Origin of the sequence: Actinomadura chokoriensis, from assembly GCF_039529475.1 — a bacterium.
GTDB lineage: Bacteria > Actinomycetota > Actinomycetes > Streptosporangiales > Streptosporangiaceae > Spirillospora > Spirillospora bangladeshensis.
This window is the reverse complement of the sequence record NZ_BAAAMW010000006.1, coordinates 346,030-403,700: the sequence shown is the minus strand read 5'-3', so window position 1 is coordinate 403,700 and position 57,671 is coordinate 346,030. Positions and strand designations below refer to the sequence as shown.

At 75.2% G+C, this 57,671-nt stretch carries 44 protein-coding genes (2 of these 44 only partly in view); 23 read left to right on the top strand and 21 right to left on the bottom strand.

Features of this window, described 5'->3' with window-relative positions; all coding sequences use genetic code 11:
* Both ABFX46_RS16865 and ABFX46_RS16860 read left to right on the top strand, forming a co-directional pair.
* Positions 1 to 187, top strand: partial view of a C40 family peptidase gene (locus ABFX46_RS16865; protein WP_346043184.1) — the 3' portion only. Its footprint begins 890 nt before the window's first position; only the last 187 of its 1,077 coding nucleotides appear in the window; its start codon lies beyond the left edge, outside the window; its stop codon occupies positions 185 to 187.
* An 88-nt stretch (positions 188 to 275) separates the two neighbouring features.
* Complete coding sequence (locus tag ABFX46_RS16860; protein WP_338071467.1) at positions 276 to 1,127, top strand: SAM-dependent methyltransferase; 852 nt, start codon at positions 276 to 278, stop codon at positions 1,125 to 1,127.
* A gap of 36 nt (positions 1,128 to 1,163) precedes the next feature.
* Here ABFX46_RS16860 and ABFX46_RS16855 read toward each other — a convergent pair whose 3' ends face one another.
* The 3 genes from ABFX46_RS16855 to ABFX46_RS16845 are packed head-to-tail and all read right to left on the bottom strand — an operon-like array spanning position 1,164 to position 4,724.
* On the bottom strand, positions 1,164 to 2,072 hold the full coding sequence (locus tag ABFX46_RS16855; RefSeq protein WP_346043182.1) for a serine/threonine-protein kinase: 909 nt from the start codon (positions 2,070 to 2,072) through the stop codon (positions 1,164 to 1,166).
* A gap of 14 nt (positions 2,073 to 2,086) precedes the next feature.
* Complete coding sequence (locus tag ABFX46_RS16850; protein ID WP_346043181.1) at positions 2,087 to 3,898, bottom strand: N-6 DNA methylase; 1,812 nt, start codon at positions 3,896 to 3,898, stop codon at positions 2,087 to 2,089.
* Positions 3,899 to 3,920: 22 nt separating this feature from the next.
* A complete protein-coding gene (locus ABFX46_RS16845) occupies positions 3,921 to 4,724 on the bottom strand; it encodes a PP2C family protein-serine/threonine phosphatase (RefSeq protein ID WP_346043179.1) in 804 nt (267 codons plus the stop codon).
* Positions 4,725 to 4,862: 138 nt separating this feature from the next.
* On the opposite strand from ABFX46_RS16845, the gene ABFX46_RS16840 reads away from it, so the two are divergent.
* The 5 genes from ABFX46_RS16840 to ABFX46_RS16820 all read left to right on the top strand — a co-directional run bounded on the left by ABFX46_RS16840 (position 4,863) and on the right by ABFX46_RS16820 (position 9,565).
* Positions 4,863 to 5,795 carry a metal ABC transporter solute-binding protein, Zn/Mn family gene (locus ABFX46_RS16840; RefSeq protein WP_346043177.1) on the top strand — a complete coding sequence of 311 codons (933 nt, stop codon included), beginning with the start codon at positions 4,863 to 4,865 and terminating at the stop codon, positions 5,793 to 5,795.
* Positions 5,792 to 6,445: a metal ABC transporter ATP-binding protein gene (locus ABFX46_RS16835; RefSeq protein WP_346043175.1), complete on the top strand. Its 654-nt coding sequence runs from the start codon at positions 5,792 to 5,794 to the stop codon at positions 6,443 to 6,445. Before ABFX46_RS16840 ends, ABFX46_RS16835 begins: the two co-directional genes overlap by 4 nt.
* On the top strand, positions 6,442 to 7,323 hold the full coding sequence (locus ABFX46_RS16830) for a metal ABC transporter permease (RefSeq protein ID WP_346043174.1): 882 nt from the start codon (positions 6,442 to 6,444) through the stop codon (positions 7,321 to 7,323). Before ABFX46_RS16835 ends, ABFX46_RS16830 begins: the two co-directional genes overlap by 4 nt.
* A 198-nt stretch (positions 7,324 to 7,521) precedes the next feature.
* Positions 7,522 to 8,580, top strand: a complete 1,059-nt coding sequence (locus ABFX46_RS16825; RefSeq protein WP_346043172.1) for a rod shape-determining protein — start codon at positions 7,522 to 7,524, stop codon at positions 8,578 to 8,580.
* 46 nt (positions 8,581 to 8,626) lie between these two features.
* Positions 8,627 to 9,565, top strand: a complete 939-nt coding sequence (locus ABFX46_RS16820) for an MBL fold metallo-hydrolase (RefSeq protein WP_346043170.1) — start codon at positions 8,627 to 8,629, stop codon at positions 9,563 to 9,565.
* On the opposite strand, the gene ABFX46_RS16815 is transcribed toward ABFX46_RS16820, so the two are convergent.
* From ABFX46_RS16815 to map, 8 genes are all read right to left on the bottom strand, one after another.
* Positions 9,549 to 10,703, bottom strand: a complete 1,155-nt coding sequence (locus tag ABFX46_RS16815; RefSeq protein ID WP_346043168.1) for an FUSC family protein — start codon at positions 10,701 to 10,703, stop codon at positions 9,549 to 9,551. The genes ABFX46_RS16820 and ABFX46_RS16815 overlap by 17 nt on opposite strands.
* Complete coding sequence (locus ABFX46_RS16810) at positions 10,700 to 12,103, bottom strand: sugar porter family MFS transporter (protein ID WP_346043167.1); 1,404 nt, start codon at positions 12,101 to 12,103, stop codon at positions 10,700 to 10,702. Before ABFX46_RS16810 ends, ABFX46_RS16815 begins: the two co-directional genes overlap by 4 nt.
* Before the next feature lie 80 nt (positions 12,104 to 12,183).
* Positions 12,184 to 14,172: a hypothetical protein gene (locus ABFX46_RS16805; RefSeq protein ID WP_346043166.1), complete on the bottom strand. Its 1,989-nt coding sequence runs from the start codon at positions 14,170 to 14,172 to the stop codon at positions 12,184 to 12,186.
* Entirely contained in the window at positions 14,169 to 15,314 is a 1,146-nt protein-coding gene (locus ABFX46_RS16800; protein ID WP_346043165.1) for a VWA domain-containing protein, read from the bottom strand. The genes ABFX46_RS16805 and ABFX46_RS16800 overlap by 4 nt, the downstream gene beginning before the upstream one ends.
* Positions 15,311 to 17,650: a DUF5682 family protein gene (locus ABFX46_RS16795; protein WP_346043163.1), complete on the bottom strand. Its 2,340-nt coding sequence runs from the start codon at positions 17,648 to 17,650 to the stop codon at positions 15,311 to 15,313. Before ABFX46_RS16795 ends, ABFX46_RS16800 begins: the two co-directional genes overlap by 4 nt.
* Positions 17,650 to 18,771, bottom strand: a complete 1,122-nt coding sequence (locus ABFX46_RS16790) for an ATP-binding protein (protein ID WP_346043162.1) — start codon at positions 18,769 to 18,771, stop codon at positions 17,650 to 17,652. The genes ABFX46_RS16795 and ABFX46_RS16790 overlap by 1 nt, the downstream gene beginning before the upstream one ends.
* A gap of 106 nt (positions 18,772 to 18,877) precedes the next feature.
* A complete protein-coding gene (locus ABFX46_RS16785) occupies positions 18,878 to 19,747 on the bottom strand; it encodes an alpha/beta fold hydrolase (protein WP_346043160.1) in 870 nt (289 codons plus the stop codon).
* A gap of 56 nt (positions 19,748 to 19,803) precedes the next feature.
* On the bottom strand, positions 19,804 to 20,577 hold the full coding sequence (gene map, locus ABFX46_RS16780; protein ID WP_346043159.1) for a type I methionyl aminopeptidase: 774 nt from the start codon (positions 20,575 to 20,577) through the stop codon (positions 19,804 to 19,806).
* A gap of 66 nt (positions 20,578 to 20,643) precedes the next feature.
* On the opposite strand from map, the gene ABFX46_RS16775 reads away from it, so the two are divergent.
* Genes ABFX46_RS16775 through ABFX46_RS16765 form a run of 3 tightly spaced genes read left to right on the top strand, consistent with a single transcriptional unit; the run spans position 20,644 to position 23,343 of the window.
* Complete coding sequence (locus ABFX46_RS16775; protein WP_163060406.1) at positions 20,644 to 20,934, top strand: helix-turn-helix domain-containing protein; 291 nt, start codon at positions 20,644 to 20,646, stop codon at positions 20,932 to 20,934.
* A gap of 14 nt (positions 20,935 to 20,948) precedes the next feature.
* Entirely contained in the window at positions 20,949 to 22,052 is a 1,104-nt protein-coding gene (locus tag ABFX46_RS16770) for a cystathionine gamma-lyase (RefSeq protein WP_346043157.1), read from the top strand.
* Positions 22,053 to 22,086: 34 nt separating this feature from the next.
* The gene (locus ABFX46_RS16765; RefSeq protein ID WP_346043155.1) at positions 22,087 to 23,343 is read left to right on the top strand and encodes a hypothetical protein; all 1,257 of its coding nucleotides are present in this window, start codon (positions 22,087 to 22,089) and stop codon (positions 23,341 to 23,343) included.
* Here ABFX46_RS16765 and ABFX46_RS16760 read toward each other — a convergent pair.
* Genes ABFX46_RS16760 through ABFX46_RS16745 form a run of 4 tightly spaced genes read right to left on the bottom strand, consistent with a single transcriptional unit; the run spans position 23,340 to position 31,456 of the window.
* Entirely contained in the window at positions 23,340 to 25,505 is a 2,166-nt protein-coding gene (locus ABFX46_RS16760) for a DUF4132 domain-containing protein (protein WP_346043153.1), read from the bottom strand. The genes ABFX46_RS16765 and ABFX46_RS16760 overlap by 4 nt on opposite strands.
* A gap of 11 nt (positions 25,506 to 25,516) precedes the next feature.
* Positions 25,517 to 28,882, bottom strand: coding sequence for a DUF4132 domain-containing protein (locus ABFX46_RS16755; RefSeq protein ID WP_346043152.1), 3,366 nt, complete (start codon positions 28,880 to 28,882; stop codon positions 25,517 to 25,519).
* A 37-nt stretch (positions 28,883 to 28,919) separates the two neighbouring features.
* On the bottom strand, positions 28,920 to 30,305 hold the full coding sequence (locus tag ABFX46_RS16750; protein WP_346043151.1) for an FAD-dependent oxidoreductase: 1,386 nt from the start codon (positions 30,303 to 30,305) through the stop codon (positions 28,920 to 28,922).
* 26 nt (positions 30,306 to 30,331) lie between these two features.
* On the bottom strand, positions 30,332 to 31,456 hold the full coding sequence (locus ABFX46_RS16745) for an amidohydrolase family protein (RefSeq protein WP_346043149.1): 1,125 nt from the start codon (positions 31,454 to 31,456) through the stop codon (positions 30,332 to 30,334).
* A 114-nt stretch (positions 31,457 to 31,570) separates the two neighbouring features.
* Between ABFX46_RS16745 and ABFX46_RS16740 the strand changes: the two genes are divergently transcribed.
* From ABFX46_RS16740 to ABFX46_RS16730, 3 genes are read left to right on the top strand one after another with little or no spacing between them, the layout of a single operon-like run.
* A complete protein-coding gene (locus ABFX46_RS16740) occupies positions 31,571 to 33,016 on the top strand; it encodes a type I glutamate--ammonia ligase (protein WP_346043147.1) in 1,446 nt (481 codons plus the stop codon).
* Between the two features lie 18 nt (positions 33,017 to 33,034).
* Complete coding sequence (locus tag ABFX46_RS16735; protein ID WP_346043146.1) at positions 33,035 to 33,565, top strand: CGNR zinc finger domain-containing protein; 531 nt, start codon at positions 33,035 to 33,037, stop codon at positions 33,563 to 33,565.
* 59 nt (positions 33,566 to 33,624) lie between these two features.
* A complete protein-coding gene (locus ABFX46_RS16730) occupies positions 33,625 to 34,998 on the top strand; it encodes an FUSC family protein (RefSeq protein WP_346043144.1) in 1,374 nt (457 codons plus the stop codon).
* A 54-nt stretch (positions 34,999 to 35,052) separates the two neighbouring features.
* Here the strand turns inward: ABFX46_RS16730 and ABFX46_RS16725 are convergent, their stop codons facing one another.
* Positions 35,053 to 36,492 carry an LVIVD repeat-containing protein gene (locus tag ABFX46_RS16725; RefSeq protein WP_346043143.1) on the bottom strand — a complete coding sequence of 480 codons (1,440 nt, stop codon included), beginning with the start codon at positions 36,490 to 36,492 and terminating at the stop codon, positions 35,053 to 35,055.
* A gap of 169 nt (positions 36,493 to 36,661) precedes the next feature.
* On the opposite strand from ABFX46_RS16725, the gene ABFX46_RS16720 reads away from it, so the two are divergent.
* Positions 36,662 to 38,191 carry a peptide ABC transporter substrate-binding protein gene (locus tag ABFX46_RS16720; RefSeq protein ID WP_346043142.1) on the top strand — a complete coding sequence of 510 codons (1,530 nt, stop codon included), beginning with the start codon at positions 36,662 to 36,664 and terminating at the stop codon, positions 38,189 to 38,191.
* 159 nt (positions 38,192 to 38,350) lie between these two features.
* A complete protein-coding gene (locus ABFX46_RS16715) occupies positions 38,351 to 39,373 on the top strand; it encodes a LacI family DNA-binding transcriptional regulator (RefSeq protein WP_346043141.1) in 1,023 nt (340 codons plus the stop codon).
* Positions 39,374 to 39,439: 66 nt separating this feature from the next.
* Here the strand turns inward: ABFX46_RS16715 and ABFX46_RS16710 are convergent, their stop codons facing one another.
* Complete coding sequence (locus ABFX46_RS16710) at positions 39,440 to 40,513, bottom strand: polysaccharide deacetylase family protein (protein WP_346043140.1); 1,074 nt, start codon at positions 40,511 to 40,513, stop codon at positions 39,440 to 39,442.
* 200 nt (positions 40,514 to 40,713) lie between these two features.
* Here ABFX46_RS16710 and ABFX46_RS16705 point away from each other — a divergent pair, with 200 nt between their 5' ends.
* Positions 40,714 to 41,277: an LmrA/YxaF family transcription factor gene (locus ABFX46_RS16705; protein ID WP_346043139.1), complete on the top strand. Its 564-nt coding sequence runs from the start codon at positions 40,714 to 40,716 to the stop codon at positions 41,275 to 41,277.
* 10 nt (positions 41,278 to 41,287) lie between these two features.
* Positions 41,288 to 42,073, top strand: coding sequence for an MBL fold metallo-hydrolase (locus tag ABFX46_RS16700; protein WP_346043138.1), 786 nt, complete (start codon positions 41,288 to 41,290; stop codon positions 42,071 to 42,073).
* An 8-nt stretch (positions 42,074 to 42,081) separates the two neighbouring features.
* On the opposite strand, the gene recD2 is transcribed toward ABFX46_RS16700, so the two are convergent.
* A complete protein-coding gene (gene recD2 / locus ABFX46_RS16695; protein WP_346043137.1) occupies positions 42,082 to 44,313 on the bottom strand; it encodes an SF1B family DNA helicase RecD2 in 2,232 nt (743 codons plus the stop codon).
* Positions 44,314 to 44,477: 164 nt separating this feature from the next.
* On the opposite strand from recD2, the gene ABFX46_RS16690 reads away from it, so the two are divergent.
* The gene (locus ABFX46_RS16690; RefSeq protein ID WP_346043136.1) at positions 44,478 to 46,592 is read left to right on the top strand and encodes a M28 family peptidase; all 2,115 of its coding nucleotides are present in this window, start codon (positions 44,478 to 44,480) and stop codon (positions 46,590 to 46,592) included.
* On the opposite strand, the gene mtnA is transcribed toward ABFX46_RS16690, so the two are convergent.
* Complete coding sequence (gene mtnA / locus ABFX46_RS16685; RefSeq protein ID WP_346043134.1) at positions 46,582 to 47,610, bottom strand: S-methyl-5-thioribose-1-phosphate isomerase; 1,029 nt, start codon at positions 47,608 to 47,610, stop codon at positions 46,582 to 46,584. The genes ABFX46_RS16690 and mtnA overlap by 11 nt on opposite strands.
* Positions 47,611 to 47,759: 149 nt before the next feature.
* Between mtnA and ABFX46_RS16680 the strand changes: the two genes are divergently transcribed.
* The 4 genes from ABFX46_RS16680 (at position 47,760) to ABFX46_RS16665 (ending at position 55,445) form a co-directional block, all read left to right on the top strand.
* Entirely contained in the window at positions 47,760 to 48,509 is a 750-nt protein-coding gene (locus ABFX46_RS16680) for a hypothetical protein (RefSeq protein WP_346043133.1), read from the top strand.
* Positions 48,506 to 50,017: a DNA polymerase Y family protein gene (locus ABFX46_RS16675; protein WP_346043131.1), complete on the top strand. Its 1,512-nt coding sequence runs from the start codon at positions 48,506 to 48,508 to the stop codon at positions 50,015 to 50,017. The genes ABFX46_RS16680 and ABFX46_RS16675 overlap by 4 nt, the downstream gene beginning before the upstream one ends.
* Entirely contained in the window at positions 50,010 to 53,282 is a 3,273-nt protein-coding gene (locus tag ABFX46_RS16670; RefSeq protein ID WP_346043129.1) for an error-prone DNA polymerase, read from the top strand. Before ABFX46_RS16675 ends, ABFX46_RS16670 begins: the two co-directional genes overlap by 8 nt.
* 114 nt (positions 53,283 to 53,396) lie before the next feature.
* A complete protein-coding gene (locus tag ABFX46_RS16665) occupies positions 53,397 to 55,445 on the top strand; it encodes a protein kinase domain-containing protein (RefSeq protein WP_346043128.1) in 2,049 nt (682 codons plus the stop codon).
* A gap of 19 nt (positions 55,446 to 55,464) precedes the next feature.
* On the opposite strand, the gene ABFX46_RS16660 is transcribed toward ABFX46_RS16665, so the two are convergent.
* The gene (locus ABFX46_RS16660; protein WP_346043126.1) at positions 55,465 to 56,394 is read right to left on the bottom strand and encodes a Ppx/GppA family phosphatase; all 930 of its coding nucleotides are present in this window, start codon (positions 56,392 to 56,394) and stop codon (positions 55,465 to 55,467) included.
* Positions 56,395 to 56,514: 120 nt separating this feature from the next.
* Here ABFX46_RS16660 and ABFX46_RS16655 point away from each other — a divergent pair, with 120 nt between their 5' ends.
* Positions 56,515 to 56,898, top strand: a complete 384-nt coding sequence (locus tag ABFX46_RS16655) for a PH domain-containing protein (RefSeq protein WP_346043125.1) — start codon at positions 56,515 to 56,517, stop codon at positions 56,896 to 56,898.
* Here the strand turns inward: ABFX46_RS16655 and ABFX46_RS16650 are convergent.
* Positions 56,895 to 57,671 carry the 3' portion of a ribokinase gene (locus ABFX46_RS16650; RefSeq protein WP_346043124.1) on the bottom strand. The gene runs 138 nt beyond the window's last position, so the window shows 777 of its 915 coding nt (coding positions 139-915); the start codon falls outside the window, past its right edge — the gene reads right to left on this strand; its stop codon occupies positions 56,895 to 56,897. The genes ABFX46_RS16655 and ABFX46_RS16650 overlap by 4 nt on opposite strands.

The window sequence follows — 57,671 nt, the reverse complement described above, 5'->3', positions numbered from 1 at the left end:
CAATCCAGCACCCGGAAATTCTGCACCGGGCGATTCCGCGGCCCAGGCTCCGCGAGGCGACGCACAGTCGAATGAGAACAAGCCTGCTCCACGTCCCCGCACCCGGGCGGCCGGCCACCGGCAGCCGGTCCAGAACCGGGTCTGGGCCAAGTACACGGGCCGCGCCCCCTACGGGGTCCTCGCCTGAATCCGCCGCGTCACGCGCCGCCATGGGCGTCCCGAGCGCCCATGGCGGAACCGCCGCGCGGCCGGAGGGCGTGCAGTACCGTGCCCATGTGGATCACGACGACAGTCCGTCCATTGCGGACATCCCTCACGATGTGCCGACGTCGGCGCGGGCCTACGGCTGGCTGCTCGGCGGCAAGGAGAACTACGAGGTCGACCGGCAGTTCATCCGGGCGCAGCTGGAGCACCATCCGGCCGGGCTGGACATCACCCGGCAGAACCGGCTCTTCCTGTACCGGGCCGTCCGGTACCTGGCCGTCGAGGCCGGCATCCGGCAGTTCATCGACATGGGCTGCGGCCTGCCGACCGACGCCAACGTCCACCAGGTCGCGCAGCAGTTCGTCCCGGACGCACGCGTCGTGTACGTCGACATCGACCCGATCGTGCTCGCGCACGGGCGGGCGCTGCTGGCCGGCGACGCCTCCACCACGGTCATCCAGGGCGACATGCGCGACCAGGAGGCGATCCTCGCCGACGCCGACCTCCGGCGGCTGATCGACTTCTCCGAGCCGGTCGCGACGCTGTTCCTGTCGGTCGGCCACCACCTGCCGGACGCCGACGACCCGCACCGCGTGCTGCACACGATCATGGACCGCGCCGCGCCCGGCAGCCACCTCACCTTCTCCCAGGTCGCGTGCGACGACCCGGTCCGCAGCGCGGAGATGACCGAGCAGGTCACGAGCGCCGGCATCCCGTGGCAGACCCGGACGCCCGCCCAGATCGACGCGCTGCTGTCCGGGTTCGACCCCGTCGAGCCGGGGCTGTGCAACCTGGTCGACTGGCGCCCGCTGGACCTGCAGCCGCCGCTCGCGCCCGTCCCGGAGGAGCTGAAGCGGTACGAGGGCGCGTCGAAGCTGGACCGCGGCATCTACGAGTACGGCGGCGTCCTGCGCAAGCGGTAGGCGGGCCCGGTCAGTGGGCCCGGTCACCGGGACGGGTCAGCGGGACGGGTCCGCCAGGACCTGGCCGAGCACCTGCGCGTACATGCGCTCGGGGCTCGGGACGGACGCCGGCTCCAGGAATCCGGGCAGCGGCGGCGGCTCCCCGGTGAACGGGCGGATCCGCTCGTACAGGGCCGGCGCGTCCGGCGGGCGGTTCTCGGGCTTCTTCTCCAGGAGGTCCTGGACGAGGGCGTCGAGCTCGGCGGGCACACCGGGAAGGGACGCGGGCCGCTCGCGGACGTGCTTGTCGAACACCGCATAGGCGGTCGGTCCGGCGAACACCTGCCGTCCGGTGAGCATCTCGTGCAGCACGCAGCCGAGCGCGTACAGGTCGCTGCGCGCGTCCGCGACGCCCTGCTCGATCTGCTCGGGCGCCATGTACGCGGGTGTGCCGAGGATCTGCCCGTGCCGGGTGAAGTGCGCGACGTCGGCGTCGCCGAGGACGGCGAGGCCGAAGTCGAGGACCTTGACGCTGCCGTCCGGGCACAGCATCAGGTTGGTCGGCTTGAGGTCGCGGTGCCGGATCGACAGGGCGTGCGCGGCCGCCAGCACCGCGGCGGCCTGCGCGGTGATCCCGGCGGCCCACGGCACCGGGAGGGGCCCGTGCTCGGCGATCAGGTCGGCGACGGTGACCCCGTCGATGAACTGCATGACCTGGTACAGCCGCTGCTCGAAGGCGCCGAAGTCGTAGAGGGTCGGGGCGCCGGTGTGCTCCAGCCGGGCGAGGATGCGGGCCTCCCGGACGAAGCGGCGCTCCAGTTCGTCGTCCGCGCCGCCGCCCGGCAGGTCGAGGAACTTCACCGCGACGCGGCGGCCGAGGCGCGTGTCGTCGGCGGCGTACACGGCTCCCATGCCGCCGCGGCCGAGCGGAAGTTCGGCCAGCTCATACCGGTCGGCGATGAGCATCGTTCTCCCGGGGGTCAGGGGCGGGGGCGGAGGTGGCCGTCCAGCAGCCCGTCGAAGCTTAGCCGGACCAGTGCCTCCCCCATGGAGGACATTTCGCGCAATGTCCGCGTCAGCTGGGCCATCTCCTCGAACGCGCGGCCGTAGCCGCGCTGGCGTTCCAGGGACAGCCGGGGGATGCGCACGCGGCGCAGGTCCATGCGGCTCGACCCGGTGCCGGTGCGGGTGTGCGCGAACGTCAGGAACCCGGCGAGGAAGCGCGGGTCGAGCCGGCGCGGGTCCGGCCGGTAGAGGGTGAGGTAGGGGCCGAGCGCGGCGCCGCCGGAGGTGACGACGCGGGCGGAGCCGGCAGCGGTGGCGACGACGTCCCCGGGCTCCAGCATGATCAGGCCGGAGCCCGCGGCGGCGGTGCCGGACGGGTCCGTGCCGGCGCCGACATCGTCCGCGGTGAGGACCGGCACGTCGCCGCCGGACGGCGGCCGGGCGGGCGCGTGGCTGATCTCGACGACGCCGGCCTTCGCCAGCTCGGCGAGCGTGGTGAACGCCGGGGGCCGCTGGTCGGGCAGCAGCTCCACGCCGGGCGGGACGGGCGCGGCGGCGGCCAGCCGGTCGAGCGCCTCGGTGAACCGGCCGGCGAACGCCGCGCCGCTCTGCCGCGGGCGGTGCCGCGCGGGGCTGAGGTCGACCTCGTCGTCCAGCAGATCGATGACCGGGACGGCGAACGCGCCCTCCGCGCGCCGCTCCCATGCGCGCTCGGCGCGGCCGAGGTCGCCCTCGGCGTCGAGCAGCAGGACGGCGGCGGGCGGCGGCTCGGCGGGCCGGGGGCGGCGCAGCAGCCACAGGTCGGGGCCGCCGGGCGCGAGCGTGATCACGGCGCGCAGCGCGCCCGCGCGCAGCAGGTTGGCGCGGATGCGGCGGCCGGGGCGGCGGCCCGCGACGGCCGACGGCATCAGCACCGCGGCGCGGCCGCCCGGCCGGAGGTGCGCGAGGCAGTGCTGGACCCAGGCCAGCTCGGGCTCGCCGCGCGGCGGCAGCCCGTACTCCCAGCGCGGGTCGCCGGCGAGGTCCTCGTGGCCCCAGGCCCGGTCGCCGGACGGCGGATCGCACACGACGGCGTCGGCGGCCACGCCCGCGAAGCCGTCGTCGCGGAGGGAGTCGCCCGCGACGACCTCGGCGGGCGCGCCGGCGAGCAGCAGCCGGACCGCGGCGATCCGGGCGGCGGCGGGGTCGCCGTCCTGGCCGAGCGGGCGCCGCGGCCCGGGGGCGGCGAGCAGCAGCGTGCCGAGCCCGCACGCCGGGTCGAGGACGACGTCGCCGTCCCGGCAGGCGAGGCGGGTCATCAGGCCGGCCACGTCCGCGCGGGTGAGGACGAGGCGCCGCGAGTGCGCCCGGACGTAGCGCTCCAGGAGCTGGTCGAAGGCGCCGGCGTGGCCGTGTTCGGCGGCGAGCCCGGCGAGCATGCGGGAAAGGGCGGGGTCGTCCGGTTCCAGCCCGGAGGGCGGCGGCTTCACCGCGTCCCGGTCCGGCCCGGGGCCGCGCAGTTCGAGGAGGCGCAGCCCGGCCCAGCCGACGAGGTCGGCGAGCCCGAAGTCGTCTCCGGACGCGCGGAGCCGCTGCCAGACCCGGTCGCCGAGCGACACCTCGAACGGCTTGCCGTTGCGGCGCAGCCAGTCCTCGACGTCGGCGAGGGCGAACAGGGGGCTGGTCGCGGTGCCGCCGACCGGGCGGGGGAAGTCGGCGTGGCGGCGGCGCCAGTTGCTGACGGTCGCGCGCCCGACGCCCGCCAGCCGGGCGATGTCGCCCGCGGTCACGCCGGGGTCGCCGCTCATGCCGTCACCGTACCGGCCCGGCTCAGGCACGGTGGAGGCGGCGGCCGAGCCGGGACAGGCGCCCGGGGGCCGCCGCGCCGAGCAGCAGCGGGCGCTGGTCGGGGGCCTCCCCGGCGGGGGCGACGTCCGCGACGACGCAGGTGATGTTGTCGTGCCCGCCGGCCTCGTTGGCGAGGCCGATGAGCCGTGCGGCGACGTCCGCCGGGCGGGCCTCCTCCGCCATCGCGGCGCGGATCGCGTCGGCCGGGACGAACCCGGAGACGCCGTCGGAGCAGAGCAGGTACCGGTCGCCGGGCCGGGCGTCGTGCCGGAACAGGTCGGGCTCGCCGCTGCCGCCGCTCTGCAGCGCCCGGACGAGCACCGATCCGCGCGGATGGTTCGCCGCCTCCTCCGGGGTGAGCTGCCCTCCGTCCACGAGGGACTGGACCATGGTGTGGTCGCGGGTGAGCTGGAAGAGGTCCCCGCCGCGCAGCAGGTAGGCGCGGGAGTCGCCGATGTGCGCGACCGCGAAGCCGCGGCCGTCCCAGGCCATCGCGGTGAGCGTGGTGCCCATGCCCGCGAGGCCGGGGTCCCGGCGGCCGAGGTCGTCGAGCCGGGCGGCCGCCTCGGCGACCCCGGCGGCGAGCGCGGCGGCCGGGTCGTCGCCGAGCGGCAGCCCGGCGACGGTCGTGACGGCGGTCCGGCTGGCGACGTCGCCGTGCGGGTGCCCGCCCATCCCGTCGGCGACCGCGAGCAGGCGCGGACCGGCGAACGCGGAGTCCTCGTTCGTCTTCCGCCGCCTGCCGACGTCCGTGCCGGCGGCGAAGCGCAGCATCTGGTGAGCCATGCATTTCATGGAAGCACGCTAAAACACAATTCACAAGCATTCCTGGTCAGCACCGTGCTTGCACGGTCCCACGGCGGGCGAACCGGGATCGATCGTGCTACGTTGCACTGAAAACCGTTTTCATTCTCGGGAGTTTCCATGTCCTCTCTGCAGCGTGCCCGCCTGTCCGGGGCGGGCGCCCTCCTCGCCGTCTCGGCACTGCTGGCGGCCGGGTGCGGATCGTCGTCCGGCACCGGTTCCGGGACGCGGGCGAAGCCGGAGGACGGCACCGTCTCGGTCGTCGCGTCGACCAACGTCTACGGCGACATCGCGCGGCAGATCGGCGGCGCCAAGGTGGAGGTGACCTCGTTCATCAGCGACCCCTCGCAGGACCCGCACTCGTTCGAGGCGAGCGCGCGCACCCGGCTCGCGCTGTCGGAGGCCGGCGTCGTCATCGAGAACGGCGGCGGCTACGACGACTTCATGGACACGCTGCTCAAGGGCGCGAACTCGAAGGCGACGGTGCTGAACGCGGTGGAGGTGTCGGGGAAGACCGCGCCCGCCGGCGAGGAGCTGAACGAGCACGTCTGGTACGACCTGCCGTCCGTCGGGCTGCTCGCCGACCGGATCTCGGCCGCGCTCGCCGAGGCCGACCCCGGGGACGCGCAGACCTTCAGGGCGAACGCCGAGGCGTTCAAGGCCGAGCTGAAGACCCTGGAGGGGAAGGTGGCCGCGCTCAAGACCGCGCACGCCGGCGAGGGCGTCGCGATCACCGAGCCCGTCCCCGTCTACCTGCTGGAGGCCGCGGGGCTGGAGAACCGGACGCCGGAGGAGTTCAGCGAGGCGATCGAGGAGGGCGGCGACGTCCCGCCGCGCGTCCTGCGGGACACCATCGCGCTGGTGAGCGGGACGAAGGTCAAGGCGCTCGTCTCCAACGCGCAGACCGGCGGCCCGGAGACCGAGCGGATCGAGAAGGCCGCGAAGGAGGGCGGCGTGCCGGTCGTGCCGGTCACCGAGACGCTGCCCGAGGGCACCGACTACGTCTCCTGGATGGACGGCAACATCGCCGCGCTGCGGAAGGCGCTGTCGTGATCGCCCTGCGCGGCGCCGCCCTCGCCTACGGGGAGCGGACCCTGTGGAAGGGCCTCGACCTCGACGTCGCGCCGGGCGAGTTCCTGCTCGTCCTCGGGCACAACGGCTCGGGGAAGACGAGCCTGCTGCGGGTCCTGCTCGGCCTGCAGCGCCTCTCGGCGGGGACGGTCACCGTGAACGGCCGCCCGCCGCGCCGGGGCGGCGGGCTCATCGGCTACGTCCCGCAGCACCGCGCCGTCCCGCCGCACACCCCGCTGCGGGCGCGCGACCTGGTCGGGCTCGGCGTCGACGGGCACCGGTGGGGGCCGCGGCGGCGGTCCCGGGACGCGCGCCGCCGGATCGAGGAGGCGCTGCGGGACGTGGGCGCCGCGCCCTACGCCGACGTCCCGCTCCACCTGCTGTCGGGCGGCGAGCTGCAGCGGGTGCGGGTCGCGCAGGCGCTGGCCGCCGATCCGCGCGTCCTGCTGTGCGACGAGCCGCTCGCGTCGCTGGACGCCGACCACCAGCGGATCGTCGGCGAGCTGGTCGAGCGGCGGCGGCGCGAGCGGGGCACTGCGGTGGTGTTCGTCACGCACGAGGTCGACCCCGTCCTGCCGTTCGCGGACCGGGTGCTGGATCTCGGCGGCCTCGAACCGGGCGAGGCGGCGTGATCTGGCACGAGATCGTCAACTTCGACGACTACGGGGCGCTGCTCGCGCTCGTCCGCAACTCGCTCATCGCGGGTGCGGTGCTCGGCCTCGTCGGCGGGCTCGCCGGGACGTTCGTCATCATGCGCGACCTGCCGTTCGCCGTGCACGGCATCAGCGAGCTGTCGTTCGCGGGGGCGGCGGGCGCGCTGCTGCTCGGCACCAGCGTGGCGGGCGGCTCGATCGCGGGCGCGCTGGCCGCCGCCGCGCTGATCGGGGTGCTCGGCGCGAAGGCGCGCGACCGCGGCTCGGTCATCGGCGTGCTGATGCCGTTCGGGCTCGGCCTCGGCGTGCTGTTCCTGTCCCTCTACAAGGGCCGGTCGGCGAACAAGTTCGGCCTGCTCACCGGGCAGATCGTCGCCATCGACACGCCGCACCTGTCGTGGCTGCTGGGGACGTCGGCGGTGGTGCTGGTGTGCCTCGCGGTCATGTGGCGGCCGCTGGCGTTCGCGAGCCTCGACCCGGACGTGGCGGCGGCGCGGGGCGTCCCGGTGCGGGCGCTGTCCCTGGTGTTCATGCTGGTGCTCGGCCTCGCGGTCGCGGTGTCGGTGCAGGTCGTGGGCGCGCTGCTGGTGCTCGCGCTGCTCTGCACGCCGGCCGCGGCGGCGGTCCGGGTGACCGCGTCGCCGGTGCTCGCCCCCGTGCTCAGCGCGGTGTTCGCGACCGTGTCGGTCGTCGGCGGGATCCTGCTGTCGATCGGGTCCAGCATCCCCGTCAGCCCGTACGTCACGACGATCTCGTTCGTCCTGTACGGGGTGTGCCGCGCGGCCGGGGCGGTCCGGGCGAGGCGCGGCTGGACGGCGCGGCGGCGCGCGGCCTTGCCCGGCCCGGTACCCGCATGATCTCTCCCACATGATCCCTTGGTGCCCGCCCGGTACTGGCCGCCGGGCGGGCACCGCCGCGCGGCGGGCGTTCCGGATATTCCGGATCTCCGGCGGCGAGGTCGTTGCGATTCGCTTACTTCCCCGTGGGCATCGCCGCCGGACGCCAAGGGCATCAACAAGGCTCTTCCGACTTTCGGGGCGATTGGGAGGGACGCGATGTGGGACTTCGCGGGCCGTGACACCGCTATCGACCTGGGCAGCGACACCGTGCGCATGCACGTGCGCGACCGCGGCGTGGTGTGCCGCGAGCCGTCCGTGCTCGCCCGGTCCCGGGAGACCGGGCACATCCTGGCGCTGGGCATGCCCGCGCAGGAGATGGCCGGGCGCAACCCCGACGTCACGCTCGTCCGGCCGATCCGCGAGGGCGCGCCGACCGAGACCGACGAGGCCGAGTACCTGATGCGGCACCTGGTCCGCCGGCACCACCGGCGCCACTACACGGCCCGCCCCCGGCTCGTCATCACCGTGCCGAGCGGGATGACCTCCGTCCACTACCGGGCCCTGCAGTTCTCCGCCTACCAGGCGGGCGCGCGGCGGCTCACGCTCGTGCCGACGCCCATCGCCGCCGCGATCGGGATGGGGATGACCTCGACCGCGCGCCGCGACATCGCCGTCATCGCCGACATCGGCGCGGAGGTCACCGACGTCGGCGTCATCGCGTTCGGCGGGCTCGTCACCTCGCACACCGCGCACGTCGGCGGGTCGGCGCTGGACAAGGCGATCGTCGCGATGGTGCGGCGCGAGCACGGCACGGCGCTGTCGCGGTCGGCGGCCGAGGCCGCGAAGCTGGAGGTCGGGGCGGTGCCGCCGCTCGGCCGCCGGCCGGTGAAGCAGACCGTCGTGACCGGCCGCGACATCGCGACCGGGATGCCGCGCGAGATCGTCCTGACCACGCTGGACGTCGGCCGCGCGATCAGCGCGCCGATCGCCGGGATCGTGGAGGCGATCAGCGCCGGGCTGACCGGCTGCTCGCCCGAGATCTCCGGCGACCTGCTGAGCGTCGGCATCACGCTGACCGGCGGGTGCGCCCGGCTGCCGGGGCTGCAGCGGCTGATCCGCGACCGGACCGGCCTGGAGGCGCGGCTCGGCGACGACACCGGCGACGCGGCCGTGCTCGGCGCCGGGGAGGTGCTGCGCTCCGCCGGCTCGCAGGAGCCGTCCGCGCGCAAGTCGGCGCCGCGCCCGCAGGTGCTGACCACCCTGCCGGAGTTCTGACCGGGCGCCGGGGCCGGGGCCGGGCGGGGGTTAGACTCCGGGGTCCATGAGCGACGCACCCGGCCTCGACGGCCCCGGAAGCCCGCGCCTGCAGGAGGTCTCGGACGGGATCTTCGCCTACGTCCAGCCGGACGGCACCTGGTGGATCAACAACACCGGCTTCCTCTCCGGGACGCGCGGGGTGGTGAGCGTCGACTCGTGCTCGACCGAGCGCCGCACCCGCGCGTACCTGGAGTCGATCCGGTCGGTGACGGACCGGCCCGTCCGGACCCTGGTCAACACCCACCACCACGGCGACCACACGTTCGGCAACTACCTGTTCGCGGGCGCCACCGTCGTCGGCCACGAGCGGACGCGGGAGGGCGCGCTCGCGTGGGGCAGGCCGTTCGACGAGCCGGTCTGGACGAAGGTGGACTGGGGCGACATCGAGGTCGAGCCGCCGTTCCTCACCTACACCGACGGCGTGACGCTGTGGGTGGACGACCTGCGCTGCGAGGTCCGGCACGTCGGGACGCCGGCGCACACCACGAACGACTCCATCGTGTGGATCCCGGAGCGGCGGGTCCTGTTCTGCGGCGACCTGCTGTTCAACGGCGGCACCCCGTTCCTGATGCAGGGGTCGGTCGCGGGCGCGATCAGGGTGCTGGAGGAGGTCGTGGCGCCGCTGGGCGCGGAGACGATCGTCCCCGGGCACGGCCCGGTCGGCGGCCCCGAGCTGATCGACCGCGTGCTCGGCTACGCCCGGTTCGTGCAGGCGACGGCCGCCGAGGCGAAGCCCGCCGGGCTGTCGCCGCTGGAGGCGGCGCGCGAGGCCGACCTCGGCCCGTACGCGGAGCTGACCGACGCCGAGCGGCTCGTCGGCAACCTGCACCGCGCCTACGCCGAGCTGGACGGCCTCGAACCGGGCGGCGACATCGACGTGCTCGCCGCCATGGGCGACATGATCACCTTCAACGGCGGCCGCCCGCTCACCTGCCGCGCCTGAGGCGCCGCAGGAGGTGCCCGGGGCCGATCGCCCGCGGCGGGGCGGGGACGTCGTAGCGGCCCGCGCCGCCGCGCACCGCCTTCCGCGCCTCCGCCGCGTCCACGCCGGCGAACACCAGCAGGTCGATGGCGGCCAGCCGCAGCGCCGTGGCGGCGTCGCGGCCGGCGGCGACGCTCTGCAGCTCCTCGTCGCCGGCCCGCTCCGCCAGCACGACGGCGCGCTCGGCGGCCCGCCGGCGGCGGGCGTGGTCGCCCGGGTCGTCGGCCACGTGCCGCACGATCACGGCGAGGTCCAGGACGGCCGGGACGAGGACACGGCGCTGCCCCCGGCCGGCGGCGAGGGCGGTGCGGGCGACGAGGACGCAGCTCCCGCAGAGCAGGTCGAGCCAGTCCGCGTTCTCCCGCTCCAGCACGGTCACCGCGTGCCGCGACCGCCACACCAGCGAGTACCGCGGGACCGAGATGCTGGCCGCGCTCATCCGGCCGAGCTCGGCGAGCCGGTCGCGCTGCCCGCGCAGCTCGTCCAGCGCCTCCTCGCGGAGCCCGTCGTCGTCCTCGCGCAGCGCCCGGACGGTGAGGTCGAGGCCGTCGGCCATGCCCTCCAGCGCGGCGGACTCGGCGCGCCGCAGCAGCGCGAGCGGCTCGGGCGTGAACAGCAGCTGGGTGAACACGAGCGCGACGCCGGCGCCGACCAGCGCGTCCACCATCCGGAAGGGCCCGGCCTGCCCGCCCGCGGAGGTCACGGTCAGGATCGCGGACGCGGCGGACTGCGCGACCACCAGCGCCGAGTCGGTGGCGGCCCGGGCCAGCACGATCGAGCCGAACACCGCGAGGGCGAGGGTGCCGTAGCCGCCGCCGAGCGCGAGCAGGGTCAGCTCGCCGACGCCGATGCCGAGCAGCACGCCGACCAGCAGCTGCACCGCGTTCACCCCGCGCTGGCCGCGCGCGGTGTTGAGCGCCACGACGGCGGAGATCGGCGCGAAGAACGGGTCGGTGTGCGGGCCGAACGACTTGGCGATGAACCAGGCGATGGTCGCGGCGGCGGTCTGCTGCAGGACCGGCCACGCCCCCTCCCGCAGCCGCCGCCGGGACCGGGCACCGGCCTCGCGCGCCCGGTGCCGCCACCGGACCGGCCTCATCCAGGGGTGCTCTCCGGCGGACGGCGCCCGAAACGGCGGAGCAGGTCCGCGTCCACCTCGTCGAAGTCGCGGCCCTTGGTCTCCGGGACGAAGCGCGCCGTGAACGCGAGCCCGGCCAGCGCGATCGCGCCGAAGATCCAGAACGTCTCGCCCTGCCCGACGGCGTTCGCGATGGGCAGGAACAGCAGGCTCACCGCGAAGTTCGCGCCCCAGTTCACCGCGGTGGAGGCGCTGGAGCCGGTCGCGCGGGCGGGCCCCGGGAAGATCTCCCCGATGATCGCCCAGAAGACGGGCCCGAGGCCGACGGCGAACGCGGCGATGAACAGGACCATGAAGACCAGCGCCGGCACGGAGGACCATCCGGCCGCGAACGCCAGCCCCAGCAGGGCCATGGTGACCGCCATCGCGGCGAGCGAGAACAGCAGCAGGCCGCGGCGCCCGACCCGGTCGATGAGCCGGACCGCCGCGATGGTCATCACCAGGTTGATGACGCCGATGGCGATGGAGTAGTAGATCGAGTTGGCGGCGCTCAGCCCGGTCTCCTCGATGATCGTCGGCGCGTAGTAGATGATCGTGTTGATGCCGCCGAACTGCTGCACGGCGGCCAGCGTGACCCCGACGACCAGCGCGGGCCTGACCCGGGGTTCGAGCAGGGCCCGCCATCCCGCCCGCCCCTGCACGCCGCCGTCCCGCTTCGCCCGGGCGGCGAGCCGCCGTTCGATCAGCTCGTCGGCCGTCGCGGCGTTGGTGACCGAGGCGATCGTCCGGCGGGCCCCGTCCCGGTCGCCGCGCGCGAGCTGCCACGCCGGTGACTCCGGTATCCCCCACCGGGCCCCGGCGACCATGACCACCGCGGGCACGGCGCCCATGGCGATCATCGCGCGCCAGTCGCCGGCCCCCGCGAACGCGACGTTGACCATGTAGGCGACCAGGATCCCGATCGTGATGAGCAGCTGGTTGAGGGTCAGCACGCTGCCCCGGATGCTCGGCGGCGAGATCTCGGAGAGGTAGACCGGGACGGTCGCGGAGGCCGCGCCCACCGCGAGGCCGAGGAGCAGCCGGCCGCCCAGCAGCGTGCCGTAGCCGCCCGCGAGCGCGGCGACCGCCGTCCCGACGAGGAAGACGAACCCTTCGAGGCCGAGGGCGCGGCGCCGCCCGATCCGGTCGGCCAGGCGGCCCGACAGCAGCGCGCCCGCCATGGCGCCCAGCACGAGGACGCTGACCACGCTGCCCTGCTCGAAGGAGTTCAGCGCGAAGTCGGTGCGGATGAACAGCAGCGCCCCGGAGATGACGCCGGTGTCGAACCCGAACAGGAAGCCGCCGACCGCGATGAGGACCGCCCACCGCCAGATCTTGCGCAGCCCCTCGGGCGGGACCTCCTCCAGCGGGCCCTCGGTCACCTGGGCACGAGAAAAACCCTGCATGCGCGCCTCCCGACGAGGCACTACCCACAGTAGTCACTTCGATACAAAGAGCCAGGTCAGCGGAGTTCGGCCGTCGCCAGGAGGCGGATGTGGGCGGTGGCCCAGGCCCGGACGGCGCGGTGGGGGTCGTCGGCGGTGAGCGCCGCGGCGAGGGCGGCGACGGTCCCGGCGGCGGTGCGCAGGCCGTTCGCCTCCAGGTCCTCGCCGGCGCGGACGATGCGCTCCCGCAGGCCGGGCGAGATGCGCGAGAGGCCGCGATGGGCCGCCTCGGCGCAGGCCGCCAGCGCCTCGTCCAGCGCGCGGGACAGCGGGTCGCGGACGTCCGGGGGCGGGGCGTCCAGGGCGGCGGTGCCCTCGCCGGGGGCCAGGTCGGGAAGGACGACGCCGTCGCCGGTCAGGACGGCGAACGGGTCGACGACGAGGCCGCCGCGGTCCCTGCGGACGGCGCCGGTGAGCAGCCGGGGGCCCGCGGCGAGCGCCGCCGCGAGGGCGTCGAGCGCGGCGGGGCGGTGCGGGCTGTAGTCGGCCGACACGACGGCGGTGGTCCCGGCCGCGTCCGCGACCACGGCCTCCAGGCGCTGCGCGCCGGGGTGGTAGCCGATGTCGCGGACGCCGGCGACCTCGACGGCGCGGACGAGTTCCGCCTCGACGCGGGGGCGGACGAGGCGCGGCGGCAGCGCGTCCAGTGCGCGAGCCTCCGCCGCGTAGTCGCGGACGAGCAGCGCGGCGGGCAGCGTCTCCCAGGCGTCGCCGACCGGCGTGACCGTGGTCTTCGCGATCCGCCCGGCGGTGACGCGGACGACCCGGCCGGCGCTGCGGGCGGCGCTCTCCGACACGATGTTCGCGGCCGCGAGCGACCGCAGCGGGGTGCCGAGGACGCGGCGTCCGGCCAGGTCGGCGCCGGTGAGGCGGGCCCCGTCCGGGACGTCGAAGCGGCGTTTCAGGGCGAGCACGACGCCGGTGGCGGTGTGCGCGAGGTAGACGTCGGCGGTGCGGGTCGCGGCGGTGCCGGCGACGCGGCAGCCGAGGGCGGCGAGGCGGACCCGGCGCAGCGGCGTCTCCGCGCGCTCGTCGGTGCCGAGCACCTGGGAGCGGTCCGGTCCGCGGGCGGCGCGGTGCCGGGCGTGGACCTCGGCGAGGAGTTCCGCGGTGCGCGCGGGGTCGTGGTCGGCGCGGCGCTCGTGGTGGGCGGCGAGCTGGGCGGCCAGGTCGCCGAGGGCCGCGGCGGGCCAGTGCATGCCGTGTCCGGCGAGGTCGGCGGCGGCGCGCCCGATCGCGGTGGCCAGGACCGGACCGGTGTGCACGACGCCTTCCAGGAGGACCTGGCCGGCGAGGTCGAGGGCGGTGCCGAGGGACGGGCCGAGAGCCGGGCCGGGGCCGTCGCGGGACTCCCCCGGCGCGCCGCCCACGTCGAGGCGCACCTCGGCGCCGGTGAGGCCGCGCTCGTCGGCGGCGCGGAACGCCCAGACGGCGAGCACGGTCACCTCGCCGCGCACCGCCGCGACGGCGTCGGTGTGGACGTAGCCGAGCTCGTCCGGCACCAGGAACCGGACGGTGCAGGCCGGCAACTCCACGTGGGCCACCGGGTCCTGCGGGGTGGGGCGGCGGAGCGTCGCGGAGTAGCCGGCGCGGAAGGTGCGGCGGGCGGCGGTGAGGGCCCGCTGCCCGAGGACGCGGGCGAGCGCGTCGTCGTCGAACGCCCCGGGCGACCAGGCCGCGTCCGGCGCCTCGGGCTGATCCTCGGTTTCGGGGGCGGGGGCGGCGGTGCGCTGGTAGGCGAGGACGAGGCAGATCCGGTGGCGGCACGTGCCGGTCGCGGCGCAGGAGCAGGTCGCGGCCTCCAGCCCGGCACCGGCCGGAAGCGACGTCTCGGTGCCGTCGGGGAAGGTGCCGGAGATGCCGCCGTCCGGGGCGGCGGCGACCTCGGGGCCGTTGCCGGCGTCGAGGTCCTTCGCGGCGCGTTTCACGAGCCCGCGGTTGGCGAGGGCGGCGAGCGCGTCCGGGGTGAGGGAGAGCAGGTCCGCCCGGGTCGCGGGGCCGGTCACCGGGCGATCCGTTCGGCGACGAACTCGGCGAGGTGGCCGGGGGTCATGGCGCCGACGCGGGCGCCCTCGGCGGCGAGGCGCCCCGCCGTCTCCCGGTCGTAGTCGGGGTTCGCCTGCTCGTCGAGCGCGGCGAGCCCGAGCACCTGCGTCCCCTGCCGGACGAGCCCGCGGACCTCCCGGACGAGCCGGGCGGGGTCGCCGCCCTCGTAGAAGTCGGTGACGACGGCGACGATCGCCCGCCGCGGGTTCTCCACCAGCCGGGCGCCGTAGCCGACGGCCCGCGCGATGTCGGTGCCGCCGCCGAGCTGGACCTTCATCAGCAGCTCCGCCGGGTCGGTGACATCGGAGGTCAGGTCGACCACGGAGGTGTCGAACGCGACCAGGTGCGTCTTCAGGCCGGGCAGCCCCCACAGGCACGCGGCGGTGACGGCGGAGTGGATGACGGACCCGGCCATGGAGCCGGACTGGTCGACGAGCAGGATCAGCTGCCACTGCTCGACGTGCCGCCGCGTCCGGGACACGAACCGGGGATGCTCGATGTAGAGGCGGCGCTCGTCCGACCGGTAGTGCGCGAGGTTCGCGCGGATCGTCCCGTGGAAGTCGAAGTTGCGGGAGTTCGCGATGCGGCTCGGGCGCCGCGACCGGGTGCCGTGGAACGACCGCCGGACCTCGGTGGCGAGCCGCTCCACCAGCTGCCGGACGACGGCCTCCACGATCCGCCGGGCGAGCGCGAGGACCTCCGGGTTCATCAGGTGCTTGGTGCGCAGGACGGCGCGCAGCAGCGTCTCGTCGGGCTCGATGCGCTCCAGCACGGCCGGGTCGGTGACGATCTCGTGGATCTCGTAGCGTTCGACGGCGTCGCGTTCGAGCCGCTCGACCGTCTCCTTCGGGAAGAGCCGGTGCACGGCGTCCAGCCAGTCGACGGTGGTGAGCTGCGACGGCCCGTCCCCGCCGGTGCGGTCGCCCGCGGGCTCGGCCGCGCCGCCGCGCCGGACGCCGCGCCTGCCGAGGTCGGGGTCGCGCCCGTAGAGCCAGTCGAGGGCCGCGTCCCGTTCGGCGGCCTCCCCGGACGGCGACCCGAGGGACGACCGCGCCGGGTCGCCGAGGACGAGCCGCCAGCGTTCCAGCTCGGGCGGGATCACGACTCCCCCTCCTCTCCCTGCGGGGGGACGACCCCCCGCACCCCCCGCCTCGCTGCGCTCGATTCCAGGTGGGCCGCGGCGAGAGCGCGGTCGACGCGTTCCTCCAGGGCGCGGGCCTCGGCGATGAGCAGCGGCGCGGCCGGCGCGCGGAGCAGGGCGCGGGCGAAGCCGCGCACCCCGTGGCGGTCGACCCCGTGCCGGTCCAGCAGCCCCTCGGCGATCGTCTCGCGCTCGCGCGGCGGGAAGAACGCGAACGCCTGCCGCAGCGCGGGCAGCGCCACGAGGAAGTCGGCGTCGGTGAGGTCGCGGATCAGCTCGTCCAGCACGCCGAGGACGGAGGCGTCGGCGTCGAGGACCTCCTGCCGGGCCAGCGCGAACAGCCCGGCGAGCCAGTCGCCGAACGTGCTCGCGCCGCTCGCGCCGCGCACGGCGCGGGCCGGGTCGGCGGTGTCGCCGAGCGCCCGGCCGAGCCCGAACGCGGCGCCGCGCAGGTCGGGCGGGACGTCGGTCCGGGCGGCGACGCGGCGGGCGACGCCGAGCGCCGCGTCCCGGTCCAGGCGCAGCGGCCCGGCGGCGTGCAGCAGCGCGTCGCGGGCCGCGGCGACGGCGCGCAGCCGGTCGAGGTCGGCGGGGGCGGGCCCGCCGCGCACCCCCTCGACCAGCCACAGGATCCGGGTGGCGCACTCTCGCACGACCGTCCCGAACAGCGGGCTGCCGGCCGTCCCGAGGACGCGGTCGTGCCGCCACAGCCCGAGGACGGTGTCCAGTGCGGCACCGAGCGCGGCGAGGTCGGACGAGCCCGCGACCCCGGCGCCGATCGCCGCGGCGATCGCGTCGGACCGGTCCGCGCAGCCGCACAGCGCGGCGTCGAACAGCACGTCCGCGAGCCGCCGCATGTCGGTGCCGGCGCCGTTCACGCGCTCGTCCAGGACGGCGGCCGCCGCGTCCGCCAGCGTCGGCCCGTGCGCGCCGGCCTCGATGAGCGCGGAGCGGCGGAACCCGGAGGGGTCGGCGGTGTCCAGCACCCAGCGCTCCTCCAGCACCGGGTCGGCGCCGGACGCCGGGCCGGACTCGCGGACGGCGCCGGGGACCCGCAGGACGCGCAGCCGGTGCAGCGCGCGGCTGCGCTCCAGTCCGCGCGGCGTCGCGAGCTTGAGGACGACCGGCCCGTCCCGGTCGAGGCCGAGGCGCTCGAGTTCGGCGGCCGCGTCGTGGACGAGCGGCGGCGCCGGCGTGTCGCGGTGCAGGCGGCCGACGCGGTCGCCGCTCAGCGCGGCGACCATCTCGACGACGGCCGGGTGGGCGCCCGGGGCGAGGGGGCCCCGCGACGTCCACGGCAGCCGCTGGTCGAGGTCGTCGTTCACCAGCGCGGACACCAGGCCGTCCAGCAGGTCGGTGCGGGCGGGCGCGCGGTGGCCGCGCAGCCGGGTGAGGCCCTCGGTGAGGGTGCGGGCGGCGATCAGGTCGGCGGTCGACACGACCTGCCGCCGCCCGCGCAGGCGCGCCACGACGGTCTCGATGAGCGCGCCGGCCGCCGCGTCGGGGCCGTCCTCCCAGAGCCGCTGGTAGTACTCGGGGGACGGCATGCCCGACTGGTAGCCGGTGAACGCGTCCAGGCGCTCGAACGAGTACGGGACGAGGAAGCCGCCGCCGGCCGCGCCCTCGGGCGGCTCCGGGACGCCGGGCCAGTCCGTGCCGCCGGCGGCGGTGAGCGCTTCGAGGGCGGGCTTGTGGAATCCGCCGGTCACCACGACGACGGGGCGGTCTCCGGCGTCGGCCTCGGCCGCCCGTATCCACGCCGCCATGTAGACCTCGCGGGCGGTGTCGTCCTCCCCGGCCTCGGCCTCGCCCCGCAGCAGCGCGAAGTACGCGTCGAGCCGCTCGGCCGCGCCGTCCGGGTCGGTCTCGAAGAGGTGGTCCCATAGGACGTCGGTGTTGTCGACGGCGAACTCCCGGCACAGCCGCTCGGTGACCTCGGCGTAGCGGCGCTCGGCGTCGGCGTAGCGGTTGCTCCGGCTCGCGAACGCGGGGTGCCAGGCGGGCAGGTCGATGAACCTCAGCTCGGCGCCGGCCGCGCGCCCCTCGTTGAGCGCGACCCATTCCGGCGAGTAGCCGCAGAACGGCGACCAGGAGGCGTGCACGCGGTCGGCGTCCCGGTAGTAGCTGAAGATCGCGATGGGCGGGGTGTGGCCGAGGAGCAGTTCGTCCATCCGGGCGCCGAAGTCGGCGGGCCCCTCGACCAGGACGTAGGCGGGGCGCAGCCGCCGGATCGCGTCCCGGACGATCCGCGCGCACGCGGGGCTGTGGTGCCGGACCCCGAGGAACGTGACCGCCATCAGCCGGGCAGCAGGTGCCGGGCGGCGTGCAGCGCCCGCCACTGCTCGCCGCCGCGCCGGGACGCCTGCTGCTCCAGGTAGCGGCGCAGCCGGGCGAGGTCGTCGGGGCTGTCCTTGGCGGCGGTGCCGGCGAGGCACTCGACGATGTCGGCGGCGCCGCCCGGCTCGCCGCGCAGGAACCAGCCCCGCACCCCGATCTGGTGCGCGACCGACACCGCCTCGGCCGTGCTCATCACCGCCGACAGCCGGTCCATGGCCCGGCCGTCCTCGGTGGCCGCGTTGCGCAGCTCCCGGAACGCGGTGACCAGCACTTCGAGGACGTCCCGGCGCGGCGGGGCCTGCACGCCGCTGCGCTCCAGCAGCCGCCGCGCCTCCTGCTCGACCAGGTCGAGCTCGGTGCCGAAGTCGGCGATCGGGAACACGGTCTCGAAGTTGAACCGCCGCTTGAGCGCCGCGCTCATCTCGTTGACGCCGCGGTCGCGGGTGTTCGCGGTCGCGATGACGTTGAAGCCGTCCCGCGCGAACACCATCGACTCCTCCCCCGTCAGTTCGGGGATGGCGAGGACGCGGTCGGACAGCGGCGAGAGCAGCGAGTCCTGCACCTCCAGCGGGCAGCGGGTGATCTCCTCGAAGCGGACGACGCGGCCCTCGGCCATCCCGGTGAGCAGCGGCGCCGGCACGAGGGAGCGGGTGGACGGCCCCTCCGCGACCAGCAGCGCGTAGTTCCACGAGTACTTGATCTGGTCTTCGGTGGTGGCGGCGCCGCCCTGGATCGTCAGCGTGGACGTCCCGCCGACGGCCGCCGCGATCAGCTCCGACAGCAGCGACTTCGCCGTCCCCGGCTCCCCGACGAGCATGAGGCCGCGGCTCGTGGCGAGGGTGACGAGCGCCCGGTCGATGAGCGCGGTGTCGCCGACGAACTTGCGCGTCACGCCGAGGGCCTCGTCCCCGGCGATGAACCGGCGCGCCGCCGTGAGACTCAGCGCCCAGCCCGGCGGGCGCGGCCCGGAGTCGTCCTCCCGGAGCCGGCGCAGTTCCCCGGCGAACCGGACCTCGGCCGGGGGCCGCTGGTGGCCGGTGGTGTCGGGCGGATCGTCCTCGGGGTGACGGTGGTCTTTCACGGGCCCAACGGTAGAGGAGCGCACGGACAGATCCGTAGGATCCCGGACATGATCGACGCGGCGCGGCGCGCGGGATCGCCGACTCCCTCCGCGACGCCCGACCCGGCTACGCGGGCCGGGCCAGGAAGCCGGTGATGGCCTCGGCCACGGCCGGGTAGTCGTCACCGAACCAGATCATGTGGCTCGGGGCGGTGCTGGTGATCAGGCGGGCGCCGGGGATCGCGTCCGCGAGGGACTCGGCGTGGTCGAAGGAGACCGAGCCGTCGTCACGGGTGGCGATCACCAGGGTCGGCCGGTCGACCTCGGCGGCCTGCGCGGCGCGCCGCTCGACGGTGGCCGGCGCGGTGGCGCGCAGGTCGGCGGCGAACCCGGCGCCGGAGCGCATCCGTCCGAACAGCGCCAGCAGCTCCGCGCGCCGCAGCGGGTCGAGGCCGGCGATCAGCTCGCGGACGGGGCGGGAGGTCAGGTCCGGCAGCAGCAGCCGGAAGGCCGTACCGGGGGCGCGGCGCGTCAGGAGGTGGATCGCCGCCCAGGTGAACCGCTCGGTGCGCCGGCCGAACACCGCGCGGGCCCCGGCGCGGGTGCGCCGATCGGGCCAGGGCGGCAGCCCGACGGCGCTCTGCAGGATGAGGCGCTCGACGAGCTCCGGATGGCGCGCGGCGAGCGCCACCGCGGTGGGGCCGCCCGCCGACTGCCCGACGACGGCCGCCAGCGAGGCGATGCCGAGCGCGCCGCACAGGTCGGCGACGGTGTCCGCGAACCGGTCCGGTGACGCGCCCGCGGCGGTCCGGCCGTAGCCGGGACGGGAGACGGCGAGGACCGTGCAGCCGGCGTCGGCGAACACGTCCTCCCCGAGCGGCAGCGCGGCGCGCATGTGCCCGCCGTGCAGCATCAGCACCGTGCGCGGGCCGCGCCGCTCCAGCCGGTACTCGACGGGCCCGCCGGCGAGGTCGATCACCTGGGTCGCGCGCTCCATCCGAGCTCCTCCGGTCCCGCTGACTCCCGATGGCTTCGTCCCGCTCGGGGATGGTCTCACGGTGCGGGCAGTGTGAGGATCTCGGGTCCGTCGGGGGTGATGGCGATCGTGTGCTCGCTGTGGGCCGTGCGGCAGCCCGTCGCGCTGCGGAGCGTCCAGCCGTCGGCGTCGGTGACGAGCTCGTCGGTGTCGGCCATGATCCAGGGCTCCAGCGCCAGCAGGAGGCCGGGGCGCAGCTTGTACCCGCGGCCGGGCCTGCCGTTGTTCGAGACGTGCGGGTCCTGGTGCATCGTGGACCCGACGCCGTGGCCGCCGAACTGGGTGTTGATCGGGTACCCCGCCTCGCTCAGGACCGAGCCGATGGCGTGGGAGACGTCGCCGACGCGGGCGCCCGGCTCGGCGGCGGCGATCCCGGCCCGCAGGGCGCGCTCGGTCGCGCTGATCATCGCGAGGCTCTCGGCGGGCCGCGCGTCGCCCACGATGAAGCTGATGGCCGAGTCGGCGACGATCCCTCCTTTGGAGACGGCCAGGTCGAGGGACAGCAGGTCGCCGTCGGCAAGGGTGTAGTCGTGGGGCCGTCCGTGGAGCACGGCGTCGTTGACGGACGTGCAGATGTAGTGGCCGAACGGCCCGCGCCCGAACGACGGCGCGTAGTCGACGTAGCACGACTCCGCCCCGGCTTCGGCGATCATGGCCTTGGTCCACCGGTCGATGTCCCGCAGGTTCGTGCCGACCTCGGTGCGGCTCTTGAGCGTCCGCAGGATGCCGGCCACGAGCGCGCCCGCGTCCCGCGCGCGGGGCAGGTCGGTGGCGTTCAGGATCTCGATCATGTACGGCCTTCCACAGGTGACCAATAACTATCCCGGCCATAGTATCCCGGTATTAGAATCGGCTGCATGGTCAGGTTGCCGCTCACTCCCGCGGAGGTCGAGCGCGGGCAGCGCCTCGGCGCCGTGCTGCGCCGCGCCAGGGGCGAACGCTCGATGCTCGACACCGCGCTGGACGCCGGCGTCTCGCCGGAGACCCTCCGGAAGATCGAGTCCGGCCGCGTCGCCACGCCGGCCTTCCCGACGATCGCGGCGATCGCCGGGGTCCTCGGCCTCTCGCTCGACGCGGTGTGGGCCGAGATCAACCGGGCCGAGCGCGATGCCGCCCCGGGCGACGCGGGCACGCGAGTGGCCTCGTGACCGGGGAGGCGCGGATGGAGACCGGGGACGGGACGCTCGCGGTGGGCGCCGGGCGGCCGGAGGCGGAGAATTTCGCGCCGGGGCTGCCGGGGCCGGTGTTCGCGGCGCATTACCACCTGGCCGGCGAGGCGAGCGGGCCTTTCACGTACGGGCGCGACTCCAATCCCACGTGGACGCTCCTTGAGCGGGCGATCGGGGAACTGGAGGGCGGGGCCGAGGTCGTCTCGTTCTCCTCCGGAATGGCGGCGGTGGCGGCCGTTCTGCTGTCGCAGGCGACGTCCGGTGACGTGGTCGTCCTGCCCGATGACTGCTACCAGGTGACGCGGTCCCTGAAAGGGCGGCTGGAATCGTACGGGGCGGTGGTGCGCATGGCGCCCACCGCCGGAGACGCGCAGATCGGAGCACTGGACGGGGCTCGCCTGGTCTGGATCGAGTCGCCGTCCAATCCGGGCCTGGACGTGTGCGATATCGCGCGGGTCGTCGAGGCCGCGCACGCGGCGGGGGCCCTGGTGGCGGTCGACAACACCCTCGCCACGCCCCTGGGCCAGCGGCCCTTGGAATTGGGCGCGGACTTCTCGGTCGCGAGCGACACCAAGGCGCTGACCGGTCACGGCGATCTGCTGCTCGGGCATGTCGCGACCCGTGATCCCGCATTGGCGGAGGGGGTCCGGCTGTGGCGCAAGACCGTGGGCGCCGTTCCCGGGCCGATGGAGGCGTGGCTCGCCCACCGGTCGCTGGCCACGCTCCAATTGCGGCTGGACCGGCAGGCCGCCAACGCGATGGCTCTGGCGGAGGCTCTGCGGGGGCGGGTTTCGGGGCTCAGATATCCGGGGCTGCCGGACGACCCGGGGCACGAAATCGCGGTCCGGCAGATGCGCCGCTTCGGGTGCGTCGTCTCGTTCACCCTCCCGGACGAAGAGGCCGCCGAGACATTCCTCGGATCGCTGCGGCTCGTCATGCAGGCCACCAGTTTCGGCAGCGTGCACAGTTCGGCGGAACGGCGCGGACGGTGGGGCGGAGACGCCGTGGAGCCCGGCTTCATCCGTTTCTCCGCCGGTATCGAGGACACCGCGGATCTCGTCGCGGACGTCCTCCAAGCCCTGCAGAAAATCGCGTGAATCGCGGAGGCGGGCCGTTGTAGCGTGGCCCGCCATGAGCGACGCGCGGGCACTTCTGGAAAGCGGCGACATCACCGGGCTGATCCGTCATCTGCGGTTCAACGCCGACGGCATGGAACTGCGCGAGGTCGCGCGGCTCATGGAGGGCGCGGCCGAGCTGTCCGGGTTCGACGACCTGCGGGACGCGGCGCGGGCGATGGCCCGCGAGCAGGAGCCGCAGCAGCTCTTCGACTTCGGTTACGCGTGCATCGAGCGCGGTATCGCCTTCCTCGCGATCCCCCCGCTGCGGCGCGCGGTGGAGCTGATGCCGGACGAGCCCGTGCTGGTCATGGAGCTCGTCTCCGCGCTGGAGCGGGAGAACCGCCACGCCGAGGCGGTCGCGGTCCTGGAGCCGCGGGTGGACGCGCTCGGCCCGTGGCCCGCGCGGTACCTGCTCGCCTACAACGCGCTGTTCTCCGGGGACGCCGACCGGGCCGAGCGGGAGGCGGGCCGGCTGCCCGTGCCCTCGGGTGCGGACGAGCAGTGGCTGCCCGCCCGCGACCGCCTCGCCCGGATGATCGCGCGGACGGTCGCGGTGCGGGCCGTCGCCCCGCTGGACGCGCGCGACCTGCGCGGCTGGCATTTCGCGCTCACCGGCGGCTTCCTCGCCACGATCTCGCCGTACGGGTTCGAGGACGGCATGACGGGCCGGTTCGCCTACATGTCCGACGGCTTCGAGATGTGCCGGCGGAGCCTCGACCGGCTGCGGCTGGTCCTGGACGCGGCGGGGCGGCGGCCGGCGTCGGTCGGGCTGCTCCCCGACCGGTCGAGCACGATCCTCGGGCTGGCGGCGGCGCGGCTGCTCGGCCTGCCCGCCGAGCCGTTCGCGTCCGGCCGCCCCGATGTGCTCGTCGTCGCCTACGACCTGAACGAGACCGAGGTGGAGGGGCTGCGCGAGCGGGCCGAGGGGCAGGTGCTCTTCGAGCACGCGTCCTGCTGGACCGACCCGCCCGTGGTCAGCGCCGACGTCACCGGGTTCCTGCACCAGATCGTGAAGTCGCCGTGGGGCGAGCAGCTGCGCATCACGCCCGGCGGTCAGGCCGAGACCGTGCCGCCGGACGAGCGACCCGTGGAGGAACTGGCCGCCGAGATCGTCCGGGCCGCCCCGGAGGCGGTCGAGGACGACGGCGCGCCGCCGGACCCCGACGAGGTGCTCGCGGGGATGGTCCGCGCCGTCCGCGGCCACTGGCTCACCGGGCCGAGGGACGCGGTGCGCGACCCCGGCCCGGTGCGCAGCAGCCGCTTCGCCTAGGCCGTCAGGGACGTCAGGTCGGCGAGGAGTTCGGAGACGAAGACCGGGTCGAGGTCGGCGAACCCGTTCTCGATGACGCGGGACGGCGCGTAGTCGCCCGCCGACTTCCCGATCCAGACGTGCTCGATCGTCTGCTCGGGGTTGAGGTCGGTGTAGCCGACGGCGATGCCGGGCCGCAGGTCGAGCACCACGGCCACGTCCGGGGCGAGCGTCCAGGACATCCAGTGCTCGATGCCGTTGTCCTGCGGCGCGCCCCGGCTCCACGCGCTGCGGGTGAGGCCGAGGAGCCTGCCGGTCGGGACGGTCAGGCCCTCGAACCGGGCGAGCCGGCCGTCCGCGCCCTCCCCGTCGGCGAGGGTGTGGACGGGCCGCCCGAGCTGCGGGAACGGCTGCAGGATCTCGTAGTCGCCGAACACCTCCGACCACGCGTCCAGGGTGTCGCCCAGCTCCAGCGGGTGCGCGATCCGGACCGCCGCCGACTCCGGCGGCTCCACCGCGTCGTCGTCCAGGTCGGCGAGCGTGAGGTCCTCGGCGACGCGGAAGGCCCGGTCGCCGCTCAGCCAGACCAGGCGCCGCGCGAGGTGCCGCATCAGCGGATGGCCGACGACGTACTCGCCGAACTCGGCGGCCGTCCACTCCCGGCCCGTGACCATGGCCGTCTCCAGCCGGGCGACCTGGACGGACGCCACGGCCCGCAGCTCCTTCTTCAGCTCCGCGAACCGCTGGTAGGCGGCGGGCGCCAGACCGGGGTCGTCCTTGGCGCCCGGCTTGGGCAGCGATTTGCGGGCTTTGCCGTTCTCGTCCGCGACGGTGGGCTTGAGCTGCTCGTCGAAGCCGACGGTGAACCGGCGCGGCCCGTAGTCGAGGGTGAGGGCGCCGCCGTCGTCCAGGCCGAAGCTCGGGACGAGGCGGTCGGCGAGCTGGCCGGGAGTCAGGCCGCGCCGCTTCGCCGCGAACGCCAGCCGGCGCCGCGCCTCCTCCCTCAACCCCTTGTACTTCACCTTCCGCGCGATTCCGTCCAGCTGCGTGAGGGCGGCGTCGCCGCCGATCTCGACGAGGACGCCGAGCCCGTGCACGGCGCGCCCGTGCCCGCCGGGTCGGCCGGGCCACTTCTTGATGTGCGGGGTGAGGCGGCGGACGGTCTCGTCGTCGCCGAACCGCCCGAGCATGGACAGCACGAACCCGCTGCGCCCGGGGAAGCGGGCCGCCTCCCACGCCTCGAACAGCGCCCAGGAGAACGCGGTGAGCGCCCCCGGCTCGCACACCTCGGCGGCCCCGTCCAGCACCGGGGCGACGTCGATGCCCCGGCTGTCCGGCACCGTCATGGCGAGCAGGAGCGTGCGGACCGCCTCGGTCGGCAGTTCACCGCCGCCCTTGAGCGCAGGGGCGGGCAGCGCGCCCAGATCCAGCCAGGCGGGCAGGGGCGGCGGCTTGTACGGAGGCTGGGCGGGCGCGGAGGCGGGCGGTGCGGCGGCCAGGAGCGCGGCGACCGCCTCAGCCGCCTCGTCCCCGTGGACGCGGGCGGCCTCGGCGACGTCGCCCTTGATGGTCCGCAGCGCCTTGATCGCGTTGCGGCGCGGGCCGACGCGTTTGCCGAGCGCGTCCGGCACCAGGTACGGGACGGCGGTGAGTCCGTGCCGCGCGAACCACGCGCGGGCGTCGCGCTGCGCCGACTTCAGCCGGTACAGCCAGTCCGCGTGCAGGCGGGCGACGTCGGCGGACAGGAACGGCAGCAGGATCGGCCCCGTCCCGGCCGGGTTCTGCTTGGCCAGCCGGAACGACACATCCCACACGTCGGTCTCGAACCGCGCGACGATCGGCCGGAGCGAGTGGGCGAAGTCCCAGGTCACCTTCGGCTGCCATCCGGCCAGCAGTGGGCGGGCCAGGTCTTCGGGCGCCTGCGCGAGGAACGCGGCCCGGGTCGGCTCGTAGCCCATCCGGCCGTCCCGGAACTTCTCGGCGGCCTCCTCCCATTCGCCGTCCTGCCAGGACCCGTAGGACCGCGTCGCCGCCCACTCCTCGCGCTCGCCGGGCGCCCAGCGGATCTCGCGGCCGTCCGGCGGTTCCAGGCCCGCGACGAGGACCGGCTCTTCGCCGGACGGGGTCACGGCGGACGTGCGCGCCGCCCACGGCGGTTCCAGCAGCGCCTTCGGCAGTTCCATGGGACTCCTTCTCAGGTCAGGGTGGCGAGGTCGGCGAGGATCTCCGACGCGGTGACCGCGTCGAGGTCGCCGAAGGAGCCGGTCGGCTCACCCCGGCTGATCCAGAACTGCTCCGGCTGCGCGGCCAGGGCGACCGTCTCCAGCGTCTGGTCGGGGAACTCCTCCGGGACGCCGACGGCGATGCCGGGATCGAGCTCGATGACCAGGTACCGGCCGTTCGGGAGCAGCCGGGAGATCCAGCACTCCACGCCGGCGTCCTGCGGCTCGCCGCGCCGCCAGCCGCGCGAGGTCAGCCCGAGGATCCTCCCGACCGGGACCGTCCGCCCCTCCAGGCGGGTCAGCCGCCCGGCCGCGCGCTCCTCGTCCGAGAGCCGGTGGACGGCCCGCCCGAGCTGCGGGAACGGCTGCAGGATCTCGTAGTCGGCGAACACGCCCGCCCAGGCGTCGAGCGCACCGTCCAGGTCGACGGGGTGCGCGATGCCCACGGCCGCCGAGTCCGCGACGGTGAGGACGTCGTCGGCCGCGTCGGCGTAGGTGCCGTCCTCGGCGACGCGGAACGCGGTCGTCTTGCCGCCGCCTCCCTCACCGTCGGATTCACCGTCGCAGGCGAGCCAGACCAGGCGCCGGACGATGTGCCGGACGAGCGGGTGCCCGGCCAGCAGCTCCTCGAACTCCCGTACCGGCCAGCGGCGCCGCGTGACCATGCACGCCTCGAGGCGGCGGATCTGGTCGGCGGCGGCGGTCCGCACGTCCTTCTTGAGCGTGGAGAACGCCTTGTAGGCGGCGGGCGCGAGCTCGGGGTCGTCCTTGGCGCCCGGTTTGGGGAGGGCCTTGCGGCGCTTGCCGTCCTCGTCCATGACGAACGGCTTGAGCTGCTCGTCGAACCCGACGGTGAAGCGGCGCGGCCCGTAGTCGAGGGCCATGCTCCCGTCGGCGTCGAGGCCGAAGTCGGGGACGAGCCGGTCGGCGAGCTGGTCGGCGGTCAGCTCCAGCCCGGCGGCGACCTCCTCGATCTTCTCCTGCGCCTTGGCCTTCAGCCCCTTGAACTTCACGCGCTGCGCGATGCCGTGCAGGTGCATGAGGGCGACGTCGGTGCCGATGGCGGCGAGGACGTCCAGCCCGGTGACGGCCTTGGCGTGCCCGCCCTCGCCCGGCCAGGCCCGGATCAGCGGGGTGAGGGCGCGCACGGTCTCGTCGTCGCCGGTCGCCCCGAGCTGGGCCAGTGCCCAGCCCTGCTTGGACGGCGCGCCCAGCGCCAGCCAGCTCTGGAACAGCGCCCGGCCGAACCCGGCGAGCGACTCCGGGTCGCACAGTTCGCGGACGACCCCGACCCCGGCGTACTCCTCCCCGGGCCCGGTCATCGCCAGCATCGTCACCACGTGCTCCGCGGCGGAGGCCGGGAGGGCGCGTGCGCGGTCGCGGAGGAGGATCTGCGGGAGGAGGCGCACGTCGGCCCAGTCGCCGACGGCGGGCGTCTTCGCGGGGAGGATGTCCAGGGGGTCGGCGGACAGGAACCGCTCGATCGCGTCGGCCGCCTTGTCACCGTGGACGCGGGCCGCCTCGACGACCGCCTCCGCCCCGTGCCGGGACGCGATGAGCCGCAGCGCGTTCTCGGCGGCGCGGCGCGCGGGGCCCGCCTTGCCCAGCGCGTCCGGCAGCAGCGCCGGGGCGGCCGCGGGACCGTGCCGCCGGAACCAGGCGCGCGCCGTCCTCCCGGCGTGCTTGAGCCGGACGAGCCAGTCGGCCATGAGCCGCGCGACGTCGTCGCTCAGGTAGGGCATCAGGAGACGGCCGCAGTCCACGGGGTCCTGCCGCGCCGCCTCCAGGGCGCCGTCGAGCACGTCCAGCTCGAACCGGGCCACCATGATCCGGCCGACCTCGTCCATGTCCCACATCCGGGGCGGCTGCCACTCGGCGACCAGGGGGCGCACCAGCTCCTCGGGCGCCTCGGTGAGGAACATGGCCTGCTCGTAGTAGTACTGCTCCCTCTTGCGGAACCGCTCCGCGTGGACCTCCCAGTCCAGGCGCTCGACCCAGGGCCAGCGCCGGTGCGGCCCCGTCAGCCAGGCGTCGCGCTCCCCCGGTTCCCAGGCCATCGAGCGCGTGCCGGGCGACGGCAGGTCCTTGATGACGGCGGGCTTGGCCTTCCCCCGGGGACGGGTCCACGGCGGGGCGGTGAGCAGCGGCGGCAGCTCCTCCGCCGGCGCCTCCGGGACCCGGACGACGGACGCGCGGACCTCCTCGACCGCCGCCCGGGACTCCTCCGGCAGCCCGGGCAGCATCTCCTCCACCAGTTCCGGATGGGCGAGGACGTGCCTACGCAGCGCCGCCTCCGTCGCCGCCCCGCGCGCCGGGCCCGCCAGCAGGCGCAGCGCGCGCGCCGGGTAGGTACGGGCGGCGGCGAGCACCCTGGGCGAGACGTAGCGTTCGCCGATCCGGTCGGCGAGGGCCTGGAACGCCTCGTCGGCGGGCAGCGCGGCGAGGATGTCCAGCAGGGTCTCCTTCTCGGCCGCGCCGATGTGCTCGTCGTCGAGGGACTCCGCCAGCAGCGGCACCGCACCGGTGCCGACACCGTCCAGCAGGGTGGCGAGGGTGCTCAGGCCGCGCTCCCGGAAGCCGAGCGGGAAGCGGCCCGGGTCGGCCTGGTGGGGGCTTCCGAGCGAGCAGAACAGCATCCAGCGGATGTACGGGTGGTGGTGCGGCAGGCCCGCGGCCGCGGGATCCGCGCAGACCTCGTCGACCCAGTCCCGCCGGGTCGGCACCAGGTAGGAGACGATGAGCCGCTGCAGGAACGTCCGCCGGCGGGCGGCCAGCCGCTCGACCGCCTCGGCGTACACGGCGTCGCCGGCGGCGGCCAGCAGCGCGCGCAGGCGCCGGGGCGCCCACTCCTGCGTCCACCAGCCGCCGACATGGTCGGACGGCACGCGGTCGCGGACGCCGGACCAGGTCCGCGGGAATCCCCCCTGCCGGTAGTCGAGCGTGAAGGCCACCAGTTCCGCGAAGGCGCAGGCGGCGAACGGCAGGCCGTGCTCGGCGGGCCACGCGTCCGGGAACGGGGCCTTGCCGCCGAGCTCGAGCAGCCCGCCCTGGGCGATCGCGACCTCGGCGGCCACCGCGGCGCCGAGCGGGTCGGGCTCGCCGCCCAGGTAGGCGCGGGCGTGCTCGGCCAGCGCCGGCGTCGTGCCGGGCAGGGCGAGGACCTCCTCGACACGGTCGCGCGTGGCGTCCAGCAGCGCCCGCATCCTCGGGAGCGCGGCGCCGTCGGCCGGTACCGCCGGGTACGGCGGCCGGTCGCGGCGCGGATGGACGAGCTTCCGCCACGCGTCCGGCATCTCCCAGGTGTCCTCGTCGGCCGTCCTCGGCCCCGTCGTGCTCATGGCGCCACACGTTAGGGGGAGATCACCGACAAAGCGATCAGGAATGCTCGCGCATGTCCGCCTCGACGGCCTCGGCGGCCTTGCGGGCGGCGATCAGGACCGGGTCCCAGACGGGCGCGAACGGCGGCGCGTAGCCGAGGTCGAGGCCGGTCATCTCCTCGACCGTCATCCGGTTCCACAGCGCGATCGCGAGGCCGTCGATCCGCTTGGCGGCGTTCTCCTCGCCGACGATCTGGCCGCCGAGCAGCCGCCCCGACCGGCGCTCGGCGATCAGCTTCGTCCGCATGGCGGTGGCGCCCGGGTGGTAGCCGGCGCGGGTCGTCGACTCGACGACCACGCTCAGCGCCGCGAACCCGGCCGCGGCGGCCTCCCGCTCGTTCAGCCCAGTCCGCGCGACCTCGACATGGCAGATCTTCGACACCGCGGTGCCGAGGACGCCGGGGAAGGTGGCGTAGCCGCCGCCGAGGTTGATGCCGGCGACCCGCCCCTGCTTGTTGGCGTGCGTGCCGAGCGCGATCGCGACCGGGCCGCCCGACACCAGGTGCCGGTCCTCGACGCAGTCGCCGGCCGCCCACACCCGCTCCGTCCGGGTCCGCATCCGCCGGTCGGTGACGATGCCGCCGGTCGGGCCGGTCTCGATCCCCGCCTCGCGGGCCAGCCGCGAGGCCGGCTTCACGCCGAGGCCGAGGACGACCAGGTCCGCCGGCAGCGTCCGGGACCCGGTGCGGACGGCGGTGACGTGCCCGTCCGGCCCGGTGTCGAAGCCCTCCACCGGCTCCCCCAGGTACAGGTGCACGCCGAGGCCGCGCATCGCGTCCGCGATCATCGCGCCCATGTCCGGGTCGAGGGTCCCCATCGGCTGGTCGGCGGCGTCCACCAGGGACACCTCGAGCCCGCGCATCACCATCGCCTCGGCCATCTCCAGGCCGATGTAGCCGCCGCCGACCACGACGGCGCGGCGCGGCGACCGGTCGTCGAGCGCGCGGACGATCGCCACCCCGTCGCCCAGGACCTGGACCCCGTGGATGCCCGCCGCGTCGGCTCCCGGCAGGCGCGGCCGGGCGGGGACGGCGCCGGTCGCGATCATGAGGTCGTCGTAGGGCTCCCAGGTCTCGCCGCCGTCGGCGTCCCGGACGCGCACCCGGCCGCGGCCGGTGTCGATCTCCACGGCCTCGGTGCGCATCCGCAGCTCGATGCCGCGCTCGGCGAACTCGGCGGGGGTGCGGGCGATCAGCCGGTCGAGGTCCTCGACCACGCCGCCGACGTAGTACGGGATGCCGCACGCCGAGTAGGACGCGTAGTGCCCGCGCTCGACGGCGACGATCTCCAGCTCGTCCGGGCCGCGCCGCCTCCGGGCCTGGGACGCGGTGCTCATCCCGGCGGCGTCGGCTCCGATGACGAGCAGGCGTTCGCGTGCGGCCATTCCGTTTCCTCCCCAATGATCGTCTTTCACCGACCATAGACGCGGCGGGCGTTGCCGGACGCGACCAGGCCCGCGACGCGTTCGGCGTCCGCGGCCGTCCACGCGCCGTCCTCCACCCCGCCGGCGAGGAACCCGGCGAGCCCGTGCCGGAACAGCAGCGCGCCCAGGTGGTACAGCTCGGCGAGCCCGAACGCGTCCGAGGAGTAGAGCACCTTCCCGAACGGCGCCAGCTCCAGCAGCTCGGCGATCAGCGCGGGCGCCCGGTGCCCGAGGTTGTGGGTGGCGAGGCCCGCGTCGACGTACACGTTCGGGAGCACCTGCGCGAGGTAGCCGGCGTGCCGGTGGAACGGGTAGTTGTGCAGCAGCAGCGCCGGGGCGGGGTCCATGGCGCGCAGCAGCTCGATCAGCAGCAGCGGGTCGCCGCGCCGCAGGTCGGCGTCCACGTCCCCGTACCCGACGTGGAACTGGACGGGCAGGCCCGCGTCGACCGCGCACCAGACCAGGAACCGGTGCAGGGTCTCGTCGCACACGCGCGGCCCTGTCCCGCCCTGCTCGGCCGCGAGCATCAGCCGCCCCGCCGCCCCGGCCACCTCCGCGTCGGACGGCCGCGCCCCGGACAGCTCCAGCCCCGCCCGGTAGGCGGCGATCGACTTGGCGCCCACGACGCCGCCCCCGGCCGCGCGGGCGGCGAGCCGGGAGCGCACCTCGTCCGCGAAGCCCGCGGCCGCGACGCCGCCGGCCGCGGCCTCCTCGGCGACGGCCTCCAGCCGGACGATCTCGCGGGCGTCCGCGCCGGCGAGCCGGCCCAGCTCGGGCGGGCCGAGCAGCGACTCCGGGGTGTAGCCGGTGTCGACGTACAGGGCGTCCAGCCCGGCCGCGGCGAGGAAGCGGGCGTTGACCTCGGCCGCGCCCAGTTCGGCGCGGCGCGCCAGGTAGGCGTCCGGCTCCGCGTGGGCCTCCAGGCCCAGGACCGGCGGGCACCAGCGCCGCAGCGCGAATCCCGCCTGCGTGTCGAACATGCCGGCGCCCGGCGGGCCCCCCGACGCCGCCTCGGTGAGCGACGCCTCGAACTCCGCCCGGCCGAGATCGCGGTCGAGGACGCCGTGGCAGTGGTGGTCCACGAGCGGCAGCGACTCCAGGTACTCCAGCACGGCACCCGCCTCCCTGAGCCCGTCCTACCTGAAACGGGCCGGTGTTCTCCCTACGATGCCTGTACGGGCCGTGCCCGCGTCCGCCGCCGCCACTCCGACCGGGGAGCCAGCACCGTGGAACAGACCCCTGAAACCGCGCTCAGCGGGCCCGGCCTCGACGGGTACGCGCTCGACGGGCGGGAGCGGGCCCGGCTCGGCGGGCGGGCCGCCGAGGCCGCCCGGCGGCTGGCCGGGCAGGGCGTCGTGGCGGTCGCGCTGACCTGGGTCGACGTCAGCGGCATCACCCGCACCAAGACCGTCCCGGTGGAGCGGCTGGAGCACGCCGCCGCGTGGGGCGTCGGGATGTCCCCGGTGTTCGACGTGTTCCTGCTGGACGACTCCATCGTGTCGGGGCGGTACATCGGCGGCCCCACCGGCGACCTGCGGCTCCATCCCGTCCTGGAGCGGCTCGTGCCGATGGCGGCGCTGCCCGGCTGGGCGCACGCGCCCGCGCTCCGCTACGCGCAGGACGGCACCCCGCACCCGCTGGACGCGCGGGCCCTGCTGCGCCGCGAGACCGACCGGCTCTCGGCGCTCGGCTGGTCGGTGCGGGGCGCGTTCGAGATCGAATGGGCGGTGTCGAAGGACGGCGGGGACGGCTTCACCCCCGCCTGCACGGGCCCCGCCTACGGGATGACCCGGGTCACCGAGCTGGCCGGCTACCTGCGGGACGTCCTCGCGGCGCTCAAGGAGACCGGTGTCACGGTCGTCCAGATGCACCCCGAGTACGCGGCCGGGCAGTACGAGGTGTCGGTGGCGGCCGAGGACCCGCTCGGCGCGGCCGACACCGCGGTCGTGGTCCGGGAGACGATCCGGGCGGTGACGATCGGGCACGGCATGGCCGCGTCCTTCTCCCCCAAGGTCGAGGCCGGCTCGGTCGGCAACGGCGCCCACGTCCACCTCAGCCTGTGGCGGGAGAGCGCGGCGGACGGCCCGGCGAACGCGATGGCGGGCGGCTCCGGCCCGTACGGGATGACGGCGGCCGGGGAGGCGTTCGCCGCCGGGATCCTCGCGCACCTGCCCGCGCTGCTCGCGGTCGGCGCGCCGGCGGTGGCGAGCTACCTGCGGCTGGTCCCCTCGCACTGGGCGGGCTCGTACGCGTGCTGGGGGCTGGAGAACCGGGAGGCGGCGCTGCGGTTCGTCACCGGCGCCGAGGGCGAGCGGGCGACGGCGGCGAACCTGGAGGTCAAGTGCCTGGACGGCGCCGCCAACCCGTACCTGCTGCTGGCGGCGCTCCTCGCGGCCGGGCGGGACGGGCTCGGCGCCGACCTGCCGCTGCCCGAGCCCGTGGACGTCGACCCGGCCGGACTGTCCGGCGCCGAGCGCGCGGCCCGGGGCGTCGAGCCGCTCCCGTCGTCGCTGGCGGAGTCGGTCGCGGCGTTCGAGGCGGACGCCGTCCTGCGGGACGCGCTCGGCGAGGCGGTGGCCGACACCGTCGCCACCGTGCGCCGCGGGGAGATCGACCTGCTGGACGGCGCCGCGCCGGACCGGATCGCGGCGGCCACCCGCTGGCGCCACTGAGGACCGGGGGCACGGGCGATGCGGGTCACCGGCTATCGGAGCCACGGGGTGTCGGCGGCGGTGGCGCTGGTCAACGCCGTGACCGCCGGCGGGGACGACTCGCCCGGCGCGCTGCGCCGCATCCTGCGCGACAACGACTTCTTCTGGCGCGAGTTCGAGGACGCCGACGCCGGCGAGTTCCGCCGCTGGGGCCGCGTCCTGCGGCCGTTCTTCGACGCCGCCCGGCTGGAGGACGCGACGGCGCTGCTGAACCGGCTGATGCTGGAGATCCCCCTGCATCCGCACCTGTCCGACCACGAGCCGCACGGCCTGCACATGCACTACGCGCCGCCGTCGTCGCGGCTCCCGGACCGGTTCCGCGCGACCACGCTGATGAACCTCGCGGAGCTGGTCGTCGAGCACGGGCTCGGCCGGACCGGGGTCTGCGCCGCCGGGGGCTGCGACCGGGTGTACGCCGACACGTCCCGCGCGGGGCGGCGCCGGTTCTGCTCGGAGGCGTGCGCGAACCGGACGAACGTGGCGGCGTTCCGCGCCCGGCACCGGACGTGACCTGCCCCGCATTCACGGCTTTGCCGCAATATTGCCGGTGCGGGGGAAAGACTCCCGGCATGCCACGCCCCTTCCTGCGCCCCGGGCCCGACCGGGGCGGCCGCACCGGACGCTCGCCGCTGCAGGTGGCGACGGAGGTGCAGTCCACGGTCTACCGCATCGCCCGGCTGACCCTCACCGCCGTGCTGGCGTTCGTGCTGGCGGACGCGGTGCTGCCGCCGGACACGCCGGAGCCCCTGCTGTCGCCGCTGACCGCGCTGCTGGTCGTGCAGTTCTCCGTGGTCGGGACGATCAAGGCGAGCATCCTGCGGGTGCTCGCGGTCACCTCGGGGGTGCTGGTCGCGGTGATGGCCGCGTCCACCATCGGGTTCTCCTGGTGGGCGCTCGGCATCACGATCTGCGCCGCGCTCGCCATCGGGCACGTCCTGCGGCTCGGCGAGCACGTGCTGGAGGTGCCGATCTCCGCGATGCTGATCTTCGCGCTGGGCACGGCCAGCGGGGCGGGCGCCGCCGAGCGGGTGCTGGAGACGCTGATCGGCGCGGGCACCGGGCTGGCGGCGACGCTGCTGGTCCCGTCGGTGCGGGTGCGGCCGGCGGAGGACGCCGTCCAGGACGTCGCCGAGAAGCTGCGGGCGCTGATCGAGGGGATCGCGGACGGCCTGCGCGGCGACCGCACCCCCGGGGAGGCGGCCCGCTGGCAGGAGGAGGCGGAGCGGCTCGCCCGCGAGCTGAGCCGCACCGACCAGGACCTCGGCGCCGCCGAGGAGAGCGTCAAGCTGAACCCGCGGGCGCGCCGGCTCGTCGACGCGGGCGTCGCGCTCCGCAACGCCATGGAGACGATGGAGCACTCCATGCTGTCGCTGCGCGGGCTGACCCGGTCCCTCGCCGACGACGAGGGGTTCGGCGACCGGGGCCGGCTGCTCACCGACCCGGCGCTGCGCGGCCGGCTCGCCGACGCGCTCTCGGGGATCGCCGCGAGCATCGCCGCCTACGGCCGGCTCGCCCGCTCCGACCTGGCCCGCGACGCCCGCCCGTTCCTCGCCGAGAACGACCTGGAGGTGCGGGTGGACGTGGCCCGCGAGCGCCGCGCCCGGCTGCGCCGCGACCTGCACGGGCGGGCCGCGGCCGGCGACCTGTGGCCGCTGTACGGCGAGGTGTCCATGGACATCGACCGGCTCATCGAGAACCTGCGGGTCGAGCACCGGGCCCGCGCCCGCGAGCACTGGCGGCGGCACCGCGGCGCGACCCGGCACCTGCCCGCGCGGCCGGTCCAGGCCGTCCAGCAGGCCGGGCAGCAGCTCCGCCGGGCCGCCGGGTCCGCCGCCCAGGCGGCCGAGCGCTTCACCCGCGGCCCGCGCGGCGCGCGCGGGCGCCGCGGCCCCGCCGGCCGCCGCGACACCGGCGATCCCCGCGACCACGACGGCCGGCCGTGACAGGGCAGAGGCCCGCCCCGGGGGGGTGGGGGCGGGCCTCTGCGCGCGGGGTGGTCAGCGGAAGGTCGGCTCCAGGACGTCGACGCCGCGCGTGTTGTCGGCGACGTAGACGTACTTCCCGTGCCAGTACGGCTGCCAGGACGCGGCGTCCGCGGGCCGGTAGTAGGCGACCTGCCTGGGGTTCGTGGGGTCCCGGACGTCCAGGAACCGGGTCCCCTGCGAGTAGAACGACTGGACGATCACTCCGTCGCGGACGTCGAAGTAGTGGGCGGAGCAGTCGGTGCTCGCCGGGTCGCTGCCCTCCTTGCCCGCGACGCCCCACGTCCCGACCGTGTGCAGGCGGAACTTGTTCTCCGGCGTGGAGCGCCAGCCCTCGCCCTTGTAGGAGCCCTTCAGCGACGCGATGACGAGGAGGCCGTCATTGGCGCAGCCGTCGTTGAAGGTCTCCTCGGTCACGTAGAGGAGTTCGCCGTTGCCCCACCTGCGCGGGTCGGCGGCCTGGTTCCTCGTCCGGCCGACCGCGCGGTAGCTGTTGTGCATGAAGGTGGAGTTGGTGGTGGCCTCGTCCAGGCCGCCGCCCGCGTACGGGACGGGATCGACCGCGGTGGCCTTGCGCCACCGCTTCTCCACCGGGTCGTAGTGGCGTCCGGTCGTGTAGTAGCCGCGGACGCCGCCGCGTCCGGACGCCCACGCCACCCCGTTGGAGTCGACCTGGATGTCGTGGGTGTAGTCGGTCTTGCCGTCGTTGCGCCCGGTGTCGATCGGGTCCTTGTGGACCTTCGGCTTGGCCGGGTTGCGGACGTCGGTCACCCAGACCGGCCGCCCGCCCCAGTCGGCGGGCATCCAGTCGGCCTTGGCGGGGCCGCCCGTCCACAGGTACTCGCAGTCGTTGACGCAGGTCGTGGTGTGCCCGGCCGGGACCTTCACGTAGGTGATCTGGCGCAGGCTCTCCGGCTTGGACGCGTCCACGACGTAGATGCCGGACTCGCCGGTGCGGGTGTTGCCGCCGAACGCGCGCGGGTCCCGGGACAGGTAGATGATCTTGCGTTTGGGATCGAAGTCGGTGTCCTCGGTCTCCCACATGCCGGGCATGTTCAGCTGACCGACCAGCGTGGGGACCTTGGGGTCGGCGGTGATGTCGTAGGCCTTCAGCCCGAAGTCGCCGGTCGCGTACATGATCGTCCGCTTGTGCCGGCCGTGGCCGTAGTCCAGGAACATCAGCGAGATGGCGCCCTTGGCGTCGGACACGCCGCCGACGCGACGCACGCCCTTGATCGCCTCGGACTCCGCGGCCGCCGCCGCGTCCGCCCGGTGGTAGTGCCCGGCGTGGCCGCCGGCGCCCTCGGCCGCGGACGCCGCGGCCTGCTTCGTCTGGGCGTTCTCGGGTTCGGGCGGGCACGCCCAGGCGGAGCCGGCCAGCAGCGCCACCGACGCCGCGGCCGCCACGCCGCCCTGGACCAGGCGCCCGGCGGGGATGGATGTGCGAGGGAGCATCGCGCCTCCATGGAAGAAGATCTTCGCAAGCGCCAGTGTGACCGCGCCCACAGGCGTGATCAACAGGCGGCTTGGTCACGAAATGGACTCAGCACCGTAAGGGCTGGTGGGACCTGTCGTCCTGATCTACGCTCACCGGCGTCGGCCGCCCCCTGCTCCCGGGAGAGGCATGAAGAGCTCCACCCGCACCGCCGCCCTGATCACCGGGGCCGTGGTGGTGCTGCTGGCACCGGTCGCGGCCATGCGCGCGTGGAGCGGGCCGGCCGATCCGCGGATCTCGGTCGGCGCCGCGGCGCCCGCGACGCTGCTGCCCGGCGACATCCGGGACGCGGCCGGGCGGATGGTCGCGAACGCGGTGTGGACGGGGCTCGTCGCCTACGACCCGCAGACCGGCGAGCCGTCGAACGCCGCCGCCGCGTCGGTGTCCAGCCGCGACCGGCGGGTGTGGACGGTCCGGCTGCGTCCGGGCGGGACGTTCCAGGACGGCTCGCCCGTCACGGCCCGCTCGTTCACCGGCGCCTGGACGGCCGTCCTGCGCGAGGGCTGGGCCGGAGCCCGGCTGCTCACCGAGGTGGCGCGCGTCAAGGGCGCGCGGCGGGGCGCGGACGCCGTGGCGGGGCTCAAGGTCAAGGACGACCTCACCTTCGAGGTGGTGCTCGACCGCCCGCTGAGCGGGTTCCCCGCCCTGCTCGGTGATCCGGCGTTCTTCCCGCTGCCGGAGAGCGTCCTCGCGTCGCGGGACTGGGCGTCCTACGGGAAGAGGCCGGTGGGCAACGGGCCGTTCCTGGTCGCGTCGCGGAGTGCGCGGGAGATCGTCCTGCGGCGCCGGTCGGACGAGGGGCGCCCGGTGGCCGTCAAGGCGATCCCGGACGCGATGGCGCAGTACAACGCGGCGGCGGCCGGAGACCTGGACGTCGCGACGCGCGTGCCGCCGGACCGGCACGAGTCGATGGAGGCCGACTTCGGGAAGCGGCACGCCGCCGTCCCCGGGCGGGACGTGACGTACCTGGCGTTCCCGGCCTGGGCGGAGCGGCTGGCGTCCCCGACGATCCGGTCGGCGCTGTCGATGGCGATCGACCGGTCCGCGGTGACCGAAGGGGCGCTCGGGCACCAGTACTCCCCCGCCGACGCGCTCGTCGCGCCCGGCATCCGCCCGGGCCATCGCGACGGGCAGTGCCGGCTGTGCGTGCACGACTCCAAGGCGGCCGTCGCCGCGCTGGCCGACGCGGGCGGGCTCAGCGGGCCGCTGAACGTCTGGTACGAGGCGAACCGGGGCGACGACGCCTGGGTGACGTCCGTCGCCGAGCAGCTCCGGACGGAACTGAAGGTCGACGCGCGCCCCCGTCCCGTCGCCGACCTGCGCAAGGCCGTGGACGAGCACCAGGTCGACGGGCCGTTCGCCGTCCACACGACGGCCGCCTACCCGGCCCCCGTCGCCGCGCTCACCCCCCTGCTGGAGGCCGGGACCGGGTTCGACGACGACTACACCGCCGGTCTCGTCGCCGATGCCGAGCGCGCCGCGACGCCCGGCGACGGCGTGGTCCCCGCGCGCCTCGCCGAGAGCGCGATGCTGCGCGACATGCCCGCGATGCCGCTGTGGTCCGCCCATGACCACCTGGTCTGGTCGGAGCGGGTGCGCGGCGTCACCGCCGGGGCCTTCGCCGGCCTCCGGCTCGACCGCCTGACCGTCAAGGATTAAGGGCCGACAGGGCGCCGAGCCCACCCCGTCCAGACCGAACGGGACGCCGAGGACGGCGACGCCCACCGCAGTGAGCCGCCGGGCGCGCGCGGGAGTGATCTGCGTCTCCGCGCGCATACCAACTTTCGGAGTCGCCGCCGAGATCCTTATGCTTCGAGCATGCAGCAGGAGGACGAAACAGCCCGGGTGACCCTGGCTCAAGTGGCGGATCAGGCCGGCGTCTCCATTTCGACGGTTTCGAAAGTCCTCAACGGACGCGAGGACGTCGCCCGCAAGACGCGGCTCCGGGTGGAGCGCCTGCTGGAGCACCACGGCTACCGGCGCGGGTCGCGGTCGGGCCCCGACGCGCCGCTGATCGAGATCGTCCTCCACGAGATCGAGAGCCTCTGGACCATGGAGCTGATCCGGGGCGTGGAGAGCGTCGCCAAGGCCAACGGCGCGAGCCTGGTGCTGACCGAGAGCGGCACCCGGCACTCCCCCGGCCCGGAGTGGATCAGCGGGGTGCTCCGGCGCCGCCCGCTCGGCGTCGTGCTGACGTTCTCCAGCCTGCCCCCCGAGTACAAGAAGCGGCTGCGGTCCCGGTCGATCCCGTTCGTCATCATCGACCCGGCCGGCGACCCGGAGCCCGACGTCCCCTCGGTCGGCTCGGCCAACTGGTCCGGCGGGCTCGCCGCGACCCGGCACCTGATCGACCAGGGGCACCGCCGCATCGCGATCATCACCGGGCCGGCGGACATGCTGTGCTCCGTCGCGCGCCTGGACGGGTTCCGCTCCGCGATGAGCATGGCCGGGCTGGACGTCGAGCCGTCCTATGTGTCCTACGGCGACTTCCACGTGGAGGGCGGCTTCGAGCGGGCGATGGAGCTGCTCGGGCGCCCCGACCGGCCGACCGCGATCTTCGCCGGCAGCGACCTGCAGGCGCTCGGGGTGCTGGAGGCGGCGCGGGTCCACGGGCTGCGGGTCCCGGAGGACCTGTCGGTCGTCGGGTACGACGACGTGGCGGTGGCGCCGTGGGCCAGCCCCGCGCTCACGACCGTCCACCAGCCGCTGCGGCAGATGGCCGAGTCCGCCGCCCAGATCATCCTCGGCATCCGCAACGGGGAGCCGGTCGCGACGCGGCTGGAGCTGTCCACGAGCCTGGTCGTCCGCAAGAGCACCGCCCCGCCGCCCGACCGGGGCTGAGACGAGGGAGCGCCTCCCCGCGGCCGGGGCCGGGCCGCGGGGAGGCGCTGCGGGGGGCCGGGCGGGTCAGCCCACCCTGCAGGAGACGTCCGGCCAGGTCCAGTTGCCGTTGTGCTGGATCGTGAAGCCGAACGTGTTGCCGCTGCCGTTCGGCCGCATGGTCATCACGTTGCCGCTCGCGTCCCACGTCGGCGAGCCGTTCCAGGTCGCGATGATCTTCTGCGGGCTGTGCACGGTCACGGTGGCGATCCAGGTGCTCGTCCCCGAGATGGTGACCGACAGGTTGAACCGGTCGCTCCACTGCTGGCCCTGGGAGATCTGCGCGGTGCAGGAGCCGCCGCCCCCGCCGCCGGGAGGCGTCGTGCCCCCGCCGCCGCTGCCGTCGGGCGCCACGGCCCGGCCGGTGGACGGCGAGACCATGCCGGGGCACAGGTTCCGGCTCTTGAGGTTCGCGACGATCTGCGGGATGGCCTGGATCGTGGTGTTGTAGCCGTCGTGCATGAGGATGACCTGGCCGTTCTGGAGCTGGCCCGCCCGCTGCACGATCTGAGCGGTGGACGCGCCGTTCCAGTCCTGCGAGTCGACGTCCCAGATGACCTCGGTGAGGCCGAGCTGCTGCTCGACCGCCCTCAGCGTGGAGTTGGTCTCCCCGTACGGGGGCCGGAACAGCGTGGGCGCGGTGCCGGTCGTCTGCTGGATCGCCTGCTGCGTGCGCTGCAGCTCGGAGAGCATCTGCGACTGCGACATCTGGGTCAGGTGCGGGTGCGTCCAGCTGTGGTTGCCGATCCACATGCCGGCGTTCTTCTCCGCGCTGACCAGCGACGGATTGTTCTGGGCGTTCTGCCCGATGTTGAACAGGGTGGCGCGGACGCCGTTCTGCTGCAGGGTCGACAGCAGGGTGGACGTGAAGCCCGACGTGGGGCCGTCGTCGTAGGTGAGGCCGACGTAGCCCGCGCTGCAGTTGTCGGCGGCGAGCGGGACGGCGGCGGCACCGTCGCGCTGGGCCGCGAGGCCCGTCGCGGCGGACAGGCTCACCAGGAAGGCGGCCGCCAGCGTCAGGACGGCGGCGAGGATCAGCGGGCGGCGGGCGCCGGAGGACCTCCTCCGGAACCCGCCGAGCGGGGGAGCGTGCCGAGTCATCCGTGTTCCTCCAGGGGGCGGGGGACCCTCATTGTGGAAACGCCTTCGAAAAGTGTCAATGCATTCGGAGAAACTTTCGTTCTCAGATTCTCCATATCTTTCTGATCAGTGCCTTTGAGTACATCTTCTTCCATCGAAATGTTTCGCCATCACCGGCACGGCGTTTGGAATTGGTAGACCGGTCTGTCTAGTCTGTGGCCATGGCACCGCGCGGAGAGACGAGAGAGCGGATCCTGCGGACGGCCGCCGAGCTGTTCCAGCGGCAGGGCTACCACGGGACGGGGGTGAACCAGGTCCTCGCCGAGAGCGGGGCGCCGAAGGGCTCGCTGTACTTCCACTTCCCCGAGGGCAAGGAGCAGCTCGCGTCGGAGTCGGTGGCGCTGTCCGGCCGGACGGTCGGCGAGGCGCTCACCGAGGCCGTCCTCGCCGCGCCGGACGGGCCGGCCGGGCTCGCGGCCATCGGCGACCACTTCGCGCGGAGCCTCCGCGAGTCGGACTTCAGCAAGGGGTGCCCCATCGCGACCGTGGCGCTGGAGACGGCCGCCGAGAGCGAGGCCATCCAGGCCGCCTGCGACACCGCGTACGGGGAGTGGCTGCGGGGGCTCCGCGCCGCGCTGCGCGGCTGGGGCGTGCCCGAGGAGCGCGTCGGGCCGCTGGCCGCGCTGGTCCTGTCGTCGCTGCAGGGCGCCATCATGCTCGCCCGCGTCCAGCGCGACGTGTCCGTCATCCACCAGGTCACCCGGCAGCTCGCCGACCTTCTCTGAGGAGTTCCCCATGCGCGTCCACCACCTCGACTGCGCCCCCATGCGGGAGATCGAACCCGCCGACGGGCCCGGAAGCCCGCTCCGGCCCGCGCGGGCCGCCGGCCACGTGCTGCTGGTCGAGACGGACTCGTCCGGCCTCGTCCTCGTGGACGCAGGGATCGGCCTCGGCGACATCGAGCACCCGTCCGAGCGGCTGCTCGACGACTGGGTGGAGATGACCGGGCCGGCGCTGGACCCGGCGGCGACGGCCGTCCGGCAGGTGGAGGCGCTCGGGTACTCCCCCGCCGACGTCCGGCACATCGTCCCGACGCATCTGCACCGCGACCACGCGGGCGGGCTGAGCGACTTCCCGGACGCGGCGGTGCACCTGTTCGAGGCCGAGCGCGCGGACGGCGGCAAGACCCCGGCGCAGCTCGCCCACGGCCCGAAATGGGTCGCCTACGAGGACGGCGGGGGCGAGACCTGGCACGGCTTCGACGGCGTCCGGGCTCTGGACGGCGTGCCGGAGGAGATCCTGCTCGTCCCCCTCGGCGGGCACACGCCGGGGCATGCGGGCGTCGCGGTGCGCGACGGCGGCCGGTGGCTGCTGCACGCCGGGGACGCGTACATGTACCACGGGGAGGTCGACCGCGCCGAGCCGGTCGTGCACCCGCTGATGGAGCTGGTCCAGGCGGGCGGCGAAGTGGACCGGGAGCTGCGGCTCGCGAACGTCGCGCGGCTGCGGGAGCTGGCGCGCGGCGGCGAGGTCGAGGTGTTCTGCGCCCACGACCCCTGGGAGCTCGCCCGCTACCGCTGAGACAGGCCTTACCGCTGAGACAGGCGGTGCGAGAGGGCGGTGTGGCGGCGGCCCGCGCCGGCGGTCCGGACGGCGGCGGCGAGGGCGCGCCGCGAGCCGACCAGGACGACCAGCCTCTTCGCGCGGGTGATGCCCGTGTAGAGCAGGTTGCGGCGCAGCATCACCCACGCGCCGGTCGTGAGCGGGACGACGACCGCCGGATACTCGCTGCCCTGCGACCGGTGGATCGTGATCGCGTAGGCGTGGGCGAGCTCGTCCAGCTCGTCGAAGCCGTAGCCGATGCTCTCGTCCTCGTCGGTCAGGACGGTGAGCGACTGCTCTTCGAGGTCGACCTTCGTGACGACGCCGACCGTGCCGTTGAAGACGCCCGCCTCGCCCTTGTCGTAGTTGTTGCGGAGCTGGGTGACCTTGTCGCCGACGCGGAAGACGCGGCCGCCGTAGCGGCGTTCGGGCCGGGAGTCGTCGTGCGGGGTCAGGGCCTCCTGCAGCAGGGTGTTCAGTGAGCCCGCCCCCGCCGTGCCGCGGTGCATGGGCGTGAGGACCTGGACGTCCCGGCGCGGGTCGAGGCCGAACTTGCGCGGGATCCGGTTCGCGACGACGTCCACGGTCAGTTCGGCGGCCTCGTCCTGCTCCTCGCACGGGAACAGGAAGAAGTCGCCGTACCCGCGCGTGTGGGGGTGGTCGCCGGCGTTGACGCGGTGCGCGTTGACGACGATGCCGGACTCCTGCGCCTGCCGGAAGATCTTCGTCAGCCGGACGCGCGGGATCACCTCGGCGCCGAGGAGGTCGGCGAGGACCTCGCCCGCGCCGACGGACGGCAGCTGGTCGACGTCCCCGACGAGCAGCAGGTGCGCCCCGCGCGGGACCGCCTTCACCAGCTTGTTCGCGAGGATCAGGTCGACCATGGAGGACTCGTCGACCACGACCAGGTCGGCGTCGAGCGGGTTGTCCTGGTCGTACTTGGGGTCGCCGCCGGGCTGGAGCTGGAGGAGGCGGTGGACGGTCGCGGCCTCGTGCTCGGTCAGCTCGGCGAGCCGCTTGGCGGCGCGCCCGGTCGGCGCCACCAGGACGATCTTGGCCTTCTTCGCGGCGGCCAGCTCCACCACGGACCGGACGGTGAAGCTCTTGCCGCAGCCGGGGCCGCCCGTCAGCACCGAGACCTTGGAGGTCAGCGCGAGCTTCACGGCCTCCTCCTGCTCGGCGGCGAGGGCCTGGCCGGTGCGCTTCCTCAGCCACGGGAGGGCCTTGTCCCAGTCGACGTCGGCGAACGCCTTGAGCCGGTCGGTGGGCGCGTCGAGGAGTTCGAGGAGGCCGCGGGCGAGGGAGCGCTCGGCCCGGTGGAACGGGACCAGGTACACCGCCGGAATCGTCGCGGCGTCCTCCCCTTCGCCCGGGATCGGCTCCCGGACGACGCCCTCGTCGGCGGCCAGCTCCTCCAGCGCCGGGACGATCAGCTCCTTCGGCACGCCGAGGATCTTCTCGGCCGCCGTGACGAGGTTCGGCTCGGGCAGGAAGCAGTGCCCGTCGTCGGCGCCCTCCGACAGCGTGTACTGGAGCCCCGCCTTGATCCGCTCGGGGCTGTCGTGCGGGATGCCGACGGCCTGGGCGATCGTGTCGGCCGTCTTGAAGCCGATGCCCCACACGTCCGACGCGAGCTGGTACGGCCGCTTGCGCACGGTGTCGATCGACTGGTCGCCGTACTGCTTGTAGATGCGGACGGCGAGGGACGTGGAGACGCCGACGCCCTGCAGGAAGACCATCACCTCCTTGATGGCCTTCTGCTCCTCCCACGCGTCCCCGATCCGCTTGCTGCGCTTCGGGCCGAGGCCGCGGACCTCCACGAGCCGCTCGGGCTCCTCCTCGATGACGCGGAGGATGTCGGTGCCGAAGTGCCCGACCATCCGGTCGGCCATCACCGGCCCGATCCCCTTGATCATGCCGGAGCCGAGGTAGCGGCGGATGCCCTGGATCGTCGCCGGCAGCACGGTCGTGTACGAGTCGACCTCGAACTGCCTGCCGTACTTCGGGTGCGAGCGCCACCGGCCGGTCAGCCGCAGGCTCTCCCCCACCTGCGCGCCGAGCAGCGCGCCGACCACGGTGAGCAGGTCGGGGCCGCTCTTGGCGGTCGCGACGCGCGCGACCGTGTAGCCGGTGTCCTCGTTGGCGTAGGTGATCCGTTCCAAGACCGCGTCAAGCTGCGCCGGACGCGGCGTGGCATCGGCGTTCGGGGAGGTCGGCACGAACACCATGATGGACGATCCGGGTGACGGGATGGCCGGATCCGGCACGCGACCTGGATCCCCGGTCGATCGGGACGTACGTTCCGGGCGCACTCGCACCGCACTGCACTGCAATCGCACCGCACCGCACCGCACCGCCGACTGGCGTACTGGAGGTAACGCTGGTGTTCCGCTCCCGAACCCGGGCACTGGCGGCGTTGAGCGCCCCCGCCCTGGTGCTCACCATGGCCGCCGCCGTCCCCGCCGCCGCCTCGTCCCCCGCCGGGCACGACCCGATCGCGGGCTTCACCGACGCGCACGCCGCATGGCAGCGGCAGTACGAGCGGCGGTTCGGCGCCGTGCCGTCCGCGGCGGTGGCCCGCGCCCTGGACGCCGAGCTGTCGGCCGAGCCGGGCCTGGCCACGACGACCGGCGACTGGCACCGCGTCCAGCGCATCGTCCGGCATTTCCGCTCGTACGGGCTCAAACCCGAGATCCGGACGTACTACGCGTACCTGTCCATGCCGCAGCGCGTGAAGGTCGAGATGACCGCGCCCCGGTACCGCGACCTCCCCGTCAAGGAGAAGGAGCGGCCCTGGCAGCGGCATTTCGAGGAGGTCATCCCGTCGCACAACGGGTTCTCGCCGTCCGGGGACGTCCGGGGCGAGGTGGTGTACGCCAACTACGGGCGGCCGGAGGACTTCGCGCTGCTCGCCGAGCGCGGCGTCTCGGTGAAGGGCAAGATCGTGCTCGTCCGGTACGGGTCGGTGTTCCGGGGCATCAAGCCGCGCGAGGCCGCCGGGCACGGCGCGAAGGGCGTGCTGATCTACTCCGACCCGGCCGACGACGGCTACGGGCGCGGCCCGGTGTACCCGGACGGGCCGTGGCGCGCCCCGGACGGCATCCAGCGGGGCAGCATCGCGCAGATCCAGCTCGCGGCCGGCGACCCGCAGACCCCCGGATGGCCGGCGGTGAAGGGCGCCCGCCGCATCCCGCCGTCGCAGGCGCCGATGCTCAAGGGGCTCATCCCGACGACGCCGATCTCCTACGGCGCGGCCGAGCCGCTGCTGCGCGCGCTCAAGGGCGCGGAGGCTCCGAAGGACTGGCAGGGCGGCCTGCCGTTCACCTACCGGATCGGGCCGGGCGGCACGAACGTCCACCTCGATCTGAAGAACAGGTTCCAGGTGCGTCCGCTCTGGGACGTCACCGTGCGCATCCCCGGCAGCGAGCACCCCGAGCAGGAGGTCATCCTCGGCGCCCACCACGACGCATGGGCGTACGGCAGCAGCGACAACCTCTCCGGCACGGAGAACGTGCTCCAAGTGGGGCGCGCGCTGGGGAAGCTCCTCAAGCAGGGGTGGCGGCCCAGGCGGACCGTCGTCCTGGCCACGTGGGACGGTGAGGAGTACGGGCTGTTCGGGTCGACCGAGTACGCCGAGCAGCGGGCCGGGCAGCTCCGCAACGCCGTCGCCTACGTCAACATGGACGGCGCCGGGGGCTCCAACTTCGGCGCCACGGCGACGCCGGCGCTGGACCAGTCCGTCATCGACGCGTCCAAGGAAGTGCGCTGGCCCGGCACGGACGGGACCCTCTACGAGGCGTGGAAGGCGCAGAACGACGGCAGGACGCCGATCTCCCGGATCGGCGGCGGCTCGGACTTCCAGGCGTTCTTCCAGCGGTACGGGGTCCCCGCGATGGACCTGGGGTCGTCCTCGACGGGCAACGCCGGGAACTACCACTGTGCCTGCGACGACTTCTCCTGGATGTCGCGCTTCGGCGATCCGGACTGGGAGTACCACGCGGCGATGTCGCGACTGGTGGGCATCGCGACGCTGCGGCTGGCGAACGCCGACGTCGTCGCGCTGGGCTACCGCCCCTACGCGGCGGAGACCGCCCAGTACCTGGGCGACTTCACCGCCGAGCAGCGCAAGCGGCTCGGGTCCGTCGCCGTGGACGTCTCGCGCGACATCGACCAGGCCAAGGCGTGGCAGCGCGCCGCTGAGGCGGTGCAGGCGCGCGCGGACGAGGCGCTCCGCAGGGGCGACACGGCCGCGTTCCGCCGCCTCAACGCCAAGATCATGCAGACCGAGCGGGACCTGCTGACGTCGGCCGGGCTTCCCGGCCGCCCGTGGTACCGGCACCAGATCTACGCGCCCGGCATCGACACCGGGTATGCCACGCAGCGGCTTCCCGCGCTGAACGACGCCCTGTTCATCGACCATGACGTCCGGACGGCGAAGGCGTACGAGGCGCGGCTGTACGCGAGCCTGCGCGCCGCGACCCGCACGCTCAGCCCCTGACGCCGCCGGGCGTCGAGCCCGCCGACACCTCCAGCACGCCCGTCTCGGTGACCAGCGCGGTCACGAGGCGGGCGGGCGTGACGTCGAACGCGGGGTTGTACGCGTCCACCCGGTCGGGAGCGGTCCTCGCGCCGCCCCAGGTCAGCACCTCCTCGGCGGGGCGCTCCTCGATGGGGATGCCCCCGCCGTCGGGGAGGGCCGGGTCGACGGTGCTCCAGGGCGCCGCGACGACGAGGGGGATGCCGGCGGCGTGGCAGGCCAGCGCCACGCCCACCGAGCCGATCTTGTTGGCGGTGTCGCCGTTGGCGGCGATCCGGTCGGCGCCGATGACGGCGACGTCGACGAGGCCGCGCAGGATCGTGCTGGGCGCGGCGCCGTCCGCCTGGACGACGCACGGGATCCCGGCCTGGTCGAGTTCCCAGGCGGTGAGCCGGGCGCCCTGCAGCAGCGGGCGGGTCTCGTCCGCGTAGACGATCTCGACGCGGCCCCGCCGGTGCAGTTCGCGGACGACGCCGAGCGCGGTGCCCCATCCGGCGGTGGCGAGCGCGCCGGCGTTGCAGTGCGTGAGGATCCGCAGGGGCCGGTCGCCCGCCCGGTCGAGGATCCAGGCGGCGCCGTGGACGCCGATCGCCCGGTTGCCGCGCACGTCCTCGTCCAGGAGCGCCTGCGCCTCGGCCGCCACCGCGTCGGCGCCCTTGCCGGCGAAGGGCAGGACGCGGTCGACGCCGGCCGCGAGGTTCACGGCCGTGGGCCGGGCCTCCCGGATCCGCGCGATCGCGGCGCCGCGGGCCGCGTCGTCCCATCCCTCGCGCTCGGCCTGCCGGACGGCGATGGCGACGCCGAACGCGCCGGCGACGCCCAGCGCGGGCGCGCCGCGCACGACCAGCCGCCGGATCGCGTCCACGAGCGTCCCGACGTCGCACGCGACGACGTACTCGACCCGCCCCGGCAGGACGGTCTGGTCCAGCAGGCGCAGCCCGTCGCCGGTCCACTCCAGGGTGCGCACGTCGCTCGTCATACGACCCATAATGCCCGCAAAATCGCTCGAACCCCCACGCCATCGGGCGTTCCACCCGTTGCAACTCCGCTGCGTGACCTGCGATAACTTGACAGAAGTCGAACTTGTGTTCGAAATTGTGCAGGAGGCGTTCGAGAGGAGGGCGAGGGGTGCCGGAGGCCGCGCTGCGTGACCTCTCGGCGGTGCTGGACTCGGCACCCCGGGAGACCGTACCCGTGCTGCCCGCGCTGCGCTCCGTGCTGCCCGGCGGCGGGCTGCGGCCCGGCTCGGTCGTCGGGCTCGGCGCCGCGTCCCTCGGCCTCGCGCTCGTCGCGGGCGTGTCCCGGCACGGCGGCGAGGACGGCACCGGCGGCTGGTGCGGCGTCGTCGGCGTCCCGGACTTCGGCGTGCTCGCCGCCGCCGGGATGGGCGCCGCCCCGGAGCGGCTGCTCCTCGTCGACGACCCGGGCGACCGGTGGCCGGACGTGGTCGCCGCCCTCGCGGAGGCCGTCGAGCTGATCCTGCTGCGCCCGCCGGAGCGGCCGGGCGCCGCGGCCGTCCGGCGGCTGTCGGCGCTGGCCCGCAGGCACGGCTGCGTCCTGGCGCTGACCGGCGCGTTCGCCCGCGACTGGCCGGGCACCCGGCTCCGCCTCCGGCTGGAGGAGGCCGCCTGGGACGGTCTCGGCGACGGCCACGGGCGGCTGACCGGCCGCCGCGTCCAGGTCACCGCCGAGGGCCGCGACGCGCCCGGCGCCGGCCGCAGCGCCCGCCTGTGGCTCCCCGCCCCCGACGGCACGGTCGGGCCGGACGAGACCGTGCGGCGCCCCCTGGAGCTCGTGTCGGCCGGCGGGCCCGTGCACCCCCGGCCGCCCGGTGTCCCGCCGCTGGTGCGGGCGGCGGCTGAGGAGGGGATCGCGTGACGCGGGTACTGGTCGTCTGGTGCCCGGACTGGCCGGTCACCGCCCTCGGGATCGACGCGGCGACGGCCGGGGCCGCGGTTGAGCAGGGCCGGATCGCGGCGTGCTCGGCGGCGGCGCGTGCGGCCGGGGTGCGGCGCGGGCAGCGGCTCCGGGACGCGCAGCGGCGCTGCCCCGAGCTGGTCGTCCGCGACCGCGAGCCGGACGCCGAGGGGCGGCTGTTCGAGGAGGTCGCGGCGGCGGTCGCGGAGCTGACGCCCCGCGTGGAGGTGGTGCGGCCGGGGCTGTGCGCGATCGCGGCGCGCGGGCCGGCCCGCTTCTACGGCGGCGAGGAGGCGCTGCGCGTCCTGGTGCAGGACACGGTGGTGGAGGCCGGGCACGACTGCGGGTCCGGCGTCGCGGACGGGCTGTTCGCCGCGGAGCTGGCGGCGCGGGCCGGGGACGGCGGCGTCGTGGTCCCGGAGGGCGGCGCGGCGGCGTTCCTCGCGCCCTATCCGCTGTCGGTGCTCGATCGTCCGGAGCTGGCCGACCTGCTGCGGCGGCTCGGGATCAGGACGCTCGGCGACTTCGCGGCCCTGCCGTCCGGGCACGTCGCCGGCCGGTTCGGGACCGGCGGCTCGCTCGCGCACCGGCTGGCGCGCGGCGAGGAGCCGCGCCCGCTCGCGCCCGTCCGGGGCGCGGCGGACCTGTCGGTGCGCGGCGACTTCGACCCGCCCGCCGAGCAGGCCGAGCGGGTGGTGTTCGCGGCCAAGCGGCTCGCGGGCGAGCTGCACGAGGGGCTCGCGGCGGACGGGCTGGCCTGCGTCCGGCTGGAGGTCGCGGTCGGGTTCGCCGACGGGCACGTGCTGCGGCGGCTGTGGCGGCACGAGGGCCTGTCGGCGCTGGCCGTCGCCGAGCGGGTGCGCTGGCAGCTGTCGGCCTGGCACGGGGGCAGGGCCGAGGATGTCTGGGGCGGTGTCACGTGGGTCGAGCTGGCGCCCGACCAGATCGTCCCGGACGAGGGCCGCCAGGAGGCGCTGTGGGGCCGGACGGCCGTCACCGACCGGATCACGCGGGCCGCCGACCGCGTCCAGGCGCTGCTCGGGCACCGGGGGATCACCCGGCCGATGCTCGTGGGCGGCCGCGGTCCGGGCGAGCGGATCGTCCGGGTGCCGGTCGGCGACCTGGCTCCTTCGGGCCTGCCCGAGGGGCCGTGGCCGGGACGCGTGTCGGGGCCCGCGCCGGCCGTCGTCCCCGCGTCGCCGCCGTCGGCGGAGCTGGTCGACGCGTCCGGCGAGGCGGTGGTGGTGTCGGCGCGGTGCGAGGTGTCGGCGCCGCCCGCGACGCTCGTGCTCCGCGGCCGGCCCGCCGCCGTGACCGGCTGGACGGGCCCGTGGCCCGCCGACGAGCGCTGGTGGGACGCCGACACCGCGCGGCGCCGCGCGCGGTTCCAGGTCACCACCGACGGCGGCGCCGCCTACCTGCTCGCCGTCGAGGGCGGCCGATGGCACGTCGAGGCCGTCTATGACTAACTGGTACAACCCGCCCATCTCATGGCGGGAGTTCGAAGAGAAGTTGTCGTGGCGGCCGTCCGAGCGGGCGCCGGAGGAACCGCCGCGGGCCGCCGAGATCCCGCGCCGGGCCGAGGCCGAGGTGCCGTGGGCGGAGCTGCACGTCCACTCGTCGTTCAGCTTCCTGGACGGGGCCAGCGACCCCGCGTCACTCGTCGCGGAGGCGGCGCGGCTCGGCGTGGAGGCCATGGCGGTCACCGACCACGACGGCATGTACGGGGCGGTGCAGTTCGCGCAGGCCGCGCACGACGCCGGGATCGGCACGGTCTTCGGCGCCGAGCTGAGCCTCGGCCTGCCGGGGCCGCAGACCGGGGAGCCCGACCCGGCCGGGCGGCACCTGCTCGTCCTCGCGCGCGGCGCGCACGGGTACGCCCGGCTGTGCTCGGCGATCACGTCGGCGCAGCTCGCGGGCGGGAGCAAGGGCCGTCCCGTCTACGACCTGGAGGCGCTCGCCGGCGCGCACGGCGGCCACTGGGCGGTGCTGACCGGCTGCCGGAAGGGCCCCGTCCCGGCGGCGCTGGAGTCGGGCGGGCCGGACGCCGCCGACCGCGAGCTGCGGAACCTGGTCGCCATGTTCGGCCGCGGCAACGTGTTCGTCGAGCTGATCGACCACGACCAGCCCGACGACGACCTCCGCAACGACGCCCTGTTCGAGCTGGCGGGACGCGCCGGAGTCGAGGTCGTGGCGTCCAACAACGTGCACTTCGCGGCGCCCGGAGCCGACGCGCGGCTGGCGCAGGCGCTCGCCGCCGTCCGGGCCCGCCGCAGCCTGGACGACATGGTCGGCCGGCTCCCGGCGAGCGGCACCGCGCACCTCCGGTCCGGCGCCGAGATGGCGAGGCGGCTGGCGCGGTTCCCCGGCGTCCGGGAGCGGACGGTCGCGCTCGCGCGCGAGTGCCTGTTCGGGTTCGACGTGGTCGCGCCCCGGCTGCCCGACTGGCCGGTCCCGGACGGGCACACCGAGGCGAGCTGGCTGCGGCACCTGGTGAAGGAGGGCGCGCTCAAGCGGTACGGGCCGCCCGAACGGGAGCGGGAGCCGGGCGCCTACGCGCAGATCGCCAAGGAGCTCGACGTCATCGAGCAGCTCGGCTTCCCCGGCTACTTCCTGATCGTCCACGACATCGTGGAGTTCTGCCGGCGCGAGAACATCCTGTGCCAGGGGCGCGGCTCGGCGGCCAACTCGGCGGTGTGCTACGCGCTCGGCATCACCGGCGTGGACGCCGTCCGGCACCGCCTGCTGTTCGAGCGGTTCCTGTCCCCCGGGCGGGACGGGCCGCCCGACATCGACCTCGACATCGAGCACAAGCGCCGCGAGGAGGCCATCCAGTACGTCTACCGCAAGTACGGGCGGGAGTGCACGGCGCAGGTCGCGAACGTCATCAGCTACCGGCCGCGGATGGCCGTCCGGGACGCCGCCCGCGCGCTCGGCTTCTCCCCCGGCCAGCAGGACGCCTGGTCGAAGGGCATCGACCCGCGCGACCCGGTCGGCTCGGAGGCCGACGTTCCGGCGCCGGTGCTCGACCTCGCCGACCGGATGCTGAAGCTGCCCCGGCACCTCGGCATCCACTCCGGCGGCATGGTGATCGCCGACCGCCCGGTCGGGGAGATCTGCCCGATCGAGTGGGCGACGATGCCGGGCCGCAGCGTCCTGCAGTGGGACAAGGACGACTGCGCCGCGGCGGGCCTGGTGAAGTTCGACCTGCTCGGCCTCGGCATGCTCGCCGCGCTGCACGACTGCTTCGACCTGGTGGACGAGCACCACGGCCGCCGCTACGACCTGCAGTCCGTCCCGCCGGACGACACCCCCGTCTACGACATGCTGTGCGACGCCGACACGGTCGGGGTGTTCCAGGTGGAGTCGCGGGCGCAGATGGCGACGCTGCCGCGGCTGCGGCCGCGGGAGTTCTACGACCTCGTGGTGGAGGTGGCGCTGATCCGGCCGGGGCCGATCCAGGGCGGGTCCGTCCACCCGTACCTGCGGCGCCGGAAGGGCGAGGAGCCGGCCGTCTGCCCGCATCCGCTGATGGAGCCCGCGCTCGGCCGGACGCTCGGCGTGCCGCTGTTCCAGGAGCAGATGATGCAGCTCGCCGTCGACTGCGCCGGGTTCACACCGGCGGAGTCCGACCAGCTCAGGCAGGCGATGGGCGCCAAGCGCGCCCCCGAGCGGGTGGAGCGGCTGCGGCGCCGGCTGCTGGACGGGATGGCCGAGCGCGGCATCCCGCCCGGCATCGCGGAGAGCGTCTACGAGAAGATCCTCGGCTTCACCGGGTTCGGGTTCCCCGAGTCGCACGCGCAGAGCTTCGCCCACCTCGTCTACGCGAGCGCCTACCTGAAGCGGCACTACCCGGCCGCGTTCACCGCCGCGCTCGTGCGGAACCAGCCGATGGGGTTCTACAGCCCGCAGAGCCTCATCGCGGACGCCCGGCACCACGGCGTCGTGGTCCGGGGCGTCGACATCAACGCCAGCGGCGTGCACCCGGCGCTGGAGGAGCCGGTCGAGGTCGTCTCCGACCATCCGCACGCGCCGGGCGAGCCCCAGCCGGCGATCCGGCTCGGGCTGTCCGGGATCCGCAACCTGGGCGACGACATGGCGGAGGCGATCGCGGCGGGACGCCCCTACACGAGCATGGAGGACCTCGCCCGGCGCGTGCCGCTGTCGGCCGGGGCGCTGGAGGCGCTCGCCACGGCCGGCGCGTTCGACGGGCTCGGGCTGTCGCGGCGCGAGGCGCTGTGGGCGGCGGGCGCGCTGGCCGGGTCCGGGCCGGGGCGGCTGGAGGGCGTGACGCCCGGCGCGTCGGCGCCCGCGCTGCCCGCGATGACGCCGGTCGAGGAGACCCTCGCCGACCTGTGGGCCACCGGCGTCTCCCGCGTCCATCCGGTCGCGCACGTCCGGGAGGCGCTGGACGAGCTCGGCGCGCTGCCGGCGGCGCGGCTCGCCGGGACGCCGGGCGAGACGAACGTCGTCGTCGCCGGGCTGGTGACGCACCGGCAGCGGCCGCCGACCGCCGGCGGCATCGTGTTCATGACGCTGGAGGACGAGACCGGGATCATCAACGTGGTGTGCCCGCCCGCGGTGTTCCAGCGGCACCGGGGCCTCGCCGTCGACGCGCAGGCGCTGCTGGTCGGCGGGCGGCTGGAGCGCGCCGACGGGGTCGCGAACGTCCGCGCGACCCGGCTGCGGCGGCTGCCCGTGCCGGGGCGGGTCAAGGCCCGCAATTTCCATTGATCCGCGGACGCTAGAACCTGGGGCCGCCCTCTGTCATCGTAAGGAAAAGTCGGAGCCGCGTGCCGCCGGGGAGGCGGCCGCCAAGACGCGGCTCGCGGGGAAAAGGTGATCACCATGGACGGGCCGCGAGCGTCCTCCCTGCGCGAGCTGCGTCCGGACGACCCCACGCGGATCGGCCGGTACCGGATCGAGGCCAAGATCGGCGAGGGCGGGATGGGCGCGGTGTACCTCGGCCGCGGCGAGGACGGCCGTCCCGTCGCGGTGAAGGTCGTCCGCGCCGAGCTGGCCGGCGACCGGACGTTCCTCGCCCGGTTCCACGACGAGGCCGCCAACGCCCAGCGGGTCGCGTCGTTCTGCACGGCGCAGGTCCTGGAGCACGGCGAGGACCTCGGCCTCGCCTACATGGTGACCGAGTACATCGACGGGCCGTCGCTGCTGGACCACGTCGCCGAGAACGGCGCGCTGTCGCCCGGGATGCTGCACGGCGTCGCGGTCGGCGTCGCCGCCGCGCTCGTCGCGATCCACAGCGCCGGGCTGGTGCACCGCGACCTCAAGCCGAGCAACGTGCTGCTGTCCATCTCCGGCCCCCGGGTGATCGACTTCGGGATCGCGCGGGCGCTGGACATGGTCTCCGCCCACACCCGGACCGGGCAGGTCGTCGGGACGCCCGGCTGGATCGCCCCCGAGCAGATCACGACGCAGCAGGTCACCACGGCCGTGGACGTGTTCGCCTGGGGCTGCCTCGTGGCGTACGCGGCGAACGGCCGCAACCCGTTCGGGCAGGGCTCGTTCCAGCTCCTCGCGGCCCGCGCCGTGCACGCCGAACCGGAGATCGGCGACCTGCCGCCGTCGCTGGCGGGGCTCGTCCAGGCGGCGCTGCGCAAGGACCCGGGCGCCCGGCCGAGCGCCCGCGACCTGCTGCTCGCCCTGGTCGGCGGCGGCGGTGAGGCCGCCGTGACGACCGAGCTGGGCGAGTCGTGGACGTCCCCGCCCGGCGGAGCCCCCGGCGGTGACCCCGGCGCCACCTCGCGGGACGCCCCTCCCCCGCCGCCGGTGCCCGCGCCGGAGCCGTCGACCCGGAAGGCCTACGAGCGGCCGCACGAACAGGTGTACGGGCGCCCGCAGGAACAGCTACACGCGCAGCCCTACGAGCGGGCCACCGAACGCGAGTACGCGGTGCCGCCGCCCGTCCTTCCGACCGCGCCCGGGGGCGGGGCGCCGCACCGGCCGTCCCGCCGCACCACGCTCGCCGCGTCCGCCGCGGCGGCGGTGCTCGCCGCCGGGGCCGTCGCGGGCCTGCTCTACTACCTCGGCCGGCCGTCGGGGAACGCGGGGGGCGGCGCGGGGACGTTCCCGTCCGCGGCGATGCTCGTCCGCATCGACACCGCACCCGGCTGGCCGAAGCAGTGCCACGCCGACCTCGGCCTCTACACGCCCGGCGAACCGTCCGCGAGGACCCTCGTCGGCGGGCCGCAGTGCGACATCCTCCCCGAGCGGTCACCGGACGGGAAGAGCATCGCGTTCACCCGGCAGGCCACCCGGACCGCCGCGGCGTGGGTGGTGAACGCCGACGGCGGCGGCGCCCGCAAGGTCGCCGACGTGCAGCGCGGCACCCGGGTGACCTGGTCGCCCGACGGCACCCGCCTGGCGTACATGGCCGAGAAGGACGGCGTGCGGCAGATCTTCACCACCACCCTCGACGGGCGCTCGGTCGTCCAGCTCACCACCGACCGCTCGTTCAAGGACGACCCGATGTGGTCGTCCACCGGCCGGCTCGTGTTCTGGAGCAGGCTGGACGGCACCGATCAGATCTACACCCTCGACCCCGCCCGCGCCGGGTCCGCGTGGACGCGGGTGACCGCGGACGGGGTGCGGTCGGTCGACCCCGAATGGTCCCCCGACGGCTCCAAGATCGCCTTCACCCGGGGCCCCGACGAGCACAGCACGATCTGGGTCGTGAACGCGGACGGCTCCGGGCTGCGGGCCGTCACCACCGGCACCGGCGACGACATGGACCCGGCGTGGTCCAGCGACGGCCGGTGGCTGTGCTACGTGCGCGGCAAGGTCGCCGACCCGGTGGTCCACGCCGTCCGGGCGGACGGCACCGGCGACCGCGTCCTCACCCCTCGGGGCCTCGTGATCGGCCACCCGTACTGGGCCTGACCGGGGGCACGCAGGGCCGCTAGCCGGTGATCATGTCGAGGCGGCGCAGGATGACGCCCTCGCGCAGCGCCCACGGGCAGATCTCCAGCTCGGTGAGCTCGAACAGGTCCATCGCGGCGTCCGCGACGATCGCGCCCGCGAGCAGCTGCTGGGCGCGGCTCTCCGACACGCCGGGCAGCTCGGCGCGCTCCGCCGACGGCATCGGCGCGAGCTTCTCCGCCCAGTCGGTGACGTCGGTGTCGCCGAGGGTGCGGCGCTGGTACGGCCCCTCGGCGGTCGGCGCGGCGCCCGCGATCCGGGCGAGCTGCTTGAACGTCTTGGACGTGGCCACCGCGTGGTCGGCGGGCCCGTAGCGGGCGACGTCCCCGACGTGCCGCGCGATCTCCGCCCGGACGTGCCGGCGCAGGTCGCGGATCTCCTCGGGCGGCGGCGGGTCGGCGCTGAACCGGTCGCGGGTGAGCCGGCCCGCGCCGAGCGGCAGCGAGATCGCCACGTCCGGCTCCTCGTCGATGCCGGACGCGATCTCCAGCGAGCCGCCGCCGATGTCCACGACCAGCAGCCGCCCCGACGACCAGCCGAACCAGCGGCGGACGGCGAGGAACGTCAGCCGCGCCTCCTCCTCGCCGGGCAGCGCGCGGATGTCGATCGAGCGGCCGTCCCGGATGCGGGCGAGGACCTCCTCGCCGTTGGCGGCGTCGCGGACCGCGGAGGTCGCGAAGGCGACCAGGTCCTCCACGCCCTTGTCCTCGGCGACCCGCAGCGCCTCGTCGACGAAGTCGCGCAGCAGCGTCTCGCCCTCCTCCGACAGGCGGTCGGAGTCGTCGAGGTGGGTGGCGAGCCGGAGCTCGGCCTTGTGGGAGTACGCGGGCAGGGGCCGCGCCCCCCGGTGGGCGTCGACCACCAGCAGGTGCACGGTGTTCGAGCCCACGTCCAGCACACCGAGTCGCATGTGCGTGACGCTACCGGACGGCCTCCGGCGGCGTACGGGCGCGGTTCGGCGCCGGTTCCGGCTACGGTGGCGGGCATGGATCCGGGATCACAGCGGCGATGGCGCGTACCGCCAGGTCACGTGGCGGTCAAGTGCGCCGCCGCGGCGGCCGTGACGGCGCTCATCGTCCTCTACAGCCACGACCCCCAGTTCCTGTTCCTCGCGGCGGCCGCGGCGATCGGGCTGAACGCGCTCGCGCTGCGCGACCTGGTCGCCCCGGTCCGGCTCACCGCCGACGGGGACGGGCTCACGGTCGTGTCCGGTTACGCGGGGCACCGCAGCATCGCCTGGGACGAGGTGACGACGATCCGGGTGGACGAGCGGCGCCGGCTCCTGCTGAACACCCGGATGCTGGAGATCGAGACCACCGACGACCTGCACCTGCTCAGCGCGTTCGACCTCGGCGCCGACGTCCACGACGTCGCCGACGAGCTGTACCGGCTGCGCGCCCGCACGAGCCGCTAGCCCTCGGGAGGCCCGTCCGGTAGCTCGTCCGGGGTCGGGAAGGAGCTCTGCGCGCCGCGCCCGCGGACGGCCGCGGCGCCCGCCCGGGCCGCGTACCGGGCGGCGTCGCGCAGCGCGTCGCCGCGGGCGAGGCGCAGGCACAGCGCGGCGGTGAAGGCGTCGCCGGCGCCGGTCGTGTCGACGGCGTCGGTCTCCGGGGACGGGATCGCCGCGCTGCCGTCCCCGTCGGCGACCACGGCGCCGTCGGCGCCGAGCGTGACGACGACGGAGCGGGGCCCGGCGGCGGCGAGCGCCGCCGCCATGTCCCGGGGATCGCCGCCGCCCTCCAAGAGGAACGCGGCCTCGTGCTCGTTGACGACCAGGGGGTCGCAGAGCGCGAGCAGGCCGTCCGGGACCGGCGCGGGCGGCGACAGGTTGAGGACGACGCGCCCGCCCGCCTCGGCCGCGGCGCGGGCGGCGGCCTCCACGGCGGGCAGCGGCACCTCCAGCTGGAACGACACGACGGCCGCCCCGGCGATCATCGCGCGGGCGGCGGCGACGTCGCCGGGCCCGAGCCGGGCGTTGGCGCCGGGCGAGACGATGATGCTGTTGTCGCCGTCCGGGCCGACCGTGATCAGTGCGACGCCGGTCGGCACGCCCGGCGTGGCGGCCAGGTGGGCGAGGTCCACGCCGGCCGCGGCGAGCGCGTCGCGCAGCAGCGCGCCGTGCCCGTCGTCGCCGACCCGCCCGACGATCCCGGTCCGGCCGCCGAGCCGCGCCGCCGCGACCGCCTG

Excerpts from the sequence above, each read along its gene's own strand:
- ABFX46_RS16815 (WP_346043168.1), bottom strand. The coding sequence starts at position 10,703 with ATGAGGCCGGTCCGGTGGCGGCACCGGGCGCGCGAGGCCGGTGCCCGG.
- ABFX46_RS16670 (WP_346043129.1), top strand. The coding sequence starts at position 50,010 with ATGACTAACTGGTACAACCCGCCCATCTCATGGCGGGAGTTCGAAGAG.
- ABFX46_RS16715 (WP_346043141.1), top strand. The coding sequence starts at position 38,351 with ATGCAGCAGGAGGACGAAACAGCCCGGGTGACCCTGGCTCAAGTGGCG.
- ABFX46_RS16855 (WP_346043182.1), bottom strand. The coding sequence starts at position 2,072 with ATGCTCATCGCCGACCGGTATGAGCTGGCCGAACTTCCGCTCGGCCGC.
- ABFX46_RS16825 (WP_346043172.1), top strand. The coding sequence starts at position 7,522 with ATGTGGGACTTCGCGGGCCGTGACACCGCTATCGACCTGGGCAGCGAC.
- ABFX46_RS16660 (WP_346043126.1), bottom strand. The coding sequence starts at position 56,394 with ATGCGACTCGGTGTGCTGGACGTGGGCTCGAACACCGTGCACCTGCTG.
- ABFX46_RS16730 (WP_346043144.1), top strand. The coding sequence starts at position 33,625 with ATGCCACGCCCCTTCCTGCGCCCCGGGCCCGACCGGGGCGGCCGCACC.
- ABFX46_RS16700 (WP_346043138.1), top strand. The coding sequence starts at position 41,288 with ATGCGCGTCCACCACCTCGACTGCGCCCCCATGCGGGAGATCGAACCC.
- ABFX46_RS16755 (WP_346043152.1), bottom strand. The coding sequence starts at position 28,882 with ATGAGCACGACGGGGCCGAGGACGGCCGACGAGGACACCTGGGAGATG.
- ABFX46_RS16725 (WP_346043143.1), bottom strand. The coding sequence starts at position 36,492 with ATGCTCCCTCGCACATCCATCCCCGCCGGGCGCCTGGTCCAGGGCGGC.
- ABFX46_RS16820 (WP_346043170.1), top strand. The coding sequence starts at position 8,627 with ATGAGCGACGCACCCGGCCTCGACGGCCCCGGAAGCCCGCGCCTGCAG.
- ABFX46_RS16785 (WP_346043160.1), bottom strand. The coding sequence starts at position 19,747 with ATGGAGCGCGCGACCCAGGTGATCGACCTCGCCGGCGGGCCCGTCGAG.
- ABFX46_RS16850 (WP_346043181.1), bottom strand. The coding sequence starts at position 3,898 with ATGAGCGGCGACCCCGGCGTGACCGCGGGCGACATCGCCCGGCTGGCG.
- ABFX46_RS16710 (WP_346043140.1), bottom strand. The coding sequence starts at position 40,513 with ATGACTCGGCACGCTCCCCCGCTCGGCGGGTTCCGGAGGAGGTCCTCC.
- ABFX46_RS16665 (WP_346043128.1), top strand. The coding sequence starts at position 53,397 with ATGGACGGGCCGCGAGCGTCCTCCCTGCGCGAGCTGCGTCCGGACGAC.
- ABFX46_RS16760 (WP_346043153.1), bottom strand. The coding sequence starts at position 25,505 with ATGGAACTGCCGAAGGCGCTGCTGGAACCGCCGTGGGCGGCGCGCACG.
- map (WP_346043159.1), bottom strand. The coding sequence starts at position 20,577 with ATGATCGAGATCCTGAACGCCACCGACCTGCCCCGCGCGCGGGACGCG.
- ABFX46_RS16770 (WP_346043157.1), top strand. The coding sequence starts at position 20,949 with ATGGAGACCGGGGACGGGACGCTCGCGGTGGGCGCCGGGCGGCCGGAG.
- ABFX46_RS16750 (WP_346043151.1), bottom strand. The coding sequence starts at position 30,305 with ATGGCCGCACGCGAACGCCTGCTCGTCATCGGAGCCGACGCCGCCGGG.
- ABFX46_RS16720 (WP_346043142.1), top strand. The coding sequence starts at position 36,662 with ATGAAGAGCTCCACCCGCACCGCCGCCCTGATCACCGGGGCCGTGGTG.
- ABFX46_RS16775 (WP_163060406.1), top strand. The coding sequence starts at position 20,644 with ATGGTCAGGTTGCCGCTCACTCCCGCGGAGGTCGAGCGCGGGCAGCGC.
- ABFX46_RS16840 (WP_346043177.1), top strand. The coding sequence starts at position 4,863 with ATGTCCTCTCTGCAGCGTGCCCGCCTGTCCGGGGCGGGCGCCCTCCTC.
- ABFX46_RS16845 (WP_346043179.1), bottom strand. The coding sequence starts at position 4,724 with ATGGCTCACCAGATGCTGCGCTTCGCCGCCGGCACGGACGTCGGCAGG.
- ABFX46_RS16795 (WP_346043163.1), bottom strand. The coding sequence starts at position 17,650 with ATGGCGGTCACGTTCCTCGGGGTCCGGCACCACAGCCCCGCGTGCGCG.
- ABFX46_RS16765 (WP_346043155.1), top strand. The coding sequence starts at position 22,087 with ATGAGCGACGCGCGGGCACTTCTGGAAAGCGGCGACATCACCGGGCTG.
- mtnA (WP_346043134.1), bottom strand. The coding sequence starts at position 47,610 with ATGACGAGCGACGTGCGCACCCTGGAGTGGACCGGCGACGGGCTGCGC.
- ABFX46_RS16705 (WP_346043139.1), top strand. The coding sequence starts at position 40,714 with ATGGCACCGCGCGGAGAGACGAGAGAGCGGATCCTGCGGACGGCCGCC.
- ABFX46_RS16735 (WP_346043146.1), top strand. The coding sequence starts at position 33,035 with ATGCGGGTCACCGGCTATCGGAGCCACGGGGTGTCGGCGGCGGTGGCG.